At 66.3% G+C, this 55,581-nt stretch carries 56 protein-coding genes and 1 pseudogene (1 of these 57 only partly in view); 32 read left to right on the top strand and 25 right to left on the bottom strand.

The window, feature by feature from the left end; all coding sequences use genetic code 11:
* Together BACI348_RS00285 and BACI348_RS00280 are read left to right on the top strand one after the other, a co-directional pair.
* On the top strand, nt 1–80 hold the final stretch of the coding sequence (locus BACI348_RS00285) for a MarR family winged helix-turn-helix transcriptional regulator (RefSeq protein ID WP_442858477.1). Its footprint begins 370 nt before the window's first position; only the last 80 of its 450 coding nucleotides appear in the window; its start codon lies beyond the left edge, outside the window; the stop codon is at nt 78–80.
* 28 nt (nt 81–108) lie between these two features.
* Entirely contained in the window at nt 109–1,332 is a 1,224-nt protein-coding gene (locus BACI348_RS00280; protein WP_159823424.1) for an MFS transporter, read from the top strand.
* 90 nt (nt 1,333–1,422) lie between these two features.
* Here BACI348_RS00280 and BACI348_RS00275 read toward each other — a convergent pair whose 3' ends face one another.
* From BACI348_RS00275 to rraA, 3 genes are all read right to left on the bottom strand, one after another.
* Entirely contained in the window at nt 1,423–2,862 is a 1,440-nt protein-coding gene (locus BACI348_RS00275; protein WP_159823423.1) for a sugar porter family MFS transporter, read from the bottom strand.
* A gap of 344 nt (nt 2,863–3,206) precedes the next feature.
* Nucleotides 3,207–4,859 carry an MDR family MFS transporter gene (locus tag BACI348_RS00270; protein WP_159823422.1) on the bottom strand — a complete coding sequence of 551 codons (1,653 nt, stop codon included), beginning with the start codon at nt 4,857–4,859 and terminating at the stop codon, nt 3,207–3,209.
* Between the two features lie 118 nt (nt 4,860–4,977).
* Nucleotides 4,978–5,478 (bottom strand): ribonuclease E activity regulator RraA, encoded by a 501-nt coding sequence (gene rraA, locus BACI348_RS00265; protein ID WP_159823421.1) that lies wholly within the window; start codon nt 5,476–5,478, stop codon nt 4,978–4,980.
* Nucleotides 5,479–5,599: 121 nt separating this feature from the next.
* Between rraA and BACI348_RS00260 the strand changes: the two are divergent.
* The 6 genes and pseudogenes from BACI348_RS00260 (at nt 5,600) to BACI348_RS00235 (ending at nt 11,164) form a co-directional block, all read left to right on the top strand.
* Nucleotides 5,600–6,884: pseudogene (locus BACI348_RS00260) on the top strand (MFS transporter).
* Between the two features lie 138 nt (nt 6,885–7,022).
* A complete protein-coding gene (locus BACI348_RS00255) occupies nt 7,023–7,631 on the top strand; it encodes a TetR/AcrR family transcriptional regulator (RefSeq protein ID WP_159823420.1) in 609 nt (202 codons plus the stop codon).
* 282 nt (nt 7,632–7,913) lie between these two features.
* A complete protein-coding gene (locus BACI348_RS00250) occupies nt 7,914–9,113 on the top strand; it encodes an NAD(P)-dependent malic enzyme (RefSeq protein WP_159823419.1) in 1,200 nt (399 codons plus the stop codon).
* 98 nt (nt 9,114–9,211) lie between these two features.
* On the top strand, nt 9,212–9,715 hold the full coding sequence (locus BACI348_RS00245; RefSeq protein WP_159823418.1) for a DUF456 domain-containing protein: 504 nt from the start codon (nt 9,212–9,214) through the stop codon (nt 9,713–9,715).
* A gap of 41 nt (nt 9,716–9,756) precedes the next feature.
* Nucleotides 9,757–10,131: a nuclear transport factor 2 family protein gene (locus BACI348_RS00240; RefSeq protein ID WP_159823417.1), complete on the top strand. Its 375-nt coding sequence runs from the start codon at nt 9,757–9,759 to the stop codon at nt 10,129–10,131.
* 55 nt (nt 10,132–10,186) lie between these two features.
* Nucleotides 10,187–11,164: a hypothetical protein gene (locus tag BACI348_RS00235; RefSeq protein WP_159823416.1), complete on the top strand. Its 978-nt coding sequence runs from the start codon at nt 10,187–10,189 to the stop codon at nt 11,162–11,164.
* Between the two features lie 9 nt (nt 11,165–11,173).
* Here the strand turns inward: BACI348_RS00235 and BACI348_RS00230 are convergent, their stop codons facing one another.
* Nucleotides 11,174–11,863, bottom strand: coding sequence for a LysE family translocator (locus BACI348_RS00230; RefSeq protein ID WP_159823415.1), 690 nt, complete (start codon nt 11,861–11,863; stop codon nt 11,174–11,176).
* Between the two features lie 62 nt (nt 11,864–11,925).
* On the opposite strand from BACI348_RS00230, the gene BACI348_RS00225 reads away from it, so the two are divergent.
* Both BACI348_RS00225 and BACI348_RS00220 read left to right on the top strand, forming a co-directional pair.
* Nucleotides 11,926–12,381: an Lrp/AsnC family transcriptional regulator gene (locus tag BACI348_RS00225; protein ID WP_159823414.1), complete on the top strand. Its 456-nt coding sequence runs from the start codon at nt 11,926–11,928 to the stop codon at nt 12,379–12,381.
* A 9-nt stretch (nt 12,382–12,390) separates the two neighbouring features.
* Nucleotides 12,391–12,600: a hypothetical protein gene (locus BACI348_RS00220; protein ID WP_159823413.1), complete on the top strand. Its 210-nt coding sequence runs from the start codon at nt 12,391–12,393 to the stop codon at nt 12,598–12,600.
* Nucleotides 12,601–12,632: 32 nt separating this feature from the next.
* Here the strand turns inward: BACI348_RS00220 and BACI348_RS00215 are convergent, their stop codons facing one another.
* Nucleotides 12,633–13,100 (bottom strand): Lrp/AsnC family transcriptional regulator, encoded by a 468-nt coding sequence (locus tag BACI348_RS00215; protein WP_159823412.1) that lies wholly within the window; start codon nt 13,098–13,100, stop codon nt 12,633–12,635.
* Nucleotides 13,101–13,436: 336 nt separating this feature from the next.
* Between BACI348_RS00215 and gluQRS the strand changes: the two genes are divergently transcribed.
* From gluQRS to BACI348_RS00200, 3 genes are all read left to right on the top strand, one after another.
* Nucleotides 13,437–14,336: a tRNA glutamyl-Q(34) synthetase GluQRS gene (gene gluQRS, locus BACI348_RS00210; RefSeq protein ID WP_159823411.1), complete on the top strand. Its 900-nt coding sequence runs from the start codon at nt 13,437–13,439 to the stop codon at nt 14,334–14,336.
* 64 nt (nt 14,337–14,400) lie between these two features.
* Nucleotides 14,401–14,616, top strand: coding sequence for a death domain-containing protein (locus BACI348_RS00205; protein ID WP_104043882.1), 216 nt, complete (start codon nt 14,401–14,403; stop codon nt 14,614–14,616).
* Between the two features lie 26 nt (nt 14,617–14,642).
* Nucleotides 14,643–15,221 carry a nucleotidyltransferase family protein gene (locus tag BACI348_RS00200; RefSeq protein ID WP_159823410.1) on the top strand — a complete coding sequence of 193 codons (579 nt, stop codon included), beginning with the start codon at nt 14,643–14,645 and terminating at the stop codon, nt 15,219–15,221.
* Here the strand turns inward: BACI348_RS00200 and BACI348_RS00195 are convergent.
* On the bottom strand, nt 15,199–16,458 hold the full coding sequence (locus BACI348_RS00195; protein ID WP_159823409.1) for a low temperature requirement protein A: 1,260 nt from the start codon (nt 16,456–16,458) through the stop codon (nt 15,199–15,201). The genes BACI348_RS00200 and BACI348_RS00195 overlap by 23 nt on opposite strands.
* Nucleotides 16,459–16,467: 9 nt before the next feature.
* Nucleotides 16,468–17,784, bottom strand: coding sequence for an ATP-binding protein (locus BACI348_RS00190; RefSeq protein ID WP_159823408.1), 1,317 nt, complete (start codon nt 17,782–17,784; stop codon nt 16,468–16,470).
* Nucleotides 17,785–17,996: 212 nt separating this feature from the next.
* Here BACI348_RS00190 and ggt point away from each other — a divergent pair, with 212 nt between their 5' ends.
* Nucleotides 17,997–19,865, top strand: a complete 1,869-nt coding sequence (gene ggt, locus BACI348_RS00185; RefSeq protein ID WP_159823407.1) for a gamma-glutamyltransferase — start codon at nt 17,997–17,999, stop codon at nt 19,863–19,865.
* 89 nt (nt 19,866–19,954) lie between these two features.
* Here ggt and BACI348_RS00180 read toward each other — a convergent pair whose 3' ends face one another.
* Genes BACI348_RS00180 through BACI348_RS00165 form a run of 4 tightly spaced genes read right to left on the bottom strand, consistent with a single transcriptional unit; the run spans nt 19,955 to nt 24,716 of the window.
* Nucleotides 19,955–21,469: an amino acid permease gene (locus BACI348_RS00180; RefSeq protein ID WP_159823406.1), complete on the bottom strand. Its 1,515-nt coding sequence runs from the start codon at nt 21,467–21,469 to the stop codon at nt 19,955–19,957.
* Between the two features lie 10 nt (nt 21,470–21,479).
* Entirely contained in the window at nt 21,480–22,910 is a 1,431-nt protein-coding gene (locus BACI348_RS00175; protein WP_159823405.1) for an aspartate ammonia-lyase, read from the bottom strand.
* Between the two features lie 36 nt (nt 22,911–22,946).
* On the bottom strand, nt 22,947–23,981 hold the full coding sequence (locus tag BACI348_RS00170; protein WP_159823404.1) for an asparaginase: 1,035 nt from the start codon (nt 23,979–23,981) through the stop codon (nt 22,947–22,949).
* A 27-nt stretch (nt 23,982–24,008) separates the two neighbouring features.
* The gene (locus tag BACI348_RS00165; protein WP_159823403.1) at nt 24,009–24,716 is read right to left on the bottom strand and encodes a FadR/GntR family transcriptional regulator; all 708 of its coding nucleotides are present in this window, start codon (nt 24,714–24,716) and stop codon (nt 24,009–24,011) included.
* Between the two features lie 183 nt (nt 24,717–24,899).
* Between BACI348_RS00165 and BACI348_RS00160 the strand changes: the two genes are divergently transcribed.
* Nucleotides 24,900–25,175, top strand: a complete 276-nt coding sequence (locus tag BACI348_RS00160) for a type II toxin-antitoxin system Y4mF family antitoxin (protein WP_328700005.1) — start codon at nt 24,900–24,902, stop codon at nt 25,173–25,175.
* A complete protein-coding gene (locus BACI348_RS00155; RefSeq protein ID WP_159823402.1) occupies nt 25,172–26,434 on the top strand; it encodes a type II toxin-antitoxin system HipA family toxin in 1,263 nt (420 codons plus the stop codon). Before BACI348_RS00160 ends, BACI348_RS00155 begins: the two co-directional genes overlap by 4 nt.
* Before the next feature lie 9 nt (nt 26,435–26,443).
* On the opposite strand, the gene BACI348_RS00150 is transcribed toward BACI348_RS00155, so the two are convergent.
* Entirely contained in the window at nt 26,444–27,376 is a 933-nt protein-coding gene (locus BACI348_RS00150) for a prenyltransferase/squalene oxidase repeat-containing protein (RefSeq protein ID WP_159829636.1), read from the bottom strand.
* Nucleotides 27,377–27,389: 13 nt separating this feature from the next.
* A complete protein-coding gene (locus tag BACI348_RS00145) occupies nt 27,390–28,007 on the bottom strand; it encodes a uracil-DNA glycosylase family protein (RefSeq protein WP_159823401.1) in 618 nt (205 codons plus the stop codon).
* Nucleotides 28,008–28,204: 197 nt separating this feature from the next.
* On the opposite strand from BACI348_RS00145, the gene BACI348_RS00140 reads away from it, so the two are divergent.
* Nucleotides 28,205–28,711 carry a hypothetical protein gene (locus tag BACI348_RS00140; RefSeq protein WP_159823400.1) on the top strand — a complete coding sequence of 169 codons (507 nt, stop codon included), beginning with the start codon at nt 28,205–28,207 and terminating at the stop codon, nt 28,709–28,711.
* A gap of 25 nt (nt 28,712–28,736) precedes the next feature.
* Here BACI348_RS00140 and BACI348_RS00135 read toward each other — a convergent pair whose 3' ends face one another.
* The 5 genes from BACI348_RS00135 to BACI348_RS00115 all read right to left on the bottom strand — a co-directional run bounded on the left by BACI348_RS00135 (nt 28,737) and on the right by BACI348_RS00115 (nt 33,032).
* A complete protein-coding gene (locus BACI348_RS00135) occupies nt 28,737–29,120 on the bottom strand; it encodes an RNA-binding S4 domain-containing protein (protein WP_159823399.1) in 384 nt (127 codons plus the stop codon).
* Between the two features lie 57 nt (nt 29,121–29,177).
* Nucleotides 29,178–30,314, bottom strand: a complete 1,137-nt coding sequence (locus tag BACI348_RS00130; protein WP_159823398.1) for a sulfite oxidase — start codon at nt 30,312–30,314, stop codon at nt 29,178–29,180.
* 93 nt (nt 30,315–30,407) lie between these two features.
* Nucleotides 30,408–31,259, bottom strand: coding sequence for an SDR family oxidoreductase (locus BACI348_RS00125; protein WP_159823397.1), 852 nt, complete (start codon nt 31,257–31,259; stop codon nt 30,408–30,410).
* Nucleotides 31,260–31,268: 9 nt separating this feature from the next.
* Nucleotides 31,269–32,273 carry an aldo/keto reductase family protein gene (locus BACI348_RS00120; RefSeq protein ID WP_159823396.1) on the bottom strand — a complete coding sequence of 335 codons (1,005 nt, stop codon included), beginning with the start codon at nt 32,271–32,273 and terminating at the stop codon, nt 31,269–31,271.
* Between the two features lie 27 nt (nt 32,274–32,300).
* Nucleotides 32,301–33,032: a hypothetical protein gene (locus BACI348_RS00115; RefSeq protein WP_159823395.1), complete on the bottom strand. Its 732-nt coding sequence runs from the start codon at nt 33,030–33,032 to the stop codon at nt 32,301–32,303.
* A gap of 272 nt (nt 33,033–33,304) precedes the next feature.
* Here BACI348_RS00115 and BACI348_RS00110 point away from each other — a divergent pair, with 272 nt between their 5' ends.
* On the top strand, nt 33,305–33,673 hold the full coding sequence (locus BACI348_RS00110) for a YchJ family protein (RefSeq protein WP_159823394.1): 369 nt from the start codon (nt 33,305–33,307) through the stop codon (nt 33,671–33,673).
* On the opposite strand, the gene BACI348_RS00105 is transcribed toward BACI348_RS00110, so the two are convergent.
* The 3 genes from BACI348_RS00105 to BACI348_RS00095 form a co-directional block, all read right to left on the bottom strand.
* Nucleotides 33,674–34,516, bottom strand: a complete 843-nt coding sequence (locus BACI348_RS00105; protein WP_159823393.1) for a YrzE family protein — start codon at nt 34,514–34,516, stop codon at nt 33,674–33,676. It abuts the gene before it with no gap.
* 63 nt (nt 34,517–34,579) lie between these two features.
* A complete protein-coding gene (locus tag BACI348_RS00100; protein ID WP_159823392.1) occupies nt 34,580–36,601 on the bottom strand; it encodes an acyl-CoA dehydrogenase family protein in 2,022 nt (673 codons plus the stop codon).
* A gap of 60 nt (nt 36,602–36,661) precedes the next feature.
* The gene (locus BACI348_RS00095; protein ID WP_159823391.1) at nt 36,662–36,964 is read right to left on the bottom strand and encodes a hypothetical protein; all 303 of its coding nucleotides are present in this window, start codon (nt 36,962–36,964) and stop codon (nt 36,662–36,664) included.
* 229 nt (nt 36,965–37,193) lie between these two features.
* Here BACI348_RS00095 and BACI348_RS00090 point away from each other — a divergent pair, with 229 nt between their 5' ends.
* The 9 genes from BACI348_RS00090 to BACI348_RS00050 all read left to right on the top strand — a co-directional run bounded on the left by BACI348_RS00090 (nt 37,194) and on the right by BACI348_RS00050 (nt 49,349).
* Entirely contained in the window at nt 37,194–38,642 is a 1,449-nt protein-coding gene (locus tag BACI348_RS00090) for a DUF3375 domain-containing protein (protein WP_159823390.1), read from the top strand.
* Nucleotides 38,643–38,644: 2 nt separating this feature from the next.
* A complete protein-coding gene (locus tag BACI348_RS00085; RefSeq protein ID WP_159823389.1) occupies nt 38,645–39,520 on the top strand; it encodes a DUF4194 domain-containing protein in 876 nt (291 codons plus the stop codon).
* A complete protein-coding gene (locus BACI348_RS00080; protein ID WP_159823388.1) occupies nt 39,517–42,981 on the top strand; it encodes an ATP-binding protein in 3,465 nt (1,154 codons plus the stop codon). The genes BACI348_RS00085 and BACI348_RS00080 overlap by 4 nt, the downstream gene beginning before the upstream one ends.
* A 202-nt stretch (nt 42,982–43,183) precedes the next feature.
* On the top strand, nt 43,184–44,275 hold the full coding sequence (locus tag BACI348_RS00075; RefSeq protein ID WP_159823387.1) for an iron-siderophore ABC transporter substrate-binding protein: 1,092 nt from the start codon (nt 43,184–43,186) through the stop codon (nt 44,273–44,275).
* 10 nt (nt 44,276–44,285) lie between these two features.
* Nucleotides 44,286–45,377 (top strand): FecCD family ABC transporter permease, encoded by a 1,092-nt coding sequence (locus BACI348_RS00070; RefSeq protein WP_159823386.1) that lies wholly within the window; start codon nt 44,286–44,288, stop codon nt 45,375–45,377.
* Nucleotides 45,374–46,486 carry a FecCD family ABC transporter permease gene (locus tag BACI348_RS00065; RefSeq protein ID WP_159823385.1) on the top strand — a complete coding sequence of 371 codons (1,113 nt, stop codon included), beginning with the start codon at nt 45,374–45,376 and terminating at the stop codon, nt 46,484–46,486. Before BACI348_RS00070 ends, BACI348_RS00065 begins: the two co-directional genes overlap by 4 nt.
* Before the next feature lies 1 nt (nt 46,487).
* Nucleotides 46,488–47,300 carry an ABC transporter ATP-binding protein gene (locus BACI348_RS00060; RefSeq protein ID WP_236557309.1) on the top strand — a complete coding sequence of 271 codons (813 nt, stop codon included), beginning with the start codon at nt 46,488–46,490 and terminating at the stop codon, nt 47,298–47,300.
* On the top strand, nt 47,297–48,355 hold the full coding sequence (locus BACI348_RS00055; RefSeq protein WP_159823383.1) for a siderophore-interacting protein: 1,059 nt from the start codon (nt 47,297–47,299) through the stop codon (nt 48,353–48,355). Before BACI348_RS00060 ends, BACI348_RS00055 begins: the two co-directional genes overlap by 4 nt.
* 148 nt (nt 48,356–48,503) lie before the next feature.
* Nucleotides 48,504–49,349: an SGNH/GDSL hydrolase family protein gene (locus BACI348_RS00050; protein WP_159823382.1), complete on the top strand. Its 846-nt coding sequence runs from the start codon at nt 48,504–48,506 to the stop codon at nt 49,347–49,349.
* Here BACI348_RS00050 and BACI348_RS00045 read toward each other — a convergent pair.
* Nucleotides 49,346–49,645, bottom strand: a complete 300-nt coding sequence (locus tag BACI348_RS00045; RefSeq protein WP_159823381.1) for a YciI family protein — start codon at nt 49,643–49,645, stop codon at nt 49,346–49,348. The genes BACI348_RS00050 and BACI348_RS00045 overlap by 4 nt on opposite strands.
* Nucleotides 49,646–49,707: 62 nt before the next feature.
* Here BACI348_RS00045 and BACI348_RS00040 point away from each other — a divergent pair, with 62 nt between their 5' ends.
* Together BACI348_RS00040 and BACI348_RS00035 are read left to right on the top strand one after the other, a co-directional pair.
* Entirely contained in the window at nt 49,708–50,196 is a 489-nt protein-coding gene (locus BACI348_RS00040) for a MarR family winged helix-turn-helix transcriptional regulator (RefSeq protein ID WP_159823380.1), read from the top strand.
* Between the two features lie 64 nt (nt 50,197–50,260).
* On the top strand, nt 50,261–51,028 hold the full coding sequence (locus BACI348_RS00035; protein ID WP_159823379.1) for an SGNH/GDSL hydrolase family protein: 768 nt from the start codon (nt 50,261–50,263) through the stop codon (nt 51,026–51,028).
* Here the strand turns inward: BACI348_RS00035 and BACI348_RS00030 are convergent.
* The 3 genes from BACI348_RS00030 to BACI348_RS00020 are packed head-to-tail and all read right to left on the bottom strand — an operon-like array spanning nt 51,009 to nt 53,921.
* The gene (locus BACI348_RS00030; protein WP_442858476.1) at nt 51,009–51,872 is read right to left on the bottom strand and encodes an FAD:protein FMN transferase; all 864 of its coding nucleotides are present in this window, start codon (nt 51,870–51,872) and stop codon (nt 51,009–51,011) included. The genes BACI348_RS00035 and BACI348_RS00030 overlap by 20 nt on opposite strands.
* Nucleotides 51,856–52,455 carry an FMN-binding protein gene (locus BACI348_RS00025; protein ID WP_159823378.1) on the bottom strand — a complete coding sequence of 200 codons (600 nt, stop codon included), beginning with the start codon at nt 52,453–52,455 and terminating at the stop codon, nt 51,856–51,858. Before BACI348_RS00025 ends, BACI348_RS00030 begins: the two co-directional genes overlap by 17 nt.
* The gene (locus BACI348_RS00020; protein WP_159823377.1) at nt 52,452–53,921 is read right to left on the bottom strand and encodes a ferredoxin reductase family protein; all 1,470 of its coding nucleotides are present in this window, start codon (nt 53,919–53,921) and stop codon (nt 52,452–52,454) included. Before BACI348_RS00020 ends, BACI348_RS00025 begins: the two co-directional genes overlap by 4 nt.
* A 328-nt stretch (nt 53,922–54,249) precedes the next feature.
* On the opposite strand from BACI348_RS00020, the gene rpmB reads away from it, so the two are divergent.
* From rpmB to rpsN, 3 genes are read left to right on the top strand one after another with little or no spacing between them, the layout of a single operon-like run.
* Complete coding sequence (gene rpmB / locus BACI348_RS00015; RefSeq protein ID WP_003798559.1) at nt 54,250–54,486, top strand: 50S ribosomal protein L28; 237 nt, start codon at nt 54,250–54,252, stop codon at nt 54,484–54,486.
* Nucleotides 54,486–54,653, top strand: coding sequence for a 50S ribosomal protein L33 (gene rpmG, locus BACI348_RS00010; protein WP_013602737.1), 168 nt, complete (start codon nt 54,486–54,488; stop codon nt 54,651–54,653). The genes rpmB and rpmG overlap by 1 nt, the downstream gene beginning before the upstream one ends.
* A 2-nt stretch (nt 54,654–54,655) precedes the next feature.
* Nucleotides 54,656–54,961 (top strand): 30S ribosomal protein S14, encoded by a 306-nt coding sequence (gene rpsN / locus BACI348_RS00005; protein ID WP_009358853.1) that lies wholly within the window; start codon nt 54,656–54,658, stop codon nt 54,959–54,961.
* The last annotated feature ends 620 nt before the right edge of the window (nt 54,962–55,581 follow it).

The raw sequence follows: 55,581 nt of genomic DNA, 5'->3' as shown, positions 1-55,581 counted from the left end.
CCCTGAGCGAGCAGGACCGGCAGGCCCTGGCGGCGGCCCTTCCCGTCATCGGACAAATTAACGCGTCGCTGCAGGACTGACGCACGCACCCCCTTAGGAGCATCCTCCATGAACGGCCAAGCAGACACACTGCCGGCAGCAGAAGCAACCCTGAAGGCTGAAAAGGCCTCATTCCTCAAACAACCAAAGGCGGTATGGGCCACAGCCCTGGCCGCCGTTTTTGCGTTTATGGGCATTGGGCTGGTGGACCCCATCCTGCCCGCCATCGCCACCAACCTCGACGCCAGCCCCAGCGAGGTATCCCTGCTCTTCACCAGCTACTTCCTGGTGACAGCGGTGGCCATGCTGATCACGGGCTTTGTCTCCTCCCGCATCGGCGGCAAGAAAACCCTGCTGACCGGGCTCGCAGTCATTGTGGTGTTTTCCTCGCTTTCCGGACTGTCCGGCAGCGTAGGCGGGCTGGTGGGCTTCCGGGCCGGCTGGGGGCTGGGCAACGCCCTGTTTGTCGCCACCGCGCTGGCCGTGATTGTCGGTGTCGCCAGCGGCGGGGCGGGGACAGCCATCATCCTCTATGAGGCCGCCCTGGGCCTGGGCATCTCGCTCGGCCCGCTCCTGGGTGCCCTGCTGGGCGGCTGGCAGTGGCGCGCGCCGTTCTTCGGCACCGCGGCGCTTATGGCAGCCGCGTTCGTGGCCTTGGTGGTACTGCTCCCGAAGACCCCGGTGCCGGAGCGCAAGGTGCGGTTGCGGGACCCCCTGCTCGCCCTGGGCCACAAGGGCCTCCGCACCACCGCTGTCAGCGGGCTGTTCTACAATTACGGGTTCTTCACCATCCTGGCGTTCACGCCCTTCATCCTTGGCATGGATGCCTACGGGATCGGCGGGGTGTTCTTCGGCTGGGGCGTGGCCGTTGCGGTCTTCTCGGTGTTCGTGGCGCCGGTGCTGCAGAACCGCTTCGGGGCTACGAAAGTCCTGGCGGGCACCCTCCTGGCCCTCATGCTCAGCCTTGTTGGGCTGGGACTGGCTGCGGGGCACTCGGTGCCTGCCGTCGTCGTCCTCGTGGTGGCCTCCGGCGCTCTGCTCGGCATCAACAACACGATCTACACGGAGCTGGCCATGGGTGTTTCGGACTCGCCCCGCCCGGTGGCCTCGTCCGGCTACAACTTTGTCCGCTGGATGGGCGGCGCCCTGGCCCCGTTTGCCGCTGCCCAGCTGGGCGAGCATTTTGGGCCGCAGCTCCCGTTCTTCGCCGGCGCGGCGGCGATGGTGGTGGCCCTCGCCGTTGCTGTGGGCGGCCGGAAGTACCTGGCAGCGCATGAGCCGCACGTCGTGTAAACGGCGCACACGCGCGGCAAACAGCAAACCCTCCTTCACGGCGTGTGATGGAGGGTTTGCTGTTGATCTGCGGGCAGTGATGGCGCGTGGCTAGGCCTTCTTCGAGCCCTTCGCCACGAACAGCGTCTCCGCCTGCTCCAGTGACATCCCGTTGGTCTCCGGGACCTTGAACATCACAAAGAAGAACGACGCCGCCGCGAAGAGTGCGTACATGGCGTACGTGAGCGGCAGCGAACCGGCGGCCATCACGGGGAAGCTCAGGGTGATGGCGAAGTTCGCCACCCACTGCGCGGCCGCGGCCAGGCCGAGTGCGCGTGCCCGGATCCGGGACGGGAAGATTTCGCCCAGGAGCACCCATACCAGCGGGCCCCAGGACGCGCCGAAGCTGACCACAAAGATGTTCGCGGCCACCAGGGCCACCGGACCCCAGGCGCCCGGGAGGGAAATCTCCTCGCCGGATCCCACCGCCGAGGAGAACGCCAGCGCCATGGCGCCCAGGGAGACGGCCATGCCCACTGAGCCTGCCAGCAGGATGGGCCGGCGGCCGATCCTGTCCACCAGTGCAATGGCTACGAGGGTGACCAGGATGTTCGTGACGGAGGTGGCCACCGAGATGGCGAGCGAGTCCTTCTCCTGGAACCCCACGGCCTTCCACAAGGTGGTGGAGTAGTAGAAGATCACGTTGATGCCCACGAACTGCTGCAGCACGGACAGGATGATGCCCACCCAGACCACGGCCTGCAGTCCGAAGGTCTTGCCGCGCAGTGAGCCCTTCTGGCCGGCAAGCTTGTCTTCCTCGATGGCTTCGCGGATCTCGCGGATGTGCCGGTCGGTGTCCTCGGCCGGGGCAATGGAATCGAACACCTTGCGGGCCTCTTCCTCCTTGCCCAGGAACACCAGGAACCGCGGGGATTCGGGAAGGGTGTAGGCCACCCAGCCGTACACCACGGCGGGCACGGCGGCGGCCAGGAACATCCAGCGCCAGGCTTCAATTCCCAGCCAGAACGCCTGGTCCGCACCGCCGGCGCTGGTGGCGAATAGCGCGTCGGAGAGCAGCGCCGCGAAGATACCGGTGGTGATGGCAAGTTGCTGCAGCGAGGCCAGGCGACCGCGGACCTGGCGCGGCGAGATTTCGGAGATGTACGCGGGGGCAATCACGGAGGCCAGGCCGATGCCGAGCCCGCCCACCAGGCGCCAGAAGATCAGGTCCCAGACACTGAAGGCGAATCCGGTGCCGATGGCGCTGACCAGGAACAGCAGCGCACCCAGCTTCATGGCGGGGATGCGGCCGTACCGGTCGGCCACCTTTCCGGCCAGGTACGCGCCGGCCGCGCAGCCCAGCAGCGCGATGGCCACAGCGAAGCCCGTCACGGCTTCGGACAGCGCAAATTCGGCTTTCATGGCATCCACGGCGCCGTTCACCACCGACGAGTCGAAGCCGAACAGGAATCCGCCCACCGCACCTGCAAGTGCCAGCCAGATCACCCGCTGCGGTATCTGGGCGGTCTTCTGCTCCTGGGCAGTGGGCATGGTGCTCCCTTGGTTGGGGTTTGGGTGGATGCGGTGCGGACGTCGTCGGCTGCGGAGCCGGCCACCAGGCCGGCGCACACGCGCTGTACAGTGTTCCACGCCACGGCGCCCGGTTCCAGTTGAGTCCCTCACGGCGGGCCTGGCGCCCCTTCAAACAGCAAACAACGACGGCGGGACGGGGCCGCCGTTGTTCCGTCACTTGGCGGCCGCACCGCCCGGCCCGTGTTACGCAGAGCACGCTTCTGGCCGGCTCCGGTGCCACAACCCGCGGCTTTTACGGGAAAAACCAACGGGAGGCAGCCCAAAAGGCTGCCTCCCGTGACAAAACGGCGTGGAGAAAATGTCTAGTGGACCGCCGCCGGCTCCTGCGGGGCAGCCTTCGGGTCCGAGAGCTTCTTGTTGGGCAGCGCGAAGCTGATAAGGAAGGCTATGCCGGTGAGCACTGCCGCCGTCAGCATCACGGTGTCGATCGCGTAGGCGAAGCCCTCCGTGATGGGACGGGTCAGGGTGCTGTTGGCGGTGTGGAGCCAACTGGTGTCGTTGAGGGAATCATTGGACGCCCCGTTCTGGAAGAACTCGTACAGCTTGGCGTTGGCGGGATCGGCAGCCACGGCGGGGTCCCGCAGGACGGCCTGGTAGTCCGCACTGGCCATGGCCGATTTCATGCCGTCAGCAATCCGGCCCGCAGCCAGGCTGAAGAGCATGGAGATGAACACGGCGGTGCCCACGGCGCCGCCCATGGAGCGGAAGAAGGCTGCCGAGGACGTGCCCACACCCATGTCACGGCGCGGAACCGAGACCTGCATGGCCAGGGTAAGCGGCTGCATGCAGAAGCCCAGGCCCATCCCGAAGAACACTGCGATCACGCCCGGAACCCAGAGGCCCGTGTCCACGCCCAGGGACAGTCCCATCACCACCGCGGCGGCGGTGAGGATGGCCGTGCCCAGGATGGGGAAGATCCGGTAGGTGCCGGAGGACGAGATGGTGCGCCCGGCCGTGATGGAGCCGGTCAGGATGCCGATGGTGAACGTGATCATCATCAGGCCTGCCTCGGTGGGAGTGAGGCCCTTGACCAGCTGCAGGTACATGGGGAGCATGGCGATGGCGCCGAACATGCCGATGCCGATGATGAAGTTCAACAGGGACGACAGGCCGAACGTTGCGTTCCGGAACAGCCGCAGCGGAATGAGGGCGTAGTCACCCGCGCGCTTTTCGGCGAGCAGGAACCAGGCGATGCCCACCAGGCCCAGGCCGTAGCAGAGGAAGGAGTTCAGCGACGCCCAGCCCCAGGTCCGGCCCTGCTCGGCCACCAAGAGCAGCGGCACGATGGCCACCGTGATGGCGGCTGCGCCCCAGTAGTCGATCTTCTGCTTCACGTGCTTGGCCGGCAGGTGCAGGAACATAAACACCACGGCCAGTGCCGCCAGGCCGATGGGCAGGTTGATAAAGAACACCCACCGCCAGCCGTCGAAGCCCAGGATGTTGGCAGAGCCGGCAAACGCGCCGCCCACCACAGGCCCGAGCACCGAGGAAATGCCGAAGACGGACATGAAGTAGCCCTGGTATTTGGCCCGCTCCTTCAGGGACACGATGTCCCCGATGATGGTCAGCGCGAGGGCCAGCAGGCCACCGGCGCCCAGGCCCTGGACGCCACGGGCAATGGCCAGTTCGGTCATGGAGTGGACCGAGCCCGCGTACAGGGATCCGGCAAGGAAGATGATGATGGCCGTCAGATACAGCGGCCGGCGGCCGAAAATGTCGCTGAGCTTGCCGTAAAGCGGGGTGCTCACGGTGGACGTGATGAGGTACGCGGTGGTGGCCCACGCCTGGAGCGAGAGCCCGTCCAGGTCGTTGGCGATGGTGTAGATGGACGTGGACACGATGGTCTGGTCCAGCGAGGCCAGGAACATGCCCAGCATCAGGCCGACCATCACGGTGACGATTTGGCGCGGCGTGAGGGTTTCTCCGGCGGCGCGCACGGCAGGGGTTTGGGACATGAGTGCTCCAGGGAAGAAATAAGCTCGATAGTTGCTTTCGGTAACTATGTTACTTCCCGTTTCATTCCCCGGGCCATAAAATCCTCTTGGCCCTGCCGCGCCCTTTCGCCGGAAGCGGTCAGCGCTCCACGAGGATCCCGTCTGGATCGCACCAGACCGTGGCGCCGGGGCGGATGGTGACGCCGTCGATCTCCACGTCCACATCCACTTCGCCGGCGCCGGCTTTGGCACTCTTGCGCGGGTTGCTGCCCAGGGCCTTTACCCCGAGGTCCAGTGTGGCGATCGCCGCCCGATCCCGGATCGCTCCGTTAATAACGACGCCGGCCCAGCCGTTCGCCACGGCGCTTTCGGCAATCATGTCCCCCATCAGGGCCGTGCCCAATGAGCCGCCGCCGTCCACCACGAGGACGTTGCCGTGGCCAGGCGTGGCCAGGGTGGACTTCACCAGGGCGTTGTCCTGGAAGCAGCGGATGGTCCTTACGGTTCCGCTGAAGTGTGAACGTCCGCCCAGGGACTGGAACTGCAGGGACACCGATGCCAGCTCGTCCCCGCGTTCGTCGTAGAGGTCGGCGGTGTTGATGGCGGCACCAGCGGTGCTGGGGGTGGGCGCTGCGCTCATATGGTTCTCCTTGGTGCTCCGGCTGCCGTCTTTGGTTGCCGCGCGCCATCTGCTCCGGGCGCGGCAAGGCCCACGATAGTCTGATTCCGTAGCCAACCAGCCGTACCCGGGGGAAAACGTCATGAGCCTGTCCAATACTCCCGCGCCCCTGGACCGGGGAGCTGTTCCGGACGGTCCGACGGCCGCGCTCGCCGAGCCAACCCGCAATGTCACGCCCCGCTGGGTCGCCGGGCTGGTCCTGGTCAACGTGGGGATCAACGCCGCCTTCTTCGGCCCCATCAACGTCTTCATCGGCCAGCAGGCCATCAGCATTGACGAACCCAGCAAGGAAGCGATCCTTTCCCTTGCCACCGCATGCGGCGCCGCAGTGTCCCTGGTAGCGAACCCGCTGTTCGGAGCCCTCTCGGACCGCACCACGTCCCGCCTGGGCCGCCGCTCGCCCTGGGTGCTGGCGGGCGCGGTCCTGGGTGCGGCCGCGCTCCTGGCGATGTCCGGAGCCACCACCGTGGCCCTGATGGTGGTTTTCTGGTGCCTGGTCCAGCTCGGCGCGAACGCGGCCTACGCAGCCATCACCGCGGCCGTGCCGGACCGGGTGCCGGTGCTCCAGCGCGGCAAGGTGGGAGGGCTCGCCGCCATGGGCCAGACACTGGGTATCCTCACCGGCGCGGTGTTCGGCGCGGTGGTGTCCGGCAACTTCATGGTGGGCTACTGGCTGTGCGCCGCGGCCCTGCTGCTGTCCGTGCTGCCGTATTTGTTCCGCCGCGACGACCCCACGCTGCACAAGGGTGTCCTGCCCCGGTTCCGGCTGGGTTCCTTTCTCACGGGATTCTGGATCAGCCCCCGGCTCTACCCGGACTTCGCCTGGGCCTGGCTCACGCGCTTCCTGGTGAACGTGGGCAACCAGCTGACCATCGTCTACCTGCTCTTTTTCCTCCGCGACATCCTCAAGCACGAGGATCCCGCGGCCGGCGTGCTGGTCCTCACGGGCATCTACGCCGTGATGGTGATGATTACCGCAGTGCTGGCCGCCCTGGAGCGACCGGGTGGGACGCCGGAAGCCGTTCGTGATCGGGTCCTCCGCCATCATCGCCATGTCCGGCATGATTATGGCCTTCTTCCCGGTCTGGCCGGGCGCCTTGGCCGGTGCTGCTGTCCTGGGAATCGGCTTCGGTGCGTACCTGGCCGTGGACTTCGCGCTGCTCACCCAGGTCCTGCCGTTTGCTGCCCACCGCGGCAAGGACATGGGTGTCATCAACGTGGCCAACTCCCTGCCCCAGGTGGTGGCCCCGTTCCTGGCATTCATGGCGGTCACACACTGGGGTGGCTACCGCTCGCTGTTCGTCACGGCGGCTGCCATCGGATTGCTGGGAGCAGTTTTTGTGGTGAAGATCAAGAGCGTGAGGTGACCTGCCGGTACACCGGAGCTAAGGCACCTTGCCAATGGCGCCACACCGCCGTGCCGTATAGTTGAACCGGATCGCAGGCGGTTTCGGGATGGGGACGCTCCTGACTGCTGCCCCGTCAAAACACAACCCGGAATACAGATGCCTGAGACTCTTCCAGATCATCCGCCCATGGCCGCCATGCCCTCCGCCCCGCGTCAGCGGCTGCGCTACGCCCGCATCCTTGAAGCCGCCGGCGGCTTTGCCCGGAAGGGCCTGGACTCCGTGGACCTCACTGAGGTGGCGCTCAAGGCTGACGTTCCCCTGGGCACGCTGTACCGCTACTTTCCCACCCCCACCCACCTCATGCTCGCGCTCTACAAGCACCAGCTCGGTGAGCTGCAGGTTGCCGGCCGTACCGGCGCTGCCAGGTTCCGCGGCCGGGCGCTGGGCGGACTGGTGATGGAGATCTTCCACATGCGGGTAATGCAGCCTGCCGTGGAGCAGTGCCTGAGCCGGGGCGTGTACACCCCGGACCGGGACAGCACGGTCCTCCTGCGTGACATTGATGCGCTGGGGGAGAAGGTGGTGGCGACGGCAAGCGGGGACCCCATTGTGGCCCGGGTGCTCCTGCTGACAGTCACTGGTCTGGTCCAGTCCGTCCGGAACCGCCGGCTGTCCCTCTTTGAGGCCGAGGAAGACCTGAAAAGGGCCTGCACCCGGCTAGCTCCGGCCGCCGAAGGCGGCTACACACTTCATCAAAGCGCGTAACCGGTCTAGACCAATACGCCTTTAAATCGCGCTTATTGCCGTGGTCTGGGTCACAATCCGACCTGAAGAAACGTTTTAGCATCCGCAGCGGACGTCAAATTGCGCCGGGGCGCCCTTTTCGGCTGTCTACCATGATGGAAACGGAGCAGCAGGGAGCATCCCCGAAGCTCCCACGGACCCGCCACCCCTGGGTTATCCGCCGCACCTCTTCCACTGCCTCAGGTCTGTTCGGCCCGAGCCCCACGTGCCGTGTGTCCACGGCGAGCACCAGGAGACAACGACGTGTCCATTGACGCAATTGCAGCTACTGACAACTCCGCAGCCACCGCGCTGAGCGAAGCCGAGATCTTCGATGCCCACCAGGGCGGCAAGCTCTCCATCGCCAGCACCGTTCCGCTGTCCAACAAGCGCGACCTGTCCATCGCCTACACCCCGGGGGTGGCCGAGGTCAGCCGCGCCATCCACGCCAAGCCGGAACTGGCCCGCACGCTCACCTGGGCCGAGCGCCTGGTAGTAGTGGTCAGTGACGGCACCGCCGTCCTCGGACTGGGCAACATCGGCCCCAGCGCCTCACTGCCCGTCATGGAGGGCAAGTCGGCCCTGTTCAAGTCCTTCGGCGACCTCGATTCCATTCCGCTGGTCCTCAACACCACGGATGTGGACGAAATCGTGGAGACCCTCGTCCGGCTGCGCCCCAGCTTCGGTGCGGTGAACCTCGAGGACATCTCCGCCCCCCGCTGCTTTGAGCTGGAGGAAAAGCTCATCGAGGCACTGGACTGCCCGGTGATGCACGATGACCAGCACGGCACAGCGGTGGTTGCCCTGGCCGCCTTGACCAACGCCGCCAAGGTGACTGGCCGCGCGCTGGATGGCCTGCGCGTGGTGGTGTCCGGTGCGGGTGCGGCCGGCATCGCCGTCGCCGAAATCCTGCTGGCCGCCGGCATCACCGACGTTGTCCTGCTGGACTCCCGCGGCATCATCAACGCCGGCCGTCAGGACCTTGCCGCGGACCCCGCCAGCAAGAAGGCCGACATCGCCGGCCGCAGCAACCCGCGCGGCGTTGAAGGCGGCCCGGCCGAGGCCCTCGCCGGAGCTGACGTCTTCATCGGCGTCTCCTCCTCCAAGCTGGACGAGGCGCACCTAGCGCTGATGAACCAGGACGCCATCGTGTTCGCACTGTCCAACCCCGACCCCGAGGTCCTGCCCGAGGTCGCCGTCAAGTACGCCGCCGTGGTGGCCACCGGCCGCAGCGACTTCCCGAACCAGATCAACAACGTACTGGCTTTCCCCGGCATTTTCCGCGGCGCCCTGGATGCCGGTGCCCGCCGCATCACGCCCGCCATGAAGCTCGCGGCTGCCTACGCCATCGCCGACCTCGCAGCCGAAGACCTTTCTGCGGACTACATCGTGCCCAGCCCGCTGGACCCGCGCGTTGCCCCCGCCGTGACCGCAGCCGTGGCCGCCGCGGTGGAGTCAGAGTAGCCGATATCCCCTTAGCGGAATGTCCGACGGCGGTGCCTCCCCTTCATGGGAGGCACCGCCGTCGGGCGTTAAGGGCGCGCAACCATAGACTGGGTGCCATGACCTCCGAAACCGTGGTGACCATCCTGTGCGGCCTGGCGATCCTTGCCGGCGTGGCGGGCACTGTTATCCCGGTGCTGCCGGGCAGCATCCTCATTGGCGCCAGCCTGCTGGCCTGGGCCATCTGGGGCGGCGCCGGCTCCGCAGGCTGGGTGGTGTTCGCGGTGGCAATGGTGTTTGTGGTGGCCGGCATGGCCGCAAGTGCGGTGCTCACCGGCAGGAAGCTCAAGGAGCACGCCATTCCGAGCCGGAGCATCGTGGCTGCACTGGTGGCCGGTGTGGTGGGAATGTTCATTATCCCGGTGGTGGGACTCTTCGTGGGCTTCGCCGCCGGACTGCTGCTCAGCGAACTCCTCCGCACGCGGAACATCGGCAATGCGGCCACCTCCAGCTGGGCCGCGCTCAAAGCAACGGGCCTGGGCATGCTCGCCGAGTTCGGCCTGGCCTGCCTCGCCGCCAGCACGTGGGTGATCGGGGTGTGGATCGCCGCCGCCAGCGGCTGAGCCGCTTGCAGCCCGGGCGGTGCGGGGCGTAGAACGGCAGCATGACGGAGCGAACTTCAGCGCAGGAACGTATTCGGACATGGATGGACATGTACCAGGCGGCGTGGACCAGCAACCGGGCCGAGGACATCCGTGCCCTCTTCACCGAGGACGCATTGTACGAAACCCGGCCCAACGATCCGCATCCGTGGAAGGGGCAGGACGGCATCGTGGACGGCTGGCTCGCTGCCCGGGATGAGCCGGGGGACTGGATGTTCACCTGGGAGCTGGTGGGTACGGACGCGGAGACCGCCTTCGTCCAGGGCGTCACCACCTATTCCGGCGACCGACGCACGTATGACAACCTTTGGGTCATCCGGCTGGACCCCAGCGGCCGGGCCTCGGCCTTCACCGAGTGGTTCATGGAACGCGGCTGACGCCCCGGTCCGCCGGGGCATCCATTCAGTCGGACGTCGCGGTTAGCATGGAAAGATGACCGCCGGGGACCCTGCACCGATCTACTGGGACAGCCGTGACCTCACGCCGTTCGGCGAGCCCCGGTTGCGCACGCCGGTCCATGACCTTGCCGGCGGCGTGGGTGGCTTGCTCACCGGCGTGCTTGGGGGACGCCACCCTGCCCTGCTGACCGTTGACGGGGAGATCCCGCGGCTCAAGCGGATGCTGCCCAAACCCGCCAAGGCAGTGCACGAAGCCGTCTTCACGAGCCGCGAGCCCGAACGGCTGATCACGCTGGCCCGCGCCTATCCCGGCTGGTCCGGACTCTGCTACCTGATGTCCGGGCTGCTGGTCTACAAGCAGGGGGGCTACCTGCGCGCCTCGGAACTGCTGCAGCGCGGGCTCACCACCAGGAACGACGACGAAGCGAACCGCTACTCATCCACCTGCCTCACCAGGATCGTCACCCGCATCGAGCTCGCCGAGCGGGTGGAGATCCCCGTCCTGTTCAGCGAGGAATCAGTATTCCTGGCCCTGGCACATTCGTTCCGCGAGACGGGCCGCACGGAGGCCGCGCTGGACGCCCTGGCCGGGCTGCCGCCGTCGCTTCCCATGGCACTGGCCCGCTGCTCACTGGCGCTGACGCTGGGCCGGAGCCGGACCGTGATCGACTGGACAGAGGGCCTGCTGAACGCTGACGATCTCTCTGCCGCGCTCCTGCTGGTGCGGGCGCGGGCGCTGCGCCGGGAGGGCCGGTTCGAGGCGGCGCACCAGGCGCTCGCCGAGGTCCTGCGCCGGCGCAAGACGCACCTGACCCTGCGCAATGACGCCCTGACGGACCGGGCGCTGCTGGTGCTGGACTCCAGCAGGCGCTCGCTCAACCCCCGTGACTGGGGACGAAGGCGCGAAGACCCGGTGCCGCAGAAGGAGATCGCCGCGCCTGTCCCCATCCGCAAGGACGAGGAGATGCGCCGGATCTGGGAACAGGACTGGAAGAAGCTCAGCGACGAATAGCGGCGCAGGTCAGGAGGGCTGCGCCGCAGCAAGAACCGGAACCAGCTGTTCGCCGAGCAATACCGCGCCCAGCAGCACCATGATCACGCCGCTGGCGAGAGTTACCAGGCGGGCGGCTCCCGGCCGGCTCTGCAGCAGGGTGCGTGAGAGCAGGGCGACGGCGGTGTACACGAGGCCCGCGAGCAGCACAAACGTCATGCCCAGCAGGCCCGACTGCACGGGTACGGGAAGGGACGCATCGGCGCTCACGAACTGGGGCACCAGCGCCACGTAGAACAGCAGGCCCTTGGGGTTGATCCCGCTGGTGCCCATGCCCTGGAGGAACGTGCGGAGCCGGGTGCCGCCGTCGTTGTTGGTTCCGGCCGTGAAGCTGGCCCCGCGCCAGGAACGGAGGGTACTGATGCCGAGCCACAGCAGGTACGCGGCGCCGGCCAGCGTGATCCAGGCCAGGACCCCGGGCATCCCCGTGAGCACGGCCGCCAGGCCGGCCACCAGCAGGACCGTGTGAAGGACGTAGCCGCCGCAGAGCCCGGCCACCGCCGGCACGAAACTCCGCTGCCTCAGCCCGGCCGCAATGGAGTAGGCCCAGTCCACGCCGGGTGTGCACGCCAAGGCGGCGGCCACCAGTACAAAGGCCAAAACAGCTCGGGGTTCATTCTTTCTCCTGCCACCTGGTGCGTCAGGACAAACCTTAGACATTTTCAGCGCAGAAGTGCTGTCCTTTATAGCTGAGTTCAGCCTCCCAACGGTAAGCTTCTTGCGTGATTGACCATATTGACAGAAATATCTTGCGCCACCTCAAGGAGGACGGCCGGATGACCGCCACGGCGCTTGCCGCCAAGGTGGGTTTAACAGTGGCTCCCTGCCACCGCCGGCTCCGCGATCTGGAGCAGTCAGGGGTGATCCGGGGCTACCGGGCAGACATCGATCCCGCGGCGGTGGGACTGGGTTTCGAGGCGATTGTTTTTGTCACCCTGCGCCAGGTGGACCGTGCCACCATGGAGGTTTTTGAAAACCGGGTGGCGGGGAATCCGAACGTGGTGGAGGCGCAGCGGCTCTTCGGGTCACCGGACTACCTGCTGAAGGTCATCGCCGAGGACCTGCCCGCCTACCAGCGCTTCTACGACGCCGAACTCACGTCCCTGCCCGGCGTGGAGCGGCTGACGTCCACCTTGGTGATGAAGAACCTGAAGTCCAACGCCGGTCCGCCGGTCTAGGCGGGGCTTATGCCCGCCGGCTTAGCTGACCGGACGGACGTGGACGATGATCACCTGGGTGTCCTTGCCGCCGTCGTACCGCAGGCCGTAGTTGACGTCGAGCCCGGTGGACCCCGAGGTGATGGAGAAGTCGCTCTTGGAGCCCGGGTCCGCCTGCGTGCGGCGAAATCAGCGGGGAAACGCGAAGCCACGTACTTCCTGACGGCGGAGACAGGTTGATTTTGCCCGAGTCCTTGGTGTTCGGTTGTTGGCTATTCCGCCAGCAGGCCGGTGGTCCGGTAGGGGATCACTTCGCGGAGGAACATGCTGGTAGAGGTCCGGACGATGCCCGGGCACAGCCGGATTTCCTCGGATACCCGGTAAAGATCATCGGGGCTGGTGGCCACCACGCGGATCAACAGGTCGGTATCGCCCGCAGGGGCATGGCATTCCAACACCTCCGGGATTTTCCGCAATGCCGCGATAGCCTCGTTCAGGTGGCTCTGGTCCAGCTCGGCGCTGACAGCGGCGGCCACGCCGCGCCCCAGCGCGGCCGGAAGCACCCTGCTGCTGTTGGGCCGCAGGGCGCCGGACGCCGTCATCCGCTCCAGGCGGCTTTGCACCGTGCCGCGGGCCAGGCCCAGCTTTTGCGCCAGCACCATGATGGGAACGCGGGGGTCAGAGTCCAAGGCATGCAGTATCCGTTTGTCCGTGGCGTCCAGTTCCTGCAATCTGATCATTTCCTGTCGGTGTGAGTCCCGCGGATTGGTCAGACTGACCAAACGAAGTTCTACGGGTTGTCCCAACTGTAGGGTGTCTGCTGAAATTGTGGCAACAAGGGCAAAGCTACCGCTGACTCCCGCAGGCTACAGGCTCCCGGCACACCACCTGGGCTACTGGACACCGCTTCCCGCAAGGAAGCCGCCGCTGATTGACGCTTGTTCACACCTCGGTCATTGAAGCAAACAAGCAAGAGCCCCTGAGCTACCGATGCACGTCGGATTCCCGAAGTCATCGGTAGCTGAGGGGCTCTTGCCGTTGTCCGCGCACGCCTGCCTCCCGCATAGGGTGGATCCATGACCTCCGCCGGCCGCTTTGCCCCCAGCCCTTCCGGGGAACTCCATGTGGGAAATCTTCGGACTGCCGTCCTGGCATGGCTGTTTGCCCGCTCGTCCGAGCGGAACTTCCTGCTCCGCGTGGAAGACCTGGACAGGGCCCGGTCCGGCGCCGAAGCGGAGCAGCTGCGCGACCTGGCGGCCATCGGCGTGACCTGGGATGGCGAGGTGGTCCGCCAAACTGCCCGGGGCCCCCTGTATGCGGCAGTGATTTCCCGGCTCCAGGCCGCCGGCCTCACCTATGAATGCTTCTGCACCCGGCGTGAAATCCAGGAGGCACCCTCTGCGCCGCACGCGCCGCAGGGCACCTATCCGGGGACGTGCCGGAACCTGGACCCCGCGGAGCTGGAGTTCAAGCGCTCCACCCGGCCCGCTGCCGTGCGGCTTCGCGCGGGCGTCAGGGAGTATACGGTCCACGATGTGCTGCACGGGGCCTACACCGGGACGGTGGACGACTTTGTCCTGCGCCGGAATGACGGCGTGACCGCGTACAACCTGGCGGTGGTGGTGGACGACGCCGAGCAGGGAATCGACCAGGTGGTCCGCGGCGACGACCTACTGGCCTCCACTCCGCGGCAGGCCTACCTCGCCTCACTCCTTGATATTCCTGCTCCGGAATATGCGCACGTTCCGCTGGTGTTGAATTCCGACGGCCTGCGGCTGGCCAAGCGGGACGGCGCGGTAACGCTGGGCGACCTCGCGGCAGAGGGCTTTCCTCCGCAGGCGGTCCGCGACCGGCTGTTGGAGTCGCTGGGACTTCCCGCCGGGCCGCTGAGCCAAGTGTTGACTGCCTTCGACCCGGCGGCGCTGCCGCGCAAGCCGTGGGTGTGGCGCGGGATGGCTGCTGCCGGCGCCAGCTGAAACATACGCTCCAGTCGTCAACTTTTGTTGACACACCTTCATTTCGTCAACTAAAGTTGACGGCATGGAGGTGGAGCGGATGAAGACGCTGGTGGGATCAATGGACGGAATGGGGCCCGCGGAGGCGCTGCACGCTGTGGCGGAGTTGCAGAAGGAAGTGAACCGCACCGAATCGTCGCTCGTCCGGAGTGCCCGGCAGGCCGGATTGTCCTGGGAAGCGATTGCACTGTGCCTCGGTGTCAGCAAACAGGCCGTGCACCGGAAATACGGCAAGCAATAGGTGCCGGGCCAGCCTAGGCTTGGGACATGTCTGAAGAGCACTCCGCAGAGCACGCCCCCGCACCCAAATTCACGGTCGAAACCGCCAAGGTCCTGGCCGAGGTGGCCCACAACCGCCAGAAGGACAAGCTGAAGCGGCCTTACCGGGAACACGTCATCGCCGTCGGTGACGCCCTGGCGGACTTCGACGACGACATCAGGATTGCGGGCTACCTGCACGATATCGCCGAGGACACACCAATGACCCGCCAGGCCCTGCTGGACATGGGCGTCTCCGAACGGGCGGTGGAGATCATTGAGCGGGTTACCAACCGGCTTCACAGCAACCCGGACGATTACCAGTCAGGCATGCGCGAGATCGCCGCGCACCACGACGCCGCGTTGGTGAAGATCGCGGACAACGCCCACAACTCACTCCCGGAGCGGGTCCAGGCGCTGGCGGAGAAATGGCCGGACAAGCCGCCGGTCACCAAATACCGCGACGCCCGGCCGGTCCTCTACGCCGCCGTCGAGCCGGAGGAGGTCAGGAAGATCCTGGCCCGGGTGAATCCTTCGCTGCTGAAGGAGCTTGAGGCGGCACCCGCTACGGCTGCAGGGGAGCTGTAGTTTCTGCTTCCAGCTTTTCGAGGGCGTGATGGAGCCGCTCCGCACCGCGGCGCTCGTCGATGACAATGGACGCGCCAAGCGCCAGCACTACCACCAGCAGGCACACCGGGACGGAAACGCCGGCCGCGGCCAGGCCCACTGCAGCGGCCAGCACCAACAGCACGCCGACGGCGACGGTAATAACCGTGCGGTCCGCGCCGACCATCACGCTGTACAGCCACGTCAGCGCGCCCTTGAACAGCGCCACAGGTATGGCGATGATGGCGACGGCGGCCGCCGCGCTGATCTGCGCCTCGTGGTCGATGTAGTAGGCCGCCACGTGCAACCCGGCGCCCGTGGCCGCAATCGCGGCGAAGATGGGAATGTGTCCGTAGCCGAAAAGGAATGACCGGTGCCGGCGCAGGTGCAGCGCACGTCCGGCGGGCAGCATGAAGTAGATCCACCACATGCCGAAGGCGAGGGCGGTGCCGCCGAAGCCCACCAGTGCTGCGTCCACGCTCCAGCCGTGGTGGGCCACTATGGCCCGGAGCGTTTCGATGGCTCCGATGAGGCACTCACCCAGGGCGATGATCGCCAGCAGTCCGTACCGCTCCGCGATGTGGTGGGCGTGCCACGGTGTCCTGGCCTTGCGCTCTGCGGCGTAGGGGGTGGCCATCTCCAGCACGATCAGCGGAATGATCATCATGAACGTAGTGGGAACATCCGCTTCGATGAAGAGCACCGCAATCCACCCCAGCTGCACCACGGCCAGGTACTTCGCGTAGCGAAGACAGGTGTCCCGGCGGGCCGGATCCTGCCGTGCCGCCCGGAGCCATTGGGAAACCAGGGCGAGACGCATGATCACGTAGCCGCCCACGATCACGGCGTTGTCTACGTGCTTTCCCTCCACCAGTGAATCGAACATGGGCTCAATGCCCATGGCGAGGATCAGGACACCCACGATCTGGATCATGGTGACCGTCCGGAAAATCCAGTCATCGGTGTCGTACGCGCTGGCGAACCAGGTGAAGTTGATCCACGCCCAGGTCACAGCGAACATCGCGAAGGCGAACCCCAGCAGGCCGGGGAGGAAGTGTGCTTCCGCGACGTCGTGGGCGAACTGGCTGCCGGCCACTCCAAAGGCGATGACAAAGGTCAGGTCGAAAAAGAGTTCAAGCGGTGTGGCGGCCCGGTGCTTCTCATACGGGTCGCGGCCGCCCATGCGTGCCATCGCATGGCGGAGGGGATTGGTGGACATAAGTAAAAGTTACACGCGGCCCAGGGCGTCGATATCTTCGAGGAAGTCCTGGTGGACTTCGGCGCTGACGGTGGTGCGGGTTTCGGCGATGGCATCGAGGTAGTCCTGGGTGGAGGGCCCCTTGCGTACCGCCTCACGGACGGAAACCGTGCCGCCGGAAGCCAGCCCGCCGTCGTCGTACACTGCTTTTTCCAGCGCCCGCTGGGAGGCGCTGCGGGCGGCGTATTCGATATCCGCGGGGGAGAAGCCTTCGGTGCGGTCCACGAGGAGTTCGACGTCCACGGCATCCACCACGGTGGCCGGGATGAAGCGCTGCCACATGGCTTCGCGGGCCTGGCGGTCAGGCAGGCCGATGGGGATGACATAGTCGAAGCGGCCGTGGCGCAGGAAGGCGGTGTCCAGGGCGCGGATGAAGTTGGTGGCGCAGACCAGCAGGCGGCCGGGCTGCTCGCGGAAGGCCGGGATGATTTTGAGGAGTTCGTTGGTGACGCCCTGCAGGGGTGAGGGCGGGTCGCCGGCGCGTTGGGAGGCGATCTCCTCCACTTCGTCGATGAACACTACGGCGTGTTCGAGTTCGGCGATTTCGAGGAAGGTCTCGCGCAGGGCGCCGGCCAGGCCTTGGGGGTCGGCGGCGAGGCGGGACGGGAAGACTTCGACGAACGGCCACTCGAGGCGGGAGGCGATGGCTTTGGCGAACGTGGTTTTGCCGGTGCCGGGCGGGCCGAAGAGGACCACGGCGCGTGGCGGGACGACCCCGAATTCGTCGGCGAGATCGGCCTCGGCGAGGGGAAGGACGAGGCGGCGTTCCAGGAGTTCCTTCTCCTTGCGCATGCCGGCCACGTTTTCCCAGAGGTCGCGGGCCAGGACGCGGCCGCCGAGCTGGCCGAGGGCGGTGAGTTCCTGGCGTTGGACGGGGATGGTGCGTTCAAAGTAGCGGAGGTTTTTCTTCAGGGCGAAGCCGCGGCCCAGGAAGGCTTCGACGCGGGTTTCGGATTCGGGCATGAGGGCGGAGAGTTTGTTGAGTCCGTGCGGGGCCATGCGGTTTTCGACGGCGGCGAGCAGGGAGGTGCCGATGCCGCGGCCGCGGTATTCGGGCAGGGTGGCAAGGAAAACGATCCAGCCTTGGTCGTGTGCGGCACGGCCGACGGCGGCGCCCACCACCTGGTCGCCCTGCACCGCTACAACGGCATGGTCCTTTTCGCAGGATGCAAGGACCTCGGAAAGGGCGTAGACCGGCTCGACGTTGTGGGACTTCAGGGTCTCCCAGAGGTGCAGGATCCCGTCCAGGTCTGATGAGTGGAAGTCCCTGATCCGCCAGTTGGTCATACCGTCTCCCGGTCTGTTCGTCGTTGAACGCACGTGGTGCGCGCCGCGGTGATGAGCTGCACAGGAAGCATATGCGATCCGTCCCCGCGGGGACGTTGCCGCCCGGTTGCATGACGTTTTGAGGGGGCCGGTTGGGTAGGGAATTCCGTTGAGGGTCCCCCGCCCGAGGAGTAGCGTGACTGGCATCACTCAAAACCCGTTCAGGAGCCATCATGCCAATTCTGGGACGCCGGGCAGCCGCAATAACAGCCGCGCTGGCGATGAGCGTGACCACCGGTGCCATGGCAAATCCGGCCCTTGCCCATCCACGGCAGGCGGACAGCACCGAAAAGACCCCCACCGCCGAGGGCTATGGCGGAGCTGTCAGCACCGTGGATCCGGACGCATCAGCTGCCGCCATCGAAGTCCTTCGCAAGGGCGGCAACGCGGTCGACGCCGCTGTCGCCGCAGCAGCCACCCTTGGAGTCACCGAGCCCTACTCCGCCGGCATCGGCGGCGGCGGCTACTTTGTGTACTACGACGCGGAGTCCGGTGAGGTCAGCACCATCGACGGCCGCGAGACGGCGCCGGCTGCGATGCCTGCTGATGCATTCATCGACTTTTCCACCGGAAAGCCCTACAACTTCACGCCCGAACTGGTGACCAGCGGGGTTTCCGTCGGCGTTCCGGGCACTGCGGCTACCTGGGAACGTGCGCTGAAGCGCTGGGGAAATTTCAGCCTGGAAGAGGCGCTGGAGCCGGCTATCGAGGTGGCCGAGGATGGGTTCGAAGTCGACGCCACGTTCCAGCTTCAGACGGATGAAAACAAGGCGCGGTTCTCTGCCTTCCCGTCCACCAGTGAGCTTTACCTTCCCGGCGGTGAAGCACCCGCGGTCGGGTCCGTGTTGAAGAACCCCGACCTTGCGGAGACGTACCGGCTGCTTGCCGAGGACGGTGTCGATGCCTTCTACAACGGCCCGCTCGCGGAGGAGATCGCGGCCACTGTGCAGGAACCGCCCAAGACAGCCACCACTGCTTTGCCTGTGCCTAAGGGCTTCATGACCACCGAGGACCTGGCGGACTACCGTGTCCTGGACCAGGACCCCACGCACGTGAACTACCGCGGCTACGACGTCTATGGGATCGCGCCCTCCAGCAGCGGCGGAACAACTGTTGGCGAGGCGCTAAATATTCTTGAGCCGTTCGACCTGCCGGACCTGGTGAAAGGCAACGGCATCGCCGGGAACCAAGCGGCCGTCCTGCACCACTACCTCGAAGCCAGCGCTCTCGCCTTCGCCGACCGCGCGAAGTACGTGGGTGATCCCGCCTTCGTTGATGTTCCCACCGGGGAACTCCTGGATCCCGTCTTCGGCAAGGAGCGGGCCTGTGGGATCGACCCACTGAAGGCAGCCCCGAAGCCCGTGGCGGCCGGGGATGTGGAGGATTACGACGGCACGTGCGGGCTTGATCCTGCAGCGGCCGGTGATGACAAGGACACCGAGAACATTAACACCACCAACCTCACCGTCTCCGACAAGTGGGGCAACATTGTGGAGTACACGCTCACCATCGAGCAGACCGGGGGATCGGGGATCGTGGTTCCCGGCCGCGGCTTTATCCTGAACAATGAGCTCACGGACTTCTCCACCGTTTACAGCGAAACCGACCCCAACCGGATCCAGCCCGGCAAACGGCCCCGTTCGTCCATGTCGCCCACCATCGTGCTGAAGGACGGCGATCCGTTCCTGGCTCTTGGTTCACCCGGCGGCTCAACGATCATCACCACCGTGCTGCAGACGCTGGTCAACCGGATCGACCTGGGGATGAGCATTGAGGACGCCCTGGCTGCCCCGCGCGCGTCCCAGCGGAACACCCTCAACGTCACTGCCGAGCAGGCCTTTATCGACTCGCCATCCGGCAAGGTCCTCTCTGCGCAGTACGGTCATACCTTCGCCGCTGCCGGCAAGGCTGGAACCTCCGCCGCGGAAATTGGGGCGGCGACAGCCATCGAGTTCAGCCGGGACGGCCAGTCCGTCACCGCGGTAGCCGAACCCGTAAGGCGCGGAGGAGGGTCCGCGATGGTGGTGAAACCGTCACGGTAATCCGAAACTGAAGGACCCATAACGACGGCGGCACCCCCGGTTCTGCAGTCCAGAACCGGGGGTGCCGCCGTCGTGCGCCTGAAGCGGGGCTACTTCTTGAAGGTGTCCGCGGGCGGGTTGGCAACCACAGGCGAGAGGCCGGTGTGGCCCTCGCGGGTTTCGGCGATCTCGTGGATGCGCTTGCGGCAGGCGAACCAGCCGAAGACCATCAGGACCGAGGCGATCGCTGTGACGAGCATGGTGAGCGGGGATTCGATGAAGACCATCACCAGCACGCCCACCAGGAAGAGGAGCGAGAGGTAGCCGGTGTAGGGCGCGCCGAACATCCGGAAGGAGGGGCGTTCGAGCCAGCCTTTGTCGGCCCAGCGCTTGAGCTGGATCTGGCAGAGCACAATGGTGGCCCAGGTCATGATGATGCCCACGGAGGCGATGTTGAGCACGATTTCGAAGGCCTGCGCGGGGACGAGGTAGTTCAGCGGTACACCCAGGAGGGACACGCCGGCGGTGATGGCGATGCCGCCGTAGGGGACGCCGGCTTTGTTCATCCGGGAGGCGAACTTGGGGGCGGAGCCGTTCACGGACATGGAACGAAGGATCCGGCCGGTGGAGTAGAGCCCGGCGTTCAGCGAGGACAGGGCCGCGGTGAGGACCACGAGGTTCATGATGACGTCCACGCCCTGGATGCCGATGGAGCCGAAGAACGTCACGAACGGGCTGACGCCCTTTTGGTAGGAGGTGTAGGGGAGCAGCAGGGCCAGCAGGATGACGGAACCGACGTAGAACACGGCGATGCGGAAGACCACCGAGTTGATCGCCTTGGGCATGATCTTTTCAGGGTTCTCGGTTTCACCGGCCGCGGTGCCCACCAGCTCAATCGAAGCGTAGGCGAACAGGACGCCCTGCATGAGGATGATCATGGGCAGCAGGCCGTTGGGGAAGATCCCGCCATTATCTGTTAGGAGGCTGATGCCCACTTGCTGGCCGTCCACCGGGGTGCCGAAGATGACGAAGTAGGTGCCGACGATGAGGAAGATGACCAGCGCGGCGACCTTGATCAGGGCGAACCAGAATTCCATTTCGCCGAAGACTTTCACCGAGACCAGGTTTAGTGCCAGGACCACAACGAGGGCGATCAGGGCCCAGGCCCACTGCGGGACATCGGCCATCCAGGGGATGTAGTTGCCGAAGAAATGCATGTAGAGGGCGGCGGCGGTGATGTCCACAATGGTGGTGGTGGCCCAGTTGATCCAGTAGAACCAGCCGGAGACGAAAGCGGCCTTCTCACCGAAGAATTCACGGGCGTAGGACACGAACGAGCCCGAGGAGGGCCGGTGCAGGACCAGTTCGCCCAGCGCGCGGAGGATCAGGAACGCGAAGAAACCGCACACGGCGTAGGCGATGACCAGGGACGGGCCCGCGGCGTTGAGCCGGCCGCCGGCGCCCAGGAACAGGCCGGTACCGATCGCACCGCCGATCGCGATCATCTGGATCTGCCGGGGCTTCAGGTTCTTGTGGTAGCCCTTGTCCTCGGCATGCAGCGCCGTCTCGGAGGCGTGCGCATGGCCGCCGTCGATGAGGTGGTCGGGTATGGGGGAGTTGGTCATTGGGGAGTCCTTACTTGCTGAGGTTCGCGAGGCGTTCGGGGCTGAGGAGTTCCTGGAGCTGGGTGTCCGTGAGGAGCCCGTGTTCCAGGACCAGCTCGGCCACGCCCTTGCCGGTGGCGAGTGCTTCCTGCGCGATGGCGGTGGCGGTGGCGTAGCCCAGGTGGGGATTGAGGGCGGTGACCAGGCCGATGGACTGCTCCACCGTGCGGCGGAGGTGTTCGGTGTTGGCGGTGATGCCGCGGATGCAGCGGGCCGTGAGGGTGCGGCAGGCTGCTTCCAGGTGGGAGATGCTCTTGTGGAGGCTGTGGACAATGACGGGTTCGAAGGCGTTGAGCTGGAGCTGCCCGGCTTCGGCGGCCATGGTGATGGTGACGTCGTTGCCAACCACCTCGTAGGCCACCTGGGAGACCACTTCCGGGATCACCGGGTTGATCTTGCCGGGCATGATGGAGGAGCCGGACTGGACTGCCGGCAGGTTGATCTCACCGAAGCCGGCGCGCGGGCCGGAGGAGAGCAGGCGGAGATCGTTGCAGATCTTGGACAGCTTTACGGCCACGCGCTTGAGCACGCCGGAGAGGTGCACGAACGCGCCCACGTCCTGGGTGGCTTCAATGAGGTCGACGGCGGTGACCAGCGGCAGGCCGGTGATGTCGGCCAGGTGCCGGCAGGCTGCCTCGGCGTAGCCGGCGGGTGCGTTCAGGCCGGTGCCGATGGCGGTGGCGCCGAGGTTGATCTCGTGGATCAGCAGTTCGGCCTCGGCGAGGCGGAGCCGGTCCTCGCCGATGGTGATGGCGTAGGTGCCGAATTCCTGGCCCAGTGTCATGGGGACTGCGTCCTGCAGCTGGGTGCGGCCCATCTTGACTACTGTGCGGAATTCCAGCGCCTTTGATGCGCAGGCTTCCTCGAGTTCGGCCAGGGCGTCCAGCAATTCCCGGGCGGCGAAGATGGTGCCCAGCTTCACGGCGGTGGGGTACACGTCGTTGGTGGACTGGGACAGGTTCACGTGGTCGTTGGGGTGCAGCCTTGTGTAGTCGCCCTTGGGGTGGCCCAGGATTTCCAGCGCCCGGTTGGCGATGACCTCGTTCGCGTTCATGTTCGACGACGTCCCGGCACCGCCCTGGATCACGTCCACCACAAATTGATCGGCGAGCTTGCCGTCGAGGATGTCCTGGCAGGCCTGTTCGATCGCGTCCGACCGTTCCGCGTCCAGAAGTCCGAGTTCACGGTTGGTGCGTGCTGCGGCGAGCTTGACTGCTGCCAGTCCGCGGACCAGGTGCATGTTGGAGGACAACTTCTGGCCGGTAATGGGGAAGTTCTCCACAGCCCGGAGCGTGTGCACGCCCCAGTAGGCGTTGGCAGGGACGTCGCGGTCTCCGAGCAGGTCGTGTTCGGACCGGATACCCGTTTGGGCGGGGTTCTCGGCAGTGTCGGTGGTTGTCATGTGTCCTTACAGGGCTTCGTTGACGGGTTTGGACGGTCAGTTCAAGAAGTCGGTTGCCTGGAGCAGGCCCACCTGGTGGCCGCCGCCGAGCACCGGGGCGGTAGCGATTCCGGCGAGCGGTGCGGTGTCGATCCCCAGTACCTCAAGCAGCTTCACGGCGGCCGGCATCCGGGCCCGGTCGCCGCCGTCGGAAATCTTTACGGCAACGGCGCTGCCGTCGGCCAGGCCCACCAGCTGCACGCCTTCAAAGCCGTCCTTGGCCACCGAGCCCGGGAGCAGGCGCATCAGGCCGGTGACGTCGCGGCCTTCCCCGGCCACCATTTCGGGGTGGCGCTGCATGGCGAGTCCGACGGCGGCTTCCGCACTTGGTGAAGCCGACCCGCCGTCGTGGTCCGTCGCTTGGAAGTCCGCGGCAGCGCGCGCGATGAGCCCGAAGGCGCGTGCCATGCCGCGGAGCGTCAGGGCAAACAGGGGAGTGCCGCACCCATCGGTGCTGCGGGCGGCTGGTTCCTCGCCCGTGAGGTCACGGACGGTTTCGGCAACCAGCTGTTGCAGGGGGTGGGACGGGTCGAGGTAGCCCTGGACCGGCCAGCCGTTGATCACGCAGGTGGCAGCCATGGCGGCGTGCTTGCCGGAGCAGTTCTGGGTGAGCTGGGTGGGGCCGCCGCCGTTGCGCAGCCATTCCTCCCGCTCGTTCACGCCGTAGGGCAGGTCGGTGCTGTTTTCGAAGTGGCTGACGCTGAGCCCGTGCATGTCGAGGATTTGCAGTGCACCTTCGCGGTGCTCCGCTGCGCCTGAGTGGCTTGCGGCGGCCAGGGCAAGGAGGCTGGCCGGCAGCTCAAGCCCGGCCCGGAGCATGGCGACGGCCTGGAGCGGTTTCAAAGAGGAGCGGGGATAAAACGGGGCCAGGGGGTTCCCGGCGGCTGCCACTGTGGATCCGTTGGCTGCGATGGCGATTGCGGAGCCGTAGTGCACGCTTTCCACCAGGCCGTCGCGGACGGCCGCAACCAAGGGCTCATGGGTGGGAAGCAGTACACCGGCGCGGGCAGCGGAAAACACAGGGGAGGGCATGGGGTCCTTGGGTGGTTGCGTATGCGTTTAGTTATTGAGGATGGAGTCGAGGGCAACGCCCACGGCCTGCAGGTGAGAGGCCATGGCGGCACGGGCTTTTTCGGCCGAGCCTTCCTCGATGGCGGCCAGGATTTCCTGGTGTTCCACATCGGAAGCATGCTGGCGGTCCGCCACCATGTTCAGAGTTTCGGACTGGTGGGCCAGGGCGCCGCGGATGTCCGCCACCACGCTGGCAAACACTTTGTTGCCGCTGGCACGTGCAATGGCAGCGTGAAAGCTCGAGTCCAGGGCTACCCAGGATTCCGGGTCGGTTTCGGTGGCCATCGCGGCAACGATGTGGCGCAGTGTTTCCAGCTCCTCGTCGCTGCGCCGTTCCGCGGCCAGGCCGGCCGCGGGAACTTCGATGTGCGGGCGTGCCTCGGTCAAATCCCGCGCCGAATACTGGCCCAGGGTGAGGTCGTTGGCCACCTTATTGGCGACGACGAATGTCCCCTTGCCCGTTTTGGTCACCGTGAGGCCCAAGGCAGTGCAGGAGCGGAGCGCTTCCCGGATGACTGACCGGCTCACCCCGTACTGCTGGGAGAGGATTGCCTCCGAGTTGAGCTTGCCGCCCACTTCCAGCCGCCCTGACTCGATGTCCTGCCGGATGGCGTTGAACACTGCCTCGGCAGCACTCAGCCGTGCGAGCGGAAAGGGAGCAGGCTGTCCTGCTGTCCGGCTGTCTGACAGGTTCACCCTCTCAATATGGCACGGGTCACAAGTCGTGTCAATTGTCCTTTGCCGAGAGACCCCGCGAATGGGCCTTCCTTCCAGTGCCGCACTCGTCCATGCGCCGGAACGTTCGTGCCGGTATCCGTGTTGACATGCCCTCGGGCGGGAGTAGCATTCAGGGGAAAGCCTTAATCGGAACGTTCGTGCCTGAAGGGGTTTGTCATCAAGCCGTCCTTTTCCATCCAGCTCGCCGCCGAAGTCCGGGCCCGACGCCGCGTCCTCCGGCTGACGCAGCAGGATCTCGCCCAACTGGCGGGCGTGTCAGAGCGGTTTGTCCGGTTCGTGGAGCAAGGAAAACCAAGTGTTCAGCTGGACTCGCTGCTGGCACTGCTGGATACCCTCGGCCTGGAACTGCAGCTTGCCACCCGCAGTTCTGCCGCCCGCCATGGCGCGGCGGCAGGTTCACGGGAGGCACGGCCGTGAGGCATCGCATCGCCGATATCTACAAGGCGGGTGTGCTCGCCGCGCGGCTTGAGCGGCACGACGGCGGCACCAGGTTCAGCTATCTGGCACGCTACCTCGCCTCCGGTGGTCCCGCCGTCGCCACCTCGCTGCCGCTCACGAGCGAGCCTGTCCTCTCCGGGGCGGGGGCCGCCCCGCCCTATTTCACCGGGCTGCTGCCGGAGGGCCGCCGGCTCAACGCCCTGCGCCGTTCCATTAAAACCAGCGCCGACGATGACCTGTCCCTGTTGATCGCCGCTGGTGGAAATCCGGTGGGGGACGTCCAGATCGTGGGGCACGGGGAACCCTTGAACCGGGAGGAGCACGCGGTCCAGCTGGATCCGCAACGGTCCTTGGATTTTGACCAGTTGCTCGGCGACCCCGACCTCATCGATCCCGTAGCCCTGGCCGGTGTGCAGGACAAGCTGTCCGCCGGAATGATCTCGGTTCCAGTGGCGAGTACCGGGCGGCAGTACATCCTGAAACTCAATGCGCCCGAGTTCCCGCACGTGGTGGAGAACGAATTCGTGATGTTCCGCTACGCCGCCAAGCTCCGGATACCGTTGAGCCGCGTCGAGCTGATCCGGGATGTTGGCGGCCGGCCGGGGCTGCTGGTGGAGCGCTTTGACCGTGTGCGCGGGCCGAAGATGCAGCCGGGACCGGGCCCCGACGACGCGCGGCGGTTGGCGGTCGAGGATGGGGCGCAGGTGCTGAACCTCTACCCGGCGGACAAGTACAACGTGGGATACGGCCAGGTCTGCCATGCGCTCGCGGACTACTGCTCGGCGCCCCTTCCCGCTCTCCGGAACCTGGCTATCCAGGCCGCATACGCCTGGCTGACCGGCAACGGGGACCTGCACGCGAAGAACATTTCGATGGTCCAGCAGCCGCATGGGGAGTGGACCATTGCCCCGGTGTACGACATCCCCTCCACCGTGGTCTACGGCGACAAGACCCTTGCGTTGACTATCAACGGGAAGCGGACAGGGATCTCACGCCGTCATTTCCTTGGGTGGGCCACGGACCTGGGACTCGCTGACCGCGCGGCCGCCCAGATTGTGGAGATCGCATTGAAGGCGTCGGGACCTTTGATCGCGGATCTGGAATCCGGTACGGCTTTCCGGAGCCTGGGGCCTTCCGGGCAGGCAGCTAACGACGGCGGCGCCTCGCCGTTTCCGGATATGGTCACCAGGGCGTGGGTCAAGGAGCTGAAGCACCGCCGCAGGTTGATGGAAGGCTGACCTTGCGGTTCAGCTGCCCTCGTACCACCGCAGGACACGGAGCGCGCGGAGGGTGTTCCAGCGGCTTGGCTGACCGTCGCCGTCTTCGAGCGGGAAGTGGACCTGCCCCGGGTGGGTGTTTTCCAGCAGCCACGTGCCGTCCGGCTGCTCCTTGGACCGCACTGCCTCGACGGCCTCGTCCATACGCTTGTCGGGGCTGCCGCCGGCGGCGCGGAAGTAGTCGAGTCCGCGGAGCACATCATAGAACCAGCGGGTGGGGTAGGAGAACTGCAGCCAACCGCCGTTGATAAGTTCGCCAGTGGACCGGTGCCGGAGCAGCCCGCGCTCCAGCAGGTATTCCTCGCCGCGGCGCCGCGCCGCCCGTGATTCCGGTCTTCCCCCGGTCGCCTGCTCGTATTCCAGGAGCCCCTCAAGGACGCAGATCGTGGTGTGGAAGGACGACCGGGTGGACCCTCGCTCCGCTTCACAGTTCCAGCCGCCGTCGGCCAGTTGTTCGCCGGTCAGCCGCTCCACTACCCCGTCCACGTTCTCTCCGAAGTAGGCACCCAGCGCCGCCACCATGCCGTTGATGCAGGGCTCAACTTCCCCGTCGAAGAAGAGCTGGTTGCCCTCCTCCCAGCGGCTGTTGTCATGGACCAGGGCGATGGCACAACGCGCTTCCGGGCTGCGGGGGTCAAGGCCGAAGTCCCGCAGGAGCAACAGGCTATAGGTGGTCGCCGTCCAGGGCTGGCTGTCGGGGTCGTCGTCGTTCGCTGGCCAGTACGTTCCCCCGGCCCATTGTCCGTCCTTGTCCTGAAGCGCCAGGAGCCCGGCACCCCAGCCCTCGGTGGCAACCCGCTCCCGCTCAACCCGAATCTCGTCAGGCGAAGCGTCCGTGAGGTCGCGCAGGACCTGCCAGCGGATGGCGGGATCGCCGTCGAGCAGCCAATCGAGCACAGCCAGTGGCGCTGTTCGCTCAGAGGTGCTGGATGCCCGCCCGCTGCATGGCGTCCTTGTAGATCTCCACGTTCTTGGCCAACAGCTCTTCCTGTTTGGCTTCGGAGACAGCAAAGGCCCGGCCCCCGAGGGCCGTGGCCTTGTAAACCTTGATGCCGCTGTTCTTCAGCGACGAATGGTAGGTCTTCTCGAACAGGGTGAGGAAGGTGGAGGCGTCAGTACCGTGGGCGATGATGGCCGAAACGCGGGAGTTGATCTTGAGGAACTGGCGGAAGGGCCGCAGTCCATCAGTCTTTTCCTGCACGCTGAGCGCAGAGGGCATGCCCGCGTCCCGGACCCAGGGGTAGGCGTTCCACGGCATCACGTAGCGGGACTCCAGCTCAGCAAGCTCGTAAATCTGTGTGGCCCGGCGGGCCGCTTCGTCATCGTTGTAGTGCGAGACGAAGCCGGACTCGGTGCCTTTCCCGGGGCTGACCTGCAGGCTGACGATCCGGCATTCATCTTCGTCGTGCACCGGGTCGATGTAGGGGACGGTGGAGCCCGGCTTCTTTTCCATCAGTTCGTCGCAAAGCTGGGTTACCTTCGCGATGTTCGGTTCCTGTAGCAGGGCTTTCTTTTCGTCCCAGTCAATCGTCACGATTTCTCCCTCAGCAGCAAGGCGTCCAGAATCAGGCGTCTTAGGCCACTCTACGCTTCCGGGCTTGGGGCTGGGCAGGGGAAGTTCAGTCTCCCTTCTGCGGAGGACACTGCCCTCATGCTCCTGACCGCGCCTGATGGACACGCTTGAGCGCTTTGGCCCGGCGCCGTAACGGAACCATGCTGTTCAATGTAGGGATGCAGTTCACCAGGAAGGGCTTGAAAGACGACGGTTTTACGGGCTTCAGGCCGTTCAGGGAGATGGACTCCATGCGGGTCCCGCAGGGAACGGGGGTCTTCGCCGTTTTAAGGCCGGAGGGGTTCCACCCGGATTTCCTGAAGAAGAGCACCGCCGGTGTCTTCAAAAAGAAGGACCCGTCACTGCCGGAGCCCGAGCTCAGCGCCGCGTGGGTGGAGGCCGCCGTCGTCCTGTACGTGGGCAAGGCCGGCCCGGGAAGCAAAGGAAACCGCGGCCTCAGGCGGCAGATCCAGGAGTTCCTGGACTTCGGGCGGGGCAAGCCGCCGGGGCACTGGGACGGCCGGCTGGTCTGGCAGCTCAAGGATGCCGGGAAGCTGCTGATTGCCTGGAAGGAACTGCCTCCGGAAGGCCTCAACCGGGCCGAAGCGGACTACCACACAGCCTTCGTGGAGGAGTTTGGGAAACTGCCGTTCGCCAACCTCGTGCGGGCCCGGACCAAAAACTGAACCAGCAGAACACCGAACCAACGGGCTAAGCCGGGCCTCGGAGCCGTTCCATCTCACGCCGGTCCTTCTTGGTGGGCCGGCCGGCGCCGCGGTCCCGCTGCGGCAGGCCAAGGGCCGGGGCGACAGGACGCGGCGGGGTGTGGTCGGTGAAGCAGTGGGAGGCGGCCTCCGCGCCGACGCGTTTGTTGATCAGGCGGCGCACCTCCAGGGTCCGCTCATACCCGGACATTTTCACCGTCACGGTGTCGCCGTTGACTACTGTCGCTGATGCCTTCGCCGGGCTGCCGTTCAAACGGACATGTCCCGCACGGCAGGCAGCAGTCGCCGCGGAGCGGGTCTTGTAGGCGCGGATGGCCCACAACCACGCATCAATACGGACGCTGGCGGGGGAGGCAGGAAGGCTGGTCATGGCTGGCACCGAGTATAGCGCCGCCCACCCGGCTCACGGTGCCGCCAGGGCCGCCGGCTACTCCACCCGAACGCTGACCCGTTGGACCATGTTGTTGCCCAGCCCCTGGTAGTTCCAGTTCTGCTCCAGGGGCTGGGTGGCGCCGCTTCCATCCGTGGCGCGGCACGCGAGCTCGTGTTCGCCCGGATCCGCCACCCAGGGCAGCGTCCATTTCCGCCAGGCAAAACCACCCGCAGGTTCTTCCAGGTGCGCGGGCAACCACGTGCCGTCGATGCCCACTGCAACGGCAGTAACGGCGGCCTGCCCGGACCAGGCCCTGCCCTGAAGCATCACGGGACCCCGCTGCAGCACCCGCTTGCGCGTGAAGAAGTCCGGGATACCCGGCGGAACCATCAGCGAACGCACCCTGATCCGTGCAGCCGGCGTGCCGACGTCGTCCGCTGAATCCTGGTAACGGTAGGCGACGTGCTGCTGGTACCCCTCAAACGGCGCCGTGACAACATCGATGGACTCCAGCCACTTCACGCTGGCCATGCCGTACCAGCCCGGGACCACCAGCCGGAGCGGGTAGCCGTGCTGGGGCGGCAGCTCGCTGCCGTTCATCTTGTAGGCAAGGACGACGTCGGCACGCATCGCTTCGCGGATCGGCAGGCTCCGGGCGTAGCGCTGGGTGACGCCGCCCTGGATCCCGGCATCGGCGCCGGTGAACACCACCTCGACGGCGTGCGGGAGAATTCCGGCCTTCCCCAGGAGATAAGCGAGCGGAACGCCCGTCCATGCGGCAGTCCCCACGCCTTCCATGATCCACGGCTGGCTGAGGGGCCGCGGTTTCAGGAGCGAGCGGCCGTTGCCCGCACACTCAAGGGTGACCGGAACGGTGATGGCCGGATCCTTGCGCAACGCCGCCATGCTCAGCTCAAGCGCCCGCTCCACCGCGCCGGTGATCCGCAGGTGCCAGTGCGCGGGATCGATGTCCGGGATGTCGAAGTGGGTGAGCACGTAGTGAAGGCCCGGGGGAGTGATGCCGCGGCGGAGGGCTTCCAGGGGCATGGAGTGGTTCCGGGCGCCCAACTGGAGTTCCTCCGGGGTGAGCGGGCCGGTGGTCGGGCCCGCCGCAGGCCCGGTGGGGAGCGGTGCCTGCTCCCGTGCGGCAGGTAGACGCGTGGACTGCGGGTTTGGCTGGGTTTGCGTCATGGCGCTGCGATTCTGCTGGGGGTTTGCGCTGCCCGGGTTATTCCCTTCCTCAGGTTTACGCCCGCCCGCCAGGCCAGTCAACGGCCCAGGCAGCTACAGTTGCGGCCGCTCCAGGAACCCGGCCAGGCTCAGCGGGTCCTGCCCCGTCAGCCCGTGCACGTCCAGCGAAACCCCGGCCATCTCTCCGGCCGCCATGGCGGTGTAGGTGCTGACCCAGGCGTCAACCTGCCAGGGCGGTGCACCATACGAAGCCCGGGATGCGTAGGCTTCCTCCACGGTCTCGTTGTGGAACGTGATGGTCCGCCCGGTGCCTGCGCTGAGGATGCGGGCAGCCTCCGCCATGGTGATTTCCTCCGGCCCGGTGAGGTTGTAGGTTTTTCCTTTGTGGATGGCGGGGTCACGCAGTACGGCCACGGCGCAGCGCGCGATGTCCTCCCGGGCAACGGCGGAAAACACTCCATTCCCCGCCGGCCCGCGGATCGCACCGTCCTCTCCCGCCAAAAGCGGCAGGAAGTCCATATAAAAGTTGTCCCGCAGGAAGGTATAGTCCATCCCGGACGCCCGGATGTGCTGTTCCGTGGCGTAATGGTCCCGGGCCAAAGTAAACGTGGCGTCCGGGGCCGCGCCGTAGAACGACGTGTACACCACATGCTGCACCCCGGCTTCGGCTGCCGCGTCCACAAAGGCATAATGCTGCTGCACCCGCTCCTCGGCTTCCGCGGCCGACACCATGAACAGCACCTTGACACCGTCCAGTGCCGTCCGGGAAGCAGCTGAATCCGCATAGCTGCACAGCACGGGCTCGGCGCCCTCCAGTTCCGGCGCACGGCCGGTGTCCCGGACCAGCAGGCGCTGGGCGGAACCGGCGGCGGCGAGTTGGCGCGCCACCATCCCACCCAGGCCTCCCGTGGAACCCGTGACAGCGAGGTCCGGGGCGTCAGCCACCGCTGGATCCTAGGCTTCGCGCGTTGCCGGGGACTTGGTCTGCGCGGGGTCGCGCTCGGCCAGGGACCCGATGGCGTCGTCGATCTTCTTCAGGACGTCCGGTTCCAGCCTGACCCCCGCGGCTTCAACGCTGTCCGCGATCTGCTCCGGCCGGGACGCACCAACGATGGCGGACGCGACGTTGGGGTTCTGCAGCACCCAGGCGACGGCGAGCTGCGGCATGGAGAGCCCGGCCTCGTCCGCGATGGGCTTGAGCTTCTGCACGCCCGCCAGGACGTCGTCGCGCATCCAGCGCTGGATCATCTTGGCGCCGCCCTTGTCGTCTGTGGCGCGGCTGCCTTCGGGAGCAGGCTGGCCGGGCAGGTACTTGCCGCTGAGGACGCCCTGTGCCATGGGGGACCATACGATCTGGGAAACGCCCAGCTCTTCCGAGACCGGTATAACCTCGGCCTCGATGACGCGCCACAGCATGGAGTACTGCGGCTGGTTGGAAATGAGCTGGAAGCCAAGTTCCCTGGACAGTGCGTGGCCGGCACGGAGTTGGTCGGCCGTCCACTCGCTGACGCCGATGTACAGCGCCTTGCCCTGCCGGACGATGTCGGCGAACGCCTGCATGGTCTCTTCCAGCGGCGTCTCAAAGTCGTAGCGGTGTGCCTGGTAAAGGTCCACATAGTCCGTCTGGAGCCTCCGGAGTGAGCCGTTGATGGACTCCATGATGTGCTTACGGGACAGGCCAAGATCGTTTTTGCCCTTGGGGCCGGTGGGGCCGTACACCTTGGTGAAGATTTCCAGGGATTCGCGGCGCTCGCCCTTCAGCGCCTCTCCGAGGACGGTTTCGGCGGCCGTGTTGGCGTACACGTCCGCGGTGTCGAAGGTGCTGATGCCGGCGTCGAGGGCGGCCCGCACGCACTGGGACGCGACGTCGTTCTCCACCTGGGAGCCGTGCGTGAGCCAGTTGCCGAAGGTGATTTCCGAGACTTTGAAGCCGCTGTTTCCGAGGTATCTGAATTCCATGGGTTTCACGCTAACCCAGATGGTTGCTCAGGGTAAGGGCTGTTTGCCGTTGGCCGCTTTGCCCTTGAGCGCCTGCACCGGGCCGGACAGGGACACAAGCGATCCCGTATCCAGCGGCGACAACGGCTGCGGGACCTGAGCCTTCTTGAACGACCGCGGGACGTGGGCGTGGCGGTGGTCATGGAGTTTCGACTCGACGAGCGGCGCCACCTCCACTACCTTGTCCGCAGGAACGCCGGGGTCCGGCAGGTCCCGCACGGAAAGCTTGATTTCCGGGGCCGCTGCCCGTGCCCTTGCCATGGCCCGCGCGTCGGCCTCGGCAACGGCGGAGGCCCAGTCCTCGGCCAGGACGGGGGGTTCGCGCCGTGCGGCCGTCAGGGCCGGATGGTGTACGACGGCGGTGCGCAGCGCCGAGCGCAGGTTCGCCGGCTTCAGCGCGGCCCGCCAATCGCGGGGCGGGCGGCTGGGTTTCGACGTTGTCCCTTCGGATGCCCCCGCCTCAACGGGAGCTGCCGTGCCACCTGCAGTGCCGTCGTCGGACGTTTCCGAGGCGGGTCCGCCGAAGCGGAGGAGGGGGAGGTTTTCCCGGTGGGAACGCCGGCCCAGCAAGGCCATCAGCGTGACAACGGTGAGGCGGCCCAGCCCCGCGAGGACGAGCGTGATGACGCCCAGCAGGAAGAGGACCAGGAACATGAGGAAAGCCATGCCCACGGTGCCCAAAAAGGTCAGGTTGAGGATGAGCGTATCCGGATTTTCCACGTCATCTCTCCTCTCCGCCGGCAGCCGGGCCAGACCCGGGCATCCTTCCGCCCGGGCAACGGCTCCTTCTCCACCATACGGATTTTTGCCGCGCCGTGCCTCCGGATGCGGGACTCGGCCCCGGGTTGTTTCGAAGCTGTTATCCGATATGACAAGGGCGCAGGACTTATGGCCTGGGCTTATAGTCGGACGGGGATGCGGGGCCTGCGCGGCCCGGCCGGAAGCAGGAGGCGGGAGCACTGATGTTGGAGGATGCGGGTAGCCGGAACTGTATGTGCCTGTCCGGTGAGCAGTACCGGAGGTGTTGCGGCAGGTTCCATTCCGGGGTGGCAGAGGCAGCCACTGCCGAGCAGCTGATGCGGTCCCGGTACAGCGCATTTGTGCTCCTTGACCGGGATTATCTGCTGCGCACCTGGCACAGGACCGGGGCCCCGGCGGAACTGGACCTGGACACGGCGATGGAGTGGCGCCGCCTGGATATCCTCGCCACGGACCGCGGCGGCCCGCTGGACGTCCAGGGGACAGTGGAGTTCAAGGCCTACTTCAGGCACGGCGGTGACCGCGGGGTCCTGCACGAGGTCAGCCGCTTCGTGCGGGAGAATGGCCGCTGGTTCTACCTGGACGGAAGCATCCTGGCCTGACTACTCGTCGTCGTAATCCTCATCCGGGGTGAATCCGGCCTTGTCCACCTTGCGGTGGAAGCGCATGCCGGCGAGCCCGCCCAGCACGGCCCCCAGCAGGGCCACCAGGGCCACCACCACGGCGGCGACGATGCTCATGGTGTTGAGCTGGCCCTCATTGATGGGGATGCGCGGGAAGCTGTTGAGGTTGGCCAGCACGTTGAACTGCTGTCCGAACACCAGGCCCAGGATGGAGACCAGGACCGCGATGATCAGCGCCCAGATCCACACCATGACCCCCTGCTTGATGCCGTTGAAGCGTGCCATGCGTCCTGCCACGTAACCGCCGCAGTAATAGGAGAGGAACAGGATGGCCAGCAGCACGATGATGCCTACCAGGCCCACCGTCCCGCTGTTCGAGGCTGCCTGGTTGACCGCGTCGTTGACGTCCGTATTGGTGGCCAGTCCCACGGCTGTGCCGGCAGCGGCCACGAGGGCTGTCAGGAGCACCGCCATTCCGGTGGCGGTCAGCCAGCCGAAGAACGCCGAGCCCACCTTGATGCCGCCGAACTGCTCCTTTTCTCGGGCCACGGCCGTCTGCCGGTCCGTCAGGTTCGGATTAACGGCAGGCGCCGCAGCCGCGGGCACGTAGTCCCGCTCGGCGTAGGCGGCCGTGCCCCGTTCGGTCCTGGCCGCGGGCATCTGTTCGTAGGCGGAAGTGGTTGCCGCGTCAGTGGCCGGCACCTGGTCGAAGGTGCGCGTGGAATTGTCGTCGGCCGAGGCGGCGCGGTAGCTTCCGTTTCGGTCAGCATCCTCGCGGGCTCGCCGCGGAGGCAGTTTCTCTGGGTCTGTTGAGCTGCTCATGGCACCACTCAACCATCGGCCCGCAGAGATAGCAAGGATGCTTACTATTTCGTGATCCGCGGCTTAGCGGTAGTTGCGGTGCAGGTTTTCGCGGCGGGACGGGCCAGGGGATGCATCGGCGATCCATGGGCCGGTGCCTTCGGACTGGTCCAGAACGCCGGCCTCCAGCCAGGTGTAATCTCCGGCAAGGACCTTGCGGGTGAGACGGTGGTCGCCGTCATCAGTGTTCCGCCACAGCTGGTCAAAGTACTCCTCCACGCGCACCCGCGCCTGCTCGCAGTACGCCTCAGCAAGCTCATAGGCGCCCGCGGCCTTTTCAGGGGCGGTTCGGAGCAGCATCTCCGCCCGGGAGCAGCACGCGGTCATGGCGAACAGTTCCGCGCCGATGTCCACTATCCGGCCCAGGAATGCCTGTTTGCGTTCCAGCTTCGCCTGCCAGCGGCCCATGCCGTAGAAGGTCTGCCTGGCCAGCCGCCGGGATGAGCGTTCCACGAAGCGCAGGTGCTGGGCCAGCCGCCCGAACTCGCTGAACGAGCGCGGGTCCATGCCCGCCCCGGCCACGAGTTTGGGCAGCCAGCGGGCGTAGAAGCCGGAAGCGCCGACGGCGGCCCTCGCCTTCTCGGACAGGCTCGCGTCCAGGGAGGCCAGGTCTCCCGCGGCGGCCAGGTGGGCATCCACCGCTTCCCGGGCGATCAGGAGGCGCATGATTTCCGAGGATCCTTCAAAGATCCTGTTGATGCGCAGGTCCCTCAGTTGCTGTTCCGCGGGCACGGCCCGTTCGCCGCGTGCTGCCAGTGACTCTGCTGTTTCGAAGCCCCGGCCGCCGCGGATCTGGACCAGTTCGTCGGCGATCCGGCAGCTGATCTCCGTGCTCCAGAGCTTGGCCAGGGCGGCTTCGATCCGGACGTCCTTCTGGCCGGCGTCAGCAAGTTCGGCGGAGAGCTCAAACACGGCGTCCAGGGCAAAGGCGGACGCGGCGATGAACGCGATCTTCTTGCCCACCGCCTCGTGTTCGCCCACTGGCCGGCCCCACTGCGTCCGGGCATTGGACCATTCCCGGGCGATCTTCAGGCTCCAGCGCCCCGAGGCCACGCAAAGGGCGGGGATGGACAGCCGGCCGGTGTTCAGGGTGGTCAGGGCGATCTTCAGGCCTTGGCCCTCACGGCCCAGCCGGTTGGCTGCCGGCACGCGCACCTGGTGGAACCGGGTGACGCCGTTTTCGATGCCGCGCAGGCCCATGAACGCGTTCCGGTTTTCCACAGTGATGCCCGGCGAATCCATGTCCACCACAAAGGCGCTGATACCCCCCTTGTGCCTGGTGCCGTCCGCATCGGTGCGGGCCGGCACCACTGCCATCACCACTACCAGTTCGGCTATCACGCCATTGGTGGTCCACAGTTTGACGCCATCCAGAAGGTACGCCTCGCCGTCGTCCGTTGGCGTTGCCGTGCTGCCCAGCCGCGCGGGGTCGCTGCCCACATCAGGTTCGGTGAGGAGGAACGCCGTGATGGCACCGGCGGCGCAGCGGGGCAGGAACTCCTGCTTCTGTTCGGCGGTGCCGAACACCTTGACGGGTTCGGGCACACCGATGGACTGGTGCGCCGAAAGGAGGGCGCCCAGGCTTGGGTGGACGCTGCCCAGCAGGGCCAGTGCCCGGCCGTAGTACACCAGCGACAGGCCCAAGCCGCCGTATTCTTCCGGGATCTTCATCCCGAAAACGCCCAGGTCCGCCAGGCCCTTGAGGTACTCGTCCGGGATCTTCGCGTCCCGTTCGATGACGCGGCCGTCCATGGTGCGCGCGTAGGCCGTCAGCCGGGCCATAAAGGACTCGCCCCGTTCCACGTCTGCCGGGTTCGGCGTAGGCCAGGGGTGGACCAGGCTGAGGTCGAAACTGCCGAGGTACAGGCCCTTGGCGAAGCTGGGACGGTCCCAGCCGGTTTCCCGCGCGGCTTCCGCGACGGCGCGGGCCTCATCCGCCGTGACGCCGGCGCCAATTTTGCCGGCCGGAACAGGGGTGTCTTCAGCCGGGGCGTCCGGTGCCGTGCCGATGGTGGTTTTGGAGGGACTGTCAGTGGCGGAGCTCATGGGTTATCTCCTTGGCCGGATAGCTTGCTCAACCATGGATCCGCCGGGTTGGAGAACCCTTCAGCTGTCTCTCAAGATTACCCGCGGGTAGGTTCCGGTGCTAGGGGATGGCTGCGCCTGGAAGTCCCCGCCGGGGTCCAGGGCGGCGGCGTGGTTTACCAGCCGGTCCCAGCCGGCGTTGATGCCATGGACCGTTGCGAGGAGTGTCCTGGAAACCACTGTCCAACTGAGCTTTCCCGCGCCCAGCAGCACCAGTGCCACCAGTCCGGCCACCAGGACAAACGCGGCCAACACAAGGCCGAAGACGAGCGTGCCGATGAAGACCAAAGTTGCGGTTTCCACCGAGCTTAGATCGAACTGCATGAATCCCCCTGCTGCTACGTTGCTTGGCCTGAAGTCAGTAGCACGAGCGTAGGGGGAGACAGCCTGCCGAACCAGAGCCCGGGCGGGCTCCGAAGGCTCTTGATATTGGATCGAAACACTACGGCGAAGTAGGTCACGGACCGGTTGCGGGCGCCTGCGTTAACCTTGTAGTTGGCACTTTTGACGTCCGTGCCCCTGCCCAGCCCCCGAAACAGTCCAAGGAGAGTGTGTGCCCCGCTCCGCCAGGTCATCCGCTGACGCCATCAGCGCCCGGCTTCGGGACCTCGAACTCCTCACCAAAGGACCTGCCTGGGCCCTGACGCGCTCGGCGCCGTGGGTGATCGCGGTGTTGCAGGCATCCTTTACCCGCACCCGGCCGCAGCTGCCGCTCGAGGAGTTCCATGCCGACGTCGACTCCTTCCTTGAGGAGCTCCGCCGGCAGGACCCCGGGCTGGGCGGCGGCGCCAACGGGAAGGCCTTCGGTGACGAGTGGACGCGGCGCCAGTTCCTGACGCGCCGGAACCAGTCCGGCCAGATCGTGTACGAGGTCACCGAACCGGCGGCCCGCGTGCTCGCGTTCCTGGACAGCCTTTCCAGCGAGCGGTCCACCCTCAACGGGTCCAGGCTGGGGACGCTGCTTGGGGATGTGGAGAAGCTCGCCAACGAGACCAACCCGGACCAGAGCGCCCGCCTCGAGGCTCTGGAAGACGAGATCGAGGAGCGCCAGCAGCTGATCCAGGACATCAGCACCGGCGAATTCGACGGCCTGCTCGATGATGACGAGGCCGTGGAGGCTGCCGGGAACATCCTGGACCTCGCCGCCAGCCTGCCAGCGGATTACAAGAAGATGCGTGACCGGATCGAGGAACTGGTGGGCGGGCTGCGCAACCAGATCATCGACGAGTCCCTGACTAAGGGCGCCACCATGGCCCAGGTACTGGAAGCGGACAAGCGGCTCCGCCAGAGCCCGGAAGGCCGGACCTTCCGTTCCTTCACCGCATTCCTGGAGGATCCCCAGCAGCAGCTGAGGTTCCGGTCGGCCATCGGGGAAGTCCTCAGCCGGCAGTTCGCGGATGACCTTTCGCCTGAGGACCGGGAAACCCTGAAGAACCTCGTGGCGGAACTCCGCCAGCAGCACAGCCAGATCCAGCGGATCTACGGAAAGCTCAGCGAAAGCCTCAACACGTACGTCCAGAGTGACGACTTCCGCCAGTCGGTCCGGCTCCGGCAGGTCCTGCGCGAGGCGGAGCAGGCCATCCGGTCGCTTCCGTATGAACGGGAACGCCCCGGCCTCGTGCCGGGACCCGTCCTCTTCAACGCGGGCTTCGAGTCGCTGTCCATGGTGAAGCTCTTCGATCCCGACGAGTTCGCGGCCCCGCCCAAACTGGCCGATCCCATCGCCTTCAGCGACTCCGACCGTGTGCGCTCGCCGAGGACCCGCAAAGCGAGCCCGAAGGTGGTGCGCTCCGCCATGGCCGGCGCGTCCACCCTGTCCGAGGCCTGGGAGCAGCTGCCGCCGGAGGAACAGCACATCAACACCATCCGTGCGCTCCTCTCGCACGCCCTGCACGAAGGCGCGGCCTTCAACACCGGGGCCGTGGACACCCTGGACTTCGAACAGATCGACGGCACCACGCGCAGGGCCTACCTGCCGCTGGTCACCCTCCCGAAGGATTGACGATGACTGAAGAGATTACGACGACGGCCGCCCCGGAGGTTCAGCCCGCCACCGATACGGTGGCTGAGCCCGTCGAAGCCCCTGAGCCCGTTGAGACCCGGCCGGACCCCTTTTCGGTAACTCCCCGCGACACGTTTGTGGACGGTGCCGCCCTCTTCCCCGGTGATACGGGTGTGCTGTCCATGAAGGTGCGGCAGGCGCTGGTGAAACTCCTCAAGGGCCCGTACGTGGACGGCGGGCGGGACGAAAAGCTTTGGACGGTCCTGGTGGACCACCAGGTGATTCTGCGCAGTCGTCTGTCCGAGTTGTTCCTCACCATGCAGCTGGACCATGAAAGGAAGATTGCCGTGCTGCGCCCGGTCGATCCGGACGCCATTGGCGGCAGTGCCCGTTCCAGCATCCTCCGGCAGCAGCGTGCGCTGAGCCGGGTGGAGACCATCGTGCTGCTGCGGATGCGCCTGCTCCTGGACCGGCATGTCACCGCCCAGACGGATCCCACCATCACCCGCGAGGAAATCGCGGACCTTGTCACGCACTACCAGCCGGCGGGCCAGCAGGACGCACTCCGGGACTCGGACGTGGTGAACCGGGCCATCACCAAGCTCCTGGCCCGCCAGCTCCTCCTTCCCACCGGCCTGGATGACGTCTACACCATCTCCAACGCCCTGCCCCTGGCCCTCCCGTTTGAAAACATCGGCGACATCCCCGCCCACATCGAGGCCCTGGCAGCGGCCACCACCGACCCCACAGGTACAGAGGCGATGCTCGACATAGAGGAGACACCCGCGGAGGACGACGACGCCGAAGGTGAGGTACCTCCAGGGGCATCGGCTGCGGAGTCGAACGGAACCACCGAAACTGAAGAGGGCACCAAGTGAGCATCGCAAGCATGTTGCCGATCGGCGACGTGGCAAACCCTGGCCAGATGCGCCTTGCTCTGGTGCAGGTGGTGAACTGGGGCACGTTCCACGGGGCCCACACTATGCATGTGGACCGGAGCGGAACCTTGCTGACGGGCAACTCGGGTGTGGGCAAATCGACCCTGTTTGATGCCATGCTGCGGGTTTTCGATGCCCGGCCGAGGTCCAACGAGGCGGCTGCGCAGCGGTCGGGCGGCGCCGTGGAGGACAAGCGCACCACGTTCACGTACATGCGCGGCAAGGTGGGCGACAAGGCGGTGGGCGAGGGCTCGGCGAGTGCCTTCCAGCGGCCGGGTGCCACGTGGTCCGCCGTCGCACTGACGTTTGACAATGCCGCGGGCACCCGGGTGACAATCTCAGCGCTGTTCGACCTGCCGAAGAACGGTACGGAGTCCAGCGTGGGCAGGTTTTACTTGATTGATCATGCGCCGCTGGACCTCGAGGCGCTGGAAGGGATCGCGGACAAGCGCTTTACCAAGGCCGCCCTGGAGACGATCTTCCCGGACGCGCAGGTCTTCGATGTGCACAAGGCCTTCGCGGAGCGCTTCCGCAGGCTGCTGGGCATCAACTCGGACCAGGCCCTGCCGCTCCTGCGGGTGATCCAGGCAGGCAAGGGCCTCGGCGGCAGCGTCAATACGTTCTTCCGCGACCAGGTCCTGGACGCCCCGGCCACGCTGGCGGCCGCGGACGACGTGGTGGAGGAGTTCAGCAACCTGATGTCCATCCGGCAGCGGCTGGAGGATGTCCGGCAGCAGCGGGACCAGCTGGCCCCGGTTCCCGGGCTGAACCGGGAGTACGCGCAGTCGCTCCTGGACGCGAACCGGCTGCGGGACCTGGCGGGCGAGGAATTTGAGGCTTACAAGCAGAAACTGGCCGTCACGGTCCACCAGAAAACCTTGGTGCGCTTCAAGGAACTGGCGCAGGCGAAGGCCAAGGAGCTCGGTGCCGAGCGAAGCGTCAGGGACAGCCTGGCCAAGGAACTGCGCCAGCTGGAGACCGATTACAACAACCAGGGCGGTAACGCCATCTCCGCCATCGAGCAGTCGCTGGAGAATGCGCGGGTGGGACTGAAGCTCCGCCAGCAGGTGGAGGAAGCGGCCCGCCAGGCGTTGGCCGATGCCGGCCTGCAGCTTGAGTGGACCGAAGACGGCTGGGAGCAGGCGCACGAGCAGGCGGCCAACCGGTCCGCTGAACTCCAGGATGACTCCCAGGCGCTGCAGGAACTGCGCTTTGAAGCCTTCGACGCCCACGCGACCAAGAAGCGGGAGCTGGCCGCGGCTGAGCAGGAGCTCGTGTCGCTGAAGACGCGCAAATCGCTGCTGCCGCCGTCGAGCATTGAAAACCGCGCGGCCATCGCGGCCGCCACCGGCATCCCGGAGGACCGGATGCCCTTTGCCGGCGAGCTCATGGACCTCGCCGAGGGGGAGGAGAAATGGCGGTCCGCCGCTGAGCGGGCGCTCCGGAACCTCGCTACCACCTTGCTGGTCCCGGGCGAGCATTTCGGCGCTGTGACCCGCTACCTCAACGACCACAACGTGCGCGGCGCCCTGCGGGCGGTGGACGTTTCCAAGCCCCTCGCAGGCGGCGCACTGGCCCTGGAGGACGTGCACGACGGCGACCTGCTGACCAAGCTGGACATCCTCACCACGGGCGTCGCGGCCGAAGCCGGGGCGTGGGTCCGTGAGCGCATCGCCCTGGACTTCGCCTACCCCTGCGTGGAAAGCCCGGACGAGCTCGCGCGGCTGGACCGCGGGCTTAGCCTGGGCGGCGTGGTGAAGCGCAACCGCCACACCGTGGAGAAGGACGACCGGTTCACCAGCCGGCAGGATTACGTCCTCGGGTTCGACAACGCCGCGAAGCTGGAACTTGTGGCGGGCCAGGTGGAGGACCTTCGGCAGGAAGTAGCCAAAGCGGCCGAGCTGGCGCAGAGCCGTGAGGATTCGCACCAGGGCATGAGCCGGCAGCTTGATGCGCTGCGCCGGATCGCAGAGGACCACCGTCCCTGGGAACAGGTTTCTGCGGCAGTCGCGGCCGAGGAGCTTGCCCGGATCGAGCAGCGGCTGAAAGATGCCCTGGCCGCGCAGGCGGACCTGGAGCCGCTCCGCGCCACCATCGAGGGCGTGCGGCAGAAGCACCAATCCAGCACTGAGGCTGCCGCCGTCCTGCAGAGCGAATACAAGGCGCTGGACCGGCAGCTGACTGCGGCTGATGTCCTGCTGGAAGCCGCGCGCGAGCGGCTGACCCAGGCTCCGCCGTCGGACGCCACGGTTGCTGCGCTGGAACCGTACTTTGCGGACTTCGGCGACGTCACCGAGATGCACGAGCTGGACAACCTGGCCAACCGCGTGCGGACCGCGCTCCTGGGCGAGCTGCACACCGCGGAGTCCCGGGGGCAGGCCACCGCCGAGCGGCTTACCCGGATCTTCGAGGGCTTCGTGCGCGAGTGGGGGAGCGCCATTTCGGCGGACCACGGCACCACGATCGGCGCCGCAAGTGAGTTCGAGACGCGCTACCACGCGATCGTCAGCGACGGCCTGCCCGCGCAGGAGGCCGAATTCCGGCAGTTCTTCAACCAGCGCACGCACGAATCCTTCAGCACGCTGCTGCACCTGCTCGACGAGGAACGCCGCTCCATTACCAGCCGCATCCTGCCGCTGAACGGCATCCTGTCCCAGGTCAACTTCCACGAAGGCAGCTTCCTGGAACTGGACATCAAGCAGACCCTGCCGCCTACGGCCAAGCAGTTCAAGGACGCCATCCAGAACGCCCTCAAGGCCCGGCATGCCCGGCCCGCCAGGGCCGATGGAGCCCGGACCGACGGCGGAAGCGCGGAACGGGACGAGGACGCCGAGCTCACCGCCCGCTACAAGTCCCTCGAAACCCTGGTGAAGAGGCTGGGTTCGCAAACTCCGGAGGACCGGCGCTGGCGGGCCGAGGTGCTCGACGTGCGCGGGCACCTGTTCATCCAGTGCAAGGAACACCGCGAGGTGGCCGGACCGCGGGGGGCGAAGAAGACCGAGGTCTTTATGCACGCGGACACCGGATCCATGTCCGGCGGCGAGCGGCAGCGCTTCACCGCCTTCATCATGGCCGCCGCCCTGAGCTACCAGCTCGGCATCGCAGAGCAGGGCTTCACCACCTACGGAACCGTGATGATGGACGAAGCCTTTGTGCTGGCCTCGGAGGAATTCGCGGGCGCGGGGATCAAGGCGCTGCACGAATTCGGGTTCCAGCTGCTGCTCGCTGCCCCGGAGAACGTCATCGACCTCTCCCGGCACCTGGGCTCGGTCACCGAGATCCTCCGCGACAGGCGCACCAACCGTTCGGGCGTGCTGACGGCGCCGGTCATCAAGCCCCGGCCGGGCCAGGAGGGCGCCTGGCGCTCCGAAGCCAACCCGGTGGACATCGTTCTGCGCTAGTGTCCCAGGACCGCAACGCGGGGTCAGAGTCCGCCCAGTAGACACCGAGTTGGGCCGAAGCTGACCCCGCATTGCTGTTTGGCAGGCGCATACATACCGGTGTCCTTCGTCACGGAATGGATTAAGTTACGAAAGCGTTGCGTAATGGCCGCGAGGGTAGGCTAGCCTTACTTAAGTTCGCTTCAGCCACTTAAGGAGTTCCGTGACTTCCCCCCTCTTCCCCGGGCCCAACACCACCCGGCGCACCCTGTTCAAATCCGCCGGCAAGGCAACGGCCGTCCTGGCCGCAGCGGCGCTCACGCTCTCCGCCTGTTCCACGGGTCCCGCCACGTCCGGCTCGGTCTCCACCGCCTCCAGCTCCAGCAGCGCGCAGTTCCCGGTCACCATCGACCATGCCTTCGGCAAGACCACCATCGAGAAGCAGCCCACGCGCGTGGCCACCGTCTCCTGGGTCAATGACGACGTCGCCATTGCCCTCGGCGTTGTGCCGGTGGGGGTCCCCAAGAACGAATGGGGCGGCAACGACCAGGGCTCAACACCTTGGAAGGACGCAGCGCTGAAGGACCTCGGCGCAGGCTTCGGCTCTGAGAAGGCGCCGGTGCAGTACTCCGAGGCAGACGGCATCAACTTCACCGAGATCGCCAAGCTCACCCCGGACGTCATCCTCGCCGCGTACTCCGGCCTCACCGAAGAGGACTACAAGAAGCTCAGCGAGATCGCCCCCGTGGTGGCCCACCCCGAACTGGCGTACGGCACCTCCTGGCAGGATGCCACCACCATCATCGGCAAGGCTCTGGGCAAGGACGCCGAGGCAACCAAGCTGATTTCGGATACCGAGGCCACCGTCAAGGAAGAGGCTGCCAAGTACCCGCAGATCGCCGGCAAGTCCTTCATCTACGGCTACGCCCTTCCGTCGGACCCCACCCAGACCGGCATCTACACGGCCAATGACAACCGGCCCAAGTTCCTGTCCTCCATCGGAATGAAGCTCGCGCCGGTGGCTGAGCAGGCTTCCGCGGGGTCGAAGGAATTCTTCGTCCCGTGGTCCGCGGAAAAGGTGAACGAGCTCGATTCGGACATCTTCCTCACCTCGGTCGAGGACGCCGGCGAGGCAGACGCCATCAAGAACGATCCCCTGCTCGGCCAGATCCCGGCCGTCAAGAACGGCGGCTTCGTAGCGGACGCGAACAAGAGCCTGGTGCTGGCGATTTCCGCTTCCTCCCCGCTGAGCCTGCCGTGGGCGCTGGACACGTTCCTGCCGCAGCTGGCCACCGCAGCGGACGCTGTGAAGTAGTTCCGGTTCCATGACGCAGAGTACGGCGACGGCGGCCCATCAACCGCAGATTCCAGGCACCTCCGTGCCGGGACAGGCAGCCCATGCCCGGTTCCGCGGCGGCCGTTCCCTGGGCACGCGGGCCGCCTGGCTGCTCGCCGCCGTCGTTGTACTCGCGCTGTTGGCAGGGGCTTCCCTTACCGTCGGGGCACGCGGCCTTCCGCTGGACACGGTCTGGCAGGCCCTCACCGCATTCGATCCCGCCAACGGCGACCACGCCGTGGTGCACGCCCGCATCCCGCGGACGGTCCTTGGCCTGCTGGCAGGCGCCGCCCTGGGCCTGGCAGGCGCCGCCATGCAGGGTGTAGCCCGCAACCCGCTCGCCGATCCCGGCATCATGGGCGTCAACGCCGGCGCTGCCCTGGCAGTGGTGACCGGCATTTACGTCTTTGGCGTCGGCTCACTATCCGGGTACATCTGGTTTGCCTTCCTCGGCGCCGCGGCCGCCGCCGTCGTGGTGTACCTCGTCGCTTCGCTGGGCCGGGACGGCGCAACTCCCGTGAAGCTCGCCCTGGCCGGTGCGGCGCTCAGTGCCGGCCTGTATTCGCTGATGAACGTCATCCTGGTCTCAAGCCAGGACACCCTGGACCGGTTCCGCTTCTGGCAGGTGGGTGGAATCGCAGGGCGTGACTGGTCCGTGGTGCTGTCCGGACTTCCGTTCCTGGCCGCCGGCGCAGCCATCGTGCTGCTGACCGGCCGCATCCTCAACAGCCTGGCCCTGGGTGACGACATTGCCCGCGGCCTCGGCCAGCGCGTGGGACTGGTCCGGGCCATCACCGCCCTGGGCATCGTGCTGCTGTGTGGTTCGGCCACTGCACTGGCCGGTCCCATCGCTTTCGTTGGCCTGGTCGTTCCCCATGCCGTCCGCTTCCTCACCGGCCCCGACTACCGCTGGATCCTGCCGTTCTCCATGGTCCTGGCCCCCGCGCTGCTCCTGGGCGCCGACGTCATTGGCCGCGTGGTGCTCCTTCCCGGCGAAGTCCCGGCGGGCATCATGACGGCCCTGGTGGGCGCGCCGGTCTTCGTCTGGCTGATCCGCCGCGGTAAGGGAGCCGGGCTGTGACACTCGCCAAATCCTCCGTTGACTTATCACTTGACGCTGCCCAAACCGGGCCAAGGGGACCAAAACTGACAGGGCGGCGCCGGGGTGGGCCGGTCCTGAACCGGACCGCCCTCCTGGTTGCCGCCGTCGTGGTCCTCTTTGCCGTGTCTGTTCTCCTGGGCAGCTACACCGTGACCATCCCCGACTTCTTCAAAATCCTCGTCGCGCACCTGACAGGCGGTGAGAAGATTCCCGGTGCCAGCTTCATCGTGATGGAGAACAAACTGCCGCGGGCGGTTATCGGCACCATGATCGGCCTCGCGTTCGGCCTGGCCGGCGCCCTCTTCCAGACCATGCTCCGCAACCCGCTGGCCAGCCCCGACGTCATCGGCATCAGCTATGGCGCCAGTGCAGCCGCCGTGGTGGCCATCGTGGTGTTCGGCGCCTCCGGCGCTGCCGTTTCCGGGGCAGCCCTGGGCGGCGCACTCGGCGTCGCGGCCATTATCTACGCCATCTCCAGCAGCGGCCTGCGCGGAACCGGCCGGGGCGATGCCGCCGGCAACCGGCTCATCCTGGCTGGCGTCGGGATCGCGGCGGCACTGCAGGCCGTGGTCAACTTCCTGATGACCCGCGCCGACATCCGCACGGCTGCCGACGCCCTCGTCTGGCTTAACGGCTCCCTGAACTCCGCCAACTGGGACCGCGCCGGCGTCCTTGCCCTCGCCCTTGTTGTCCTCATCCCCGCGGTGGCCGCCCTTGCAGGCCCCCTGCGCATCCTCGAGCTTGGCCCCGACGCCGCCGCCGGACTGGGCATCAAAGTGGGTGCCACCCGGCTCGTTCTGGTGGTCATCGCGGTCTCGCTGGCGGCAGTGGCGACGGCGGCGGCCGGGCCGGTCTCGTTCGTCGCCTTCCTGTCCGGGCCCATCGCGCGGCGCTTCACCGGCACAGCCAGCCTCCCGGCGTCGGCCTGTGTGGGAGCCGCCATTGTCCTCGCCGCTGATTACGTCGCCGCGAATCTTGCCCCCCTGCTGCTGGACGGCACCGTTTTGCCGGTGGGTGTGATCACCGGTGCGCTCGGTGCCCCCTTCCTGCTGTGGCTCCTGGTCACGGCCAACCGAAAGGATGCCTGACGTGGCAGTTCTGAAAGCCAAGGACCTTACGCTGAAATACGCTCAGCGTTGCGTGGTGGACGGCCTCAGCGCCGAGATTCCGGAGGGCAAGGTGACCATGATCGTGGGCGCCAACGCCTGCGGTAAGTCCACTCTGCTGCGCGGCCTGTCCCGGCTGCTCAAACCCGCCACCGGTGCAGTGACCCTGGACGGCAAGGACATCCACTCGCGCCCCGCCCGTGAACTTGCCCGCACCCTCGGCCTGCTCCCGCAGCACCCCACCGCGCCGGACGGCATCAAGGTGCGCGACCTGGTGGGCCGGGGCCGCTACCCGCACCAGGGACTCTTCCGGAGCTGGAGCGGGAAGGACGACGCCGCCGTGCAACGCGCGCTGGAAGCCACCGAAACGCTGGCCCTCGCCGAGCGGAACGTCGATGAGCTGTCCGGCGGGCAGCGGCAGCGGGTATGGATCGCCATGGCCTTGGCGCAGGAAACGGAGGTGCTGCTCCTGGACGAGCCCACCACGTACCTGGACCTGGCGCACCAGGTGGAAGTCCTGGACCTGGTGACGGACCTTAACCGGCGGCGCGGCACCACCGTCGCCATCGTCATGCACGACCTCAACCTCGCCGCCCGCTACGCGGACAACGTCATCGCCATGAAAGCCGGCGCCGTGGTGGCGGTCGGAGCGCCGCAGGAAGTGGTCACCGAAAGCCTGGTCCGCGACGTCTTCAACCTCGAATCCCGCGTCATTCCAGACCCTGTGTCCGGAACACCCTTGATCATTCCCATTGGCCGTCACCACATCCCCGCTGAACTGGAGCTCGTTTCATGACCATCCGCGATTCTGTCTCCGCAACCACAGAGCCGATGACCCTGGCGTTTGAGGTCACGGTGTCCTCCGTGCAGGAACTGAGCCCGAATTTCCGAAGGATCACCTTCGGTGGTTACTGCCTGCGCGACTTCGGTGTACGCGGCGACACCCTGGACCTCCGCATCAAGCTCATGATCCCGTCGCTGGCCGAGGATGGCACCGAAATACCGCTTCCGGTCTTCGAAATGGCCGAGGCCGGCTGGTACCGCGAATGGCTGGCCATGGACCCCGCCGTGAAAGGGTCCATGCGCACCTACACCGTCCGGCAGGCCCGGCTGGACGAGGTGTACCCCGAGATCGACGTGGACTTCGTGATGCATTTCGACGAACCTGGGCATGCCCAGACAAAACCGGGACCTGCCGCAAACTGGGCCCTCAATGCCAAGCCGGGCGACGCCATCACCATCATCGGCCCCAACAACCGCGCCGCGCACTGCTTCACGGCCGAAATCTACTCCGGCATCGAATGGCGGCCCGGGCTGGCCCAGCGCGTCCTGCTCGCCGGCGACGAAACCGCCATCCCGGCCATCTCCGCCATCCTGGAAAGCCTGCCCCACTACATGACCGGCCACGCCTTCCTGGAAGTCCCCGAAGCCGGCGACTTCCTCGAACTCACCTCACCCGCCGACGTCGAAATCACATGGCTTGCCCGCGGCGCCTCCATCGGCCGGTCCCGCCCGCACGGCGAACTGCTCCGGGAAGCCGTGCGCAAAGCCGTACCCGTGCCCGGCTGGGTGGGCATCAAGGCGGCCGACGGCGGCGCGGGCCCTGAGCCCGAGGACGTCAACGTGGACGTGGACATCCTCTGGGAGACCCCCACCCGCATGGAAACCGCCGAAATCCAGGCCACCAAAAACCCCGACATGCCCTCTGGTGCCATGCCCTTCTACGCCTGGATCGCCGGCGAAGCCGCCGTCATCAAGGACATGCGCCGGTACCTCGTCCGCGACGTCGGGATCGACCGGAAACAGGTTGCGTTCATGGGCTACTGGCGCCAAGGCAAAGCCGAGGGCTAAGCCCGCCGCCTACGAAACCCCCCATCATCTCCTGCGGCTTTTTCTGCAACGCCCGCTCACTTGTGGTCGCCTGACCCCGGATCCCCGCTCATCTCCTGTTCATCCCGGCGTCGTTCTGGCTTTTCCTTGGGCCGTTAGGTTGGGGGCTGTGGTGCGCGAACCTTTGCTTCCTGAGTCCGGGCGGCGGGTTTTTGTCGCTTTGGGGGACTCTTTTACCGAGGGTGTGGGGGATCGGGACGAGCGGTTGCCCAATGGCGTCCGGGGCTGGGCCGACCGGGTGGCCGAGAAGCTGGCGAAGGCGCAGCCCGGCTGGCGGTATGCGAACCTGGCGATCAGGAGCAAGCGGCTCCGGCACGTTATCGGTGAACAACTGGAACCTGCGCTGGCGATTCGGCCCACCCTCGTGACGCTCTACGCCGGCGGCAACGACATCCTGGATATAAAGACGGACATGGCAGCCCTCATGGCCGACTACGAAAAGCTGGTGGCCCAACTTGCCGGGACGGGTGCCACCCTGGTGCTTTTCACGGGCTTTGATGTCAAGGTTTCAGCCCTGCTCGAGCCGCTGAAGAAACGCAACACCATCTACAACGACCGGGTCAGGGCCATTGCCGAAAAGTACGGCGCGGTCCTCGTGGATTACTGGTGCCTGGACGCCTTCCATGACCGGCGCATGTGGGATTCGGACCGGCTGCACATGTCCAAAGCCGGGCACAAATACCTGGCGGGACAGGTGCTGGACCAGTTGGGCGTCCCCCACAAAATCAGGCCCAAGGATTGGGAGCCGCCGGCAAGGCTCAGCCTCCGGGAGTGGGAACGCCACCAGCGGCGCTGGGTTCATGACTGGGTCCTGCCGCTGTTCGAGCGCAAACTGCGGGGCATCACCCTGGGTGACACGCTCACCCCACGCTGGCCCGAGCCGGTCAAGGTGCCCCGCAAAGGCGGGCTGAAGAAGCTGGCCCGGGAGCATGCCGGCCGCGGGCCCACACTCTAAGCGCTGGGCGGGCTGTCCAGGAGGTTCTCGAAACCAGCGGCCACCCTGCCGGCGTGGAACTCCACTACTTCGAAGTCAGCAACCCCGTTCGTGTAAAACGGGTCCTGCGCCAGGCTGGCGTCAAGGGTTGCGCGGTCGGCCCGGGAGAGCAGCAAGCCGCCTGTCCGGGGAACCTTGCGTCCGGCGGCAATGAACACGCCGTCGTCGAACGCCTTCTGCAGCCAGGCGATGTGCGCGTCGTTGTGGAAGTCCACGATGTCCTGCGGAACCCGGTAGCTCAGTGAGACAACATACATGCGACCAGCCTACCGGCCGGCCACGGCGCTACTTGAAGGATCAACCACCGTAGAATGAGGTCATGACCGAACCCCGCTGGCTCAACGCCGACGAACGCCGTGCCTGGCTTGCCCTGGTGAGTATCAACACGCTGCTGCCGGCGGCCCTCGATACAAAGCTCCACGCGGCGGGGAAGCTGTCCCTTTTCGATTACACGGTCCTGGCGATGCTCTCGGAGGCGGAAGGGCGTTTCCTGCCGATGAGCGAGCTCGCAGCCCGCAGCAGTGCGAGCCTGTCTCGGCTTTCGCATGTGGTGACCAAGCTGCAGAAACGGGGATGGGTGGAACGCCGGCCGCACCCCTACGATGCCCGCGTCACAACGGCCCACCTCACGGAAGAAGGCATGGCCACCATCGTGGGCCTCGCGCCCGGCCACGTTGAGACAGTGCGGGATCTGTTCCTTGATGCCCTCAGCGAGCAGGACGTCCTTGACCTGGCCCGGATTGGCGAGAAAGTAGTGGGCAGGCTGGACGCGGAACACTGGATTCTGCGCGAAACACCGGGCGCATAGCCGGCAAGGCGGGGGAACAGTACTGAACTTGGTTGCCCGCAGCAACGGATGGCAAACTGGCCAAATGGATTTCACAACCCGCTTCGTAGCCCTCGGTGACTCCTTCACTGAGGGCGTGGGGGACGACGATCCCGCCCGCCCCAACGGCGTCCGAGGCTGGGCAGACCGCGTGGCCGAGCAGCTTGGCGCCGCCGATCCCGGCTTCGGTTACGCAAACCTCGCCATCCGCGGCAGGAAACTGCGGCGGATCCTGGCTGAGCAGGTGGACGCCGCCGTCGAACTCAATCCCACCCTGGTGAGCATTTACGCGGGCGCCAACGACATCCTCCGGCCCCGGATCGACATTGACGACCTCCTGGTGGAGTACGACGACGCCATCGCCAGGCTGCGTGCCACCGGTGCCGCCGTGGTCATGTTTACAGGCTTCGACGCGCGCGGCTCGAAGGTGTTCAGCACCATGCGCGGGCGGACCGCCATCTACAACGAACTGGTCCGCGGCATCGCCGGTGACCACGGCGCCTTGCTGGTGGACTACTGGCGCTTCAGCGAGTACTACGACTGGGGAATGTGGGCGCAGGACCGCATGCACATGTCCGCGGCCGGGCACGCCAACATGGCCAGGCGGGTGCTGGACGTCCTGGAACATGACCACTCGATCGACGTCCCGCCCATGACCCCCGTTCCCGAACTCAGCGGACTGGACGCCCTCCGCGCCAACGCCCGCTGGTTCCGCGAATATGCCGGGCCGTGGGTTGTCCGCAGGGTCACCGGAAAGTCCTCCGGCGACGGACTGCAGCCGAAATATCCGCAGCTCACGCGGCTTCAGCCCTGAATCCGGGCGTTGCCAGCAGCCGGCCGCCGGCCCTGACCGCGAGGACCTCGACGTCCCAGCCATCGGTGGCGCGGTTCAGCATCGGCACCCCGCCAGCGTAGATCGCTGTAGCCAGCACGTCCGCGGTGACAATGTCATCCGCCAGCACCGATACCTGCACAAAGTCGGGCGCTGCAGCGGACGCTGACCAAATATGGTCTCCCCGCTCGGCGGAACCTGACGTGGCCAAAGCCGCGCGCCACCGTCGTCCTTGACCCAAGTCGCAGCCTGCGAGCAGGGAGCCGCGGTCAGCTGGATCCACGATGCCGGCGTGCCAGGGATCCCCGCCTCCGGGTCCCGGCGATCCGCTGACCAGCACGTCCCCGCCGGCATTCAGGCACCAGTCAGATAAGCCCAGCGCCCGCAGTGAGGTGCCGGCTTCCCGGATCGCGTGGCCCTTGACGATGCCGGACAGGTCCAGGACGCCGTCGGCCCTTTCCGGGGTGAAGGCGCCCTCGGTGCGCAGCCGCCATTCCAGCGCTTCGGCAAAGAGGGCGCGTGTCACGGCGGAGGCCTCCCGCAGCGTGAGCTCCCCGCGCGCCAGGGCGCTGGCTTCCGAATCCTGCCGGTACAGGCTGAACGTCTGGTCCAGGTCCCGGAACGTGCGTTCGACGACGGCGGCAGCGGCTGCCAGCTCATCGTCAGCGGGGTGCCCTCCCGGGCCCAGCCCGTTTGACGAGGCCGGGGCTGGAACCTTCCCCGCCGGAATGGTCAGGCTGATCACCGTGCCCATGCAGCTGAAGGTCCGGGCCTTGAGCCGCGCAGGCTGTTCATTTGAAGCAGCTGCGTCAGAGGTTCGCGGCATCGAGGGCTGCCTGGAGGGACGTGAGGTAGGCGTTGCTGGTGACGGTGGCGCCGCTGATGATCTTGACGCTGGCGGATTGGGCGGCGAGCACTTCCGTGCGCAGCAGGGGCGCGGCGCGGTTGCTGATCTGGATCGACTTGCGGTCGGTGTCGGTCAGCGAGAGTGCTGTTATGTCTGTGATTTTGCCTGCGCTGACGGTGACCTGGACTTGGACGGCGCCGAACCTGGTGGAAACTGCAGTCCCCGTGTAGGTGCCGGACGCAGCGCTTTCAGAACCCGACGTGCCTGAGGAGCCGGTGCCCGAAGATCCGGTGGCTCCGGTTCCGGAGGACCCTGTGGACCCCGTGGCGGAAGACCCGGTGGATCCCGTGCCGCCGGCGGAACTGCCGGTCCCGCCGGAGCTGCTTCCCGACGCCGCCCCGGAGCTGCTGCCCGTGGTGCCCGCGCCGGCGCCGGCGGAACCTGCCGCCGTCGTCGTGATGGTTGTGGCGTTGACCCCAGGGACCTGGGTGCCGGCCTGCCACCCGGCCAACAGGATGCCGGCCGAGGCAAGGGCTGCGGAAACTGCTCCTCGTGCTTTCACCAGTCAAACCTTTCGTGATGGATCTGTTCGGGACGGACACCCGCGGCACGGGCATCGGCGATGACGTTGGCGGCCCACGCCGAGGGGCCGCAGATGTAGATGTCTGATGCGGCCAGGTCAGGCGCATATGAGGCCAGGCTGTAGCCGCTCCGCACTGCATCCTCGGGCAACCAGCTGGCGGAATCCCCCCTGCTGCGGGGCCCGGTGGCATGGAAGAGCCGGACACCCCGCTGCCGGCAGATATCGATGATCTCGCTGCCGAGGTACAGTTCCTGCTCCGTGTGCCCGCGCAGGATGACCGTGGCGTCGCCAGGGGCGAAGGGCGTGCGTTCCAGCAAGGCCCGCAAGGGGGTGATGCCGATGCCGGCGCCAATCATCACCACCTTGTCCCGCGAACGGGCGGCAGTGCTGAACACCCCGTAGGGTCCTGCCACCATCACTTTGGTGCCCGGCCTGAGCCTGGCCAGCTGTGCCGAGCCCCTGCCAAGGTTCCGGACCGTGATCCGAAGCCGGCCCCCGCCGTCGGCACTCCACACAAGGGGCTCGGCGGACAGGCTGAACGGATGCGAATGCCACCACAGGCCGGGGGCGAGGAACCGCCACACAAAAAACCTGCCACCGGTACCGGCCAGCCGTCCCAGCTGAAGGCCGGTCATCTCGATGCTGACCACGCCGGCGGCGACCCTTTCCACCTTGCTCACCGTCAGGCGGTGCCGCGACGTGGCCACCAGCGGCTGGGCCACCCTGAAGTAGAGCAGCGCCGCGCCGGTGAAAGTGCAGATGGCCAGCCAGTACCACCGCTGCCATGTTCCTTCGGCGAAGAGCCCGCCCACGCTGAACTGGTGGGGGAGGGAAGTGCCGACGGCGGCATACGTCAGCAGGTGCACCGCGTACCAGAACTCGTAGGGGAAGCGCCGCCGGACCGCCACCAGCGAGGTGATCACCACGGCAAGGAACAGGGCCATCGACACGAACGCCAGCCACATGTCCGGCACCAGCACCCACAGGGCGATCGACTCGCTGATCGGATCAAGCCCCTCAGCCATCCCGTACCCAACGGCTATCAGGAGGCCGTGAGCCAGGAGCAGGTAGAGGGACGGTTTGCCAAGTTTCCGGTGGAATTCAAGGGCGCGGTCGTGCCCGATGGTCCGGTCCACCAGCGGAATCCGGGCTGCCAACAGCAGCATCAAAAGGACCAGGTCCATGCCGGCCAGGCCCGCGACGATTCCGGCCGCGGTAAAGGCGGAAGCGGGGGAATTGATGGCGGCAGCACCGCCGTCGGACAGCCAAAGGGCGACGGCGGCGGCAACCGAGGCCCAGGCGACCACCGTGAGGAGGTCCGCCCGGAGCATCCGCCGCCGGTGCTGGGCAGCGAACAGGGCTGCGGTCCCGCGGGATGCCCGCGGACGATCCGGTTGGCGGGAGCCGCTGGAGGCCGGGGATGCCGGCAGGAGCTGCGTCTTCATGCTTCAAAGATGCTCGCGGAAGCTTTCATTCAGCTGTGAAAAGGCGCCTGCATTTGCTATGACTGTGGAACCATGACGGCGGGATGCTTATACACCCTCAAGCGCCGGATTGGTCTTTAATTGCGTGAACTCGTAGACTTGGTAGGCGCTAAGTGCGCGGAGCGTGCGCAATTGCTCCGGTTGCCCGGTAATTTCTCCAGGGCGGCCGGTAGTTAGGGGCTCAAGTTGCGTGACTAACCGTTGCCCTTCTTCACTTTTGGGTCGCCCTTAGCAGCATGGTCCAGCAGCCGATATGCGGATCATTACTTTCAATTCTTGAGGAGAAGTCATGGCAGCACACTGCCAAGTGACCGGGGCCGAGCCGGGCTTTGGGCACAGCATTTCGCACTCGCACCGCCGCAACAAGCGTCGGTTCGATCCGAACATTCAGAAGAAGCGCTACTGGGTTCCGTCCCTGCGCCGTAATGTCACGCTGCAGGTTTCTGCAAAGGGCATCAAGACCATCGACGTACGCGGCATCGACGTTGTCGTCGCCGACATTCTCGCTCGTGGGGTGAAGCTCTAGTGGCTAAGGACAAGGACGTACGTCCGATCATCAAGCTCAAGTCGACCGCGGGCACGGGTTACACCTACGTAACCCGCAAGAACCGTCGTAACGATCCGGACCGCATGGTTCTGAAGAAGTACGACCCCAAGATCCGCCAGCACGTCGAATTCCGAGAGGAGCGCTAAACATGGCTAAGAAGTCCAAGATTGCTCGCAACGAGCAGCGCAAGGTCATCGTAGAGCGTTACGCTGCAAAGCGCCTCGAGCTGAAGAAGACCCTGGTTGACGAAAACGCAACCGACGAAGCACGCGAAGCAGCCCGCCTGGGCCTGCAGAAGCTGCCCCGCAACGCGTCCCCGATCCGTCTGCGTAACCGCGACATCATCGACGGCCGTCCCCGCGGTACCTTCCAGAAGTTCGGCATCTCCCGTGTCCGCTTCCGCGACATGGCCCACAAGGGCGAACTCCCGGGCATCACCAAGTCTTCCTGGTAATCCAGCCCCGCTGATACCAGCTGCTTGAGAAGGGCCGGCAACCTTATGGTTGCCGGCCCTTCTGCTGTTTAAGCCTCCCGGTGATTGAGCCTGTCCCCGATCTTTGAGCCTGTCGCTGCAGGGTGTTGCAGGACACATTAAGGAAGTAAGGCAACGGATGGGCCGCCGAGGGCGCGGATGTCCCGTTCTGCCCCGGAATCCAGGGGTGCAGGACCTGCCGGGAGGGGGATTTGCGGAGGCGCCGGAGGGGGTGTATTGTTTTCTAAGTCGCCGCGAGGGAGACAGCGAAGAGCTGGTTACCGCGGGCGGCCAAACCCCCAAAATATAAACCAAATTCTGGCAGGGCTTTAGGGCGCTTCCGAAGAGGGTGGGGACGACCTTCCACCGATAAAGATCCTGAAACACGGATTTGCATCGGGCCGGACAGTCGGGTAAGTTTGAAAAGTTGCTCCGGAGCGATCCATGACGGGTTTTGTGTTGTGGTGGTGCTGGGTGTGTCTGTTGTTTGAGAACTCAATAGTGTGCCAAGTTTGTTGATACCGATTGTTTTATTGATTGGTTGAATTGACTGGATTGCCTACCCCTGTGGGTGGTCTGGTTTTTACAGCTGGTTTCAAATT

Source organism: Arthrobacter sp. 9AX, from assembly GCF_902506095.1.
GTDB lineage: Bacteria > Actinomycetota > Actinomycetes > Actinomycetales > Micrococcaceae > Arthrobacter.
This window is presented reverse-complemented; position numbering and strand designations above follow the sequence as displayed.

What these genes read in the sequence shown, in the direction of transcription:
- rpsN (WP_009358853.1), top strand. Translation starts at nt 54,656, where the DNA reads ATGGCTAAGAAGTCCAAGATTGCTCGCAACGAGCAGCGCAAGGTCATC.
- BACI348_RS00230 (WP_159823415.1), bottom strand. Translation starts at nt 11,863, where the DNA reads ATGTCTAAGGTTTGTCCTGACGCACCAGGTGGCAGGAGAAAGAATGAA.
- BACI348_RS00120 (WP_159823396.1), bottom strand. Translation starts at nt 32,273, where the DNA reads ATGGAATTCAGATACCTCGGAAACAGCGGCTTCAAAGTCTCGGAAATC.
- rpmB (WP_003798559.1), top strand. Translation starts at nt 54,250, where the DNA reads ATGGCAGCACACTGCCAAGTGACCGGGGCCGAGCCGGGCTTTGGGCAC.
- ggt (WP_159823407.1), top strand. Translation starts at nt 17,997, where the DNA reads ATGCCAATTCTGGGACGCCGGGCAGCCGCAATAACAGCCGCGCTGGCG.
- BACI348_RS00085 (WP_159823389.1), top strand. Translation starts at nt 38,645, where the DNA reads ATGACTGAAGAGATTACGACGACGGCCGCCCCGGAGGTTCAGCCCGCC.
- BACI348_RS00220 (WP_159823413.1), top strand. Translation starts at nt 12,391, where the DNA reads ATGCCCGCCGGCTTAGCTGACCGGACGGACGTGGACGATGATCACCTG.
- BACI348_RS00035 (WP_159823379.1), top strand. Translation starts at nt 50,261, where the DNA reads ATGGATTTCACAACCCGCTTCGTAGCCCTCGGTGACTCCTTCACTGAG.
- BACI348_RS00055 (WP_159823383.1), top strand. Translation starts at nt 47,297, where the DNA reads ATGACCATCCGCGATTCTGTCTCCGCAACCACAGAGCCGATGACCCTG.
- BACI348_RS00070 (WP_159823386.1), top strand. Translation starts at nt 44,286, where the DNA reads ATGACGCAGAGTACGGCGACGGCGGCCCATCAACCGCAGATTCCAGGC.
- BACI348_RS00215 (WP_159823412.1), bottom strand. Translation starts at nt 13,100, where the DNA reads ATGATCAGATTGCAGGAACTGGACGCCACGGACAAACGGATACTGCAT.
- BACI348_RS00240 (WP_159823417.1), top strand. Translation starts at nt 9,757, where the DNA reads ATGACGGAGCGAACTTCAGCGCAGGAACGTATTCGGACATGGATGGAC.
- BACI348_RS00245 (WP_159823418.1), top strand. Translation starts at nt 9,212, where the DNA reads ATGACCTCCGAAACCGTGGTGACCATCCTGTGCGGCCTGGCGATCCTT.
- BACI348_RS00040 (WP_159823380.1), top strand. Translation starts at nt 49,708, where the DNA reads ATGACCGAACCCCGCTGGCTCAACGCCGACGAACGCCGTGCCTGGCTT.
- BACI348_RS00195 (WP_159823409.1), bottom strand. Translation starts at nt 16,458, where the DNA reads ATGTCCACCAATCCCCTCCGCCATGCGATGGCACGCATGGGCGGCCGC.
- BACI348_RS00020 (WP_159823377.1), bottom strand. Translation starts at nt 53,921, where the DNA reads ATGAAGACGCAGCTCCTGCCGGCATCCCCGGCCTCCAGCGGCTCCCGC.
- rraA (WP_159823421.1), bottom strand. Translation starts at nt 5,478, where the DNA reads ATGAGCGCAGCGCCCACCCCCAGCACCGCTGGTGCCGCCATCAACACC.
- gluQRS (WP_159823411.1), top strand. Translation starts at nt 13,437, where the DNA reads ATGACCTCCGCCGGCCGCTTTGCCCCCAGCCCTTCCGGGGAACTCCAT.
- BACI348_RS00135 (WP_159823399.1), bottom strand. Translation starts at nt 29,120, where the DNA reads ATGACCAGCCTTCCTGCCTCCCCCGCCAGCGTCCGTATTGATGCGTGG.
- BACI348_RS00190 (WP_159823408.1), bottom strand. Translation starts at nt 17,784, where the DNA reads ATGACCAACTGGCGGATCAGGGACTTCCACTCATCAGACCTGGACGGG.
- BACI348_RS00180 (WP_159823406.1), bottom strand. Translation starts at nt 21,469, where the DNA reads ATGACCAACTCCCCCATACCCGACCACCTCATCGACGGCGGCCATGCG.
- BACI348_RS00110 (WP_159823394.1), top strand. Translation starts at nt 33,305, where the DNA reads ATGTGCCTGTCCGGTGAGCAGTACCGGAGGTGTTGCGGCAGGTTCCAT.
- BACI348_RS00170 (WP_159823404.1), bottom strand. Translation starts at nt 23,981, where the DNA reads ATGCCCTCCCCTGTGTTTTCCGCTGCCCGCGCCGGTGTACTGCTTCCC.
- BACI348_RS00105 (WP_159823393.1), bottom strand. Translation starts at nt 34,516, where the DNA reads ATGAGCAGCTCAACAGACCCAGAGAAACTGCCTCCGCGGCGAGCCCGC.
- BACI348_RS00235 (WP_159823416.1), top strand. Translation starts at nt 10,187, where the DNA reads ATGACCGCCGGGGACCCTGCACCGATCTACTGGGACAGCCGTGACCTC.
- BACI348_RS00205 (WP_104043882.1), top strand. Translation starts at nt 14,401, where the DNA reads ATGGAGGTGGAGCGGATGAAGACGCTGGTGGGATCAATGGACGGAATG.
- BACI348_RS00275 (WP_159823423.1), bottom strand. Translation starts at nt 2,862, where the DNA reads ATGCCCACTGCCCAGGAGCAGAAGACCGCCCAGATACCGCAGCGGGTG.
- BACI348_RS00045 (WP_159823381.1), bottom strand. Translation starts at nt 49,645, where the DNA reads ATGTATGTTGTCTCACTGAGCTACCGGGTTCCGCAGGACATCGTGGAC.
- BACI348_RS00100 (WP_159823392.1), bottom strand. Translation starts at nt 36,601, where the DNA reads ATGAGCTCCGCCACTGACAGTCCCTCCAAAACCACCATCGGCACGGCA.
- BACI348_RS00095 (WP_159823391.1), bottom strand. Translation starts at nt 36,964, where the DNA reads ATGCAGTTCGATCTAAGCTCGGTGGAAACCGCAACTTTGGTCTTCATC.
- BACI348_RS00255 (WP_159823420.1), top strand. Translation starts at nt 7,023, where the DNA reads ATGCCTGAGACTCTTCCAGATCATCCGCCCATGGCCGCCATGCCCTCC.
- BACI348_RS00200 (WP_159823410.1), top strand. Translation starts at nt 14,643, where the DNA reads ATGTCTGAAGAGCACTCCGCAGAGCACGCCCCCGCACCCAAATTCACG.
- BACI348_RS00270 (WP_159823422.1), bottom strand. Translation starts at nt 4,859, where the DNA reads ATGTCCCAAACCCCTGCCGTGCGCGCCGCCGGAGAAACCCTCACGCCG.
- BACI348_RS00175 (WP_159823405.1), bottom strand. Translation starts at nt 22,910, where the DNA reads ATGACAACCACCGACACTGCCGAGAACCCCGCCCAAACGGGTATCCGG.
- BACI348_RS00030 (WP_442858476.1), bottom strand. Translation starts at nt 51,872, where the DNA reads ATGCCGCGAACCTCTGACGCAGCTGCTTCAAATGAACAGCCTGCGCGG.
- BACI348_RS00280 (WP_159823424.1), top strand. Translation starts at nt 109, where the DNA reads ATGAACGGCCAAGCAGACACACTGCCGGCAGCAGAAGCAACCCTGAAG.
- BACI348_RS00130 (WP_159823398.1), bottom strand. Translation starts at nt 30,314, where the DNA reads ATGACGCAAACCCAGCCAAACCCGCAGTCCACGCGTCTACCTGCCGCA.
- BACI348_RS00140 (WP_159823400.1), top strand. Translation starts at nt 28,205, where the DNA reads ATGCAGTTCACCAGGAAGGGCTTGAAAGACGACGGTTTTACGGGCTTC.